Genomic DNA, 57,671 nt, shown 5'->3' with positions numbered 1-57,671 from the left:
CGCTGCGCACACCATGCTCGACGACGAGGGCGGCTGCTGTGGACAACACGGTGTCGCGCACATCGCGGCGGTGGGACTCGATCGTCTCTCGCCACAGCTTGGGCATCCCCCTACGTTACACATCATCCCGCCTATAGACATAGTGAATACAGGCGAGACATAGTGTATTGATAAATCGCAGATTTTCCTGCCAGCTGAGGAGCGCCCATGTTTGTTCCCGCTCATGCACCCCATCCCAACCACCCCGTGGCCGGTCCGCACGACCTCTATGACTCGAAGCCGCCATGGGATATCGACCGACCCCAAACCGCCTTGCTGAGGTTGGCCCAATCCGGCTGCCTGAAAGGCAGCGTTCTTGATATCGGCTGCGGCACAGCCGAACACGCGTTGATGGCCGCCCGAGAGGGCCAGGAAACGACCGGTGTAGATCAATCTGTCCGTGCAGTCGAACTTGCCGAAGCGAAGGCCCACGCTCGCGGCCTGTCAGTACGATTCATCTGCCACGACGCCTGCCGATTGGCCGAGTTGGACGAGACTTTCGACACCGTGATTGACTGCGGACTCTTTCACATCTTCACCGACGCCGCGCGCGCCGACTACGTGGACAGTCTGAGTTCGATCCTCGCTGTAGGTGGCCGCTATTTCATGCTGGGTTTCAGCGACGTCGAGACACGCAACTGGGGACCGCAGCGGTTGAGCAAAACCGAAATCATTACTGCGTTCGCCGACGGTTGGCAGGTCGATGCGATCGAACCCGCAGCTATGGAACTGGCCGTCGAGCCGTACCGGGTCGCGGCCTGGCTCGTCGCACTGACCCGGCGGTGAACCACCAATGCCGACCAGCCGGGCTTATCTGGCCACCAATGCGGCCAGCCGTTATCTGATCCAGTTCTGTCGCCACTGCCAAGCCATCAACCGGCACCGCACGGCACCTGGTCTCTGCAACCACACCGACACAGACACCCTGCAGCACGATCGCGTCGAGGCAACCTGCACCGATACACAGGGATTGGCAAAACTTCCACCCTGGGGCCAGTGCCACTTCACCGTCACCTCTTCGGGACTGCTCATTGCGGTTTCGGCGCGCGATGAGCGTGGACTGCGCATCATCGAACGAGTCGTCGCAGCCAACTTCGCACGCTTTGGTTGCGGCACATTGAACATCGCGTGGCACACGCCCGACGGATCCGAAGGTGTCCAGCCGTGAGTACCGCGAAACAACGGCGGCATCGCTTCGTTGGATTGGCGATCGTGGCCACAGTCGCGAGCCTGCTGGCAGCGATCCATATTGGTTTGGGGATGTTCCTGCTGACGCACTGGACGTGGTCGCTGGGCGTCCTTATCGCTGCAGCAGCCGCGAAGGTGATCGTGGTCCTCGTCGTACGCCAGCGGCGCCGGGCAGGGCGCCCCGGCCACCGCAGAGGTAACACGAGCGCGCACCCCGTCAGGCCAGAGCGAAAGCCGTCCCGGGATGCGTGATGGCCACGAGGAACACATTCTCGGCCCTGTGGTCCGCGGACAAAGCCGGCAGATGGTGAGGGAATGCAACAAACATCGGCGTTGGGCGCAAATATCACCCGAGCAATCCACCACTTACGCCCGCCACGGCAACCTTTAACGAAACTTCATCGAACGACTAGCCAAGTCATAAACAAACCACTGAAACTGGGGAAGAAATCTCCAGCGGCCGTGGCGCGGTAGACCTATAGCGCCCATCAGGAACATCACCCACACGAAGCCCCAAGGCCGACCGTGAACCTGTCAGCTCGAAATGAACGTTCTAGGACACCGATGCGCGCAACCATCGCCGCGGTACTGGCACTCGCGACACTGTTGGTCGCTGCATGTGCGAAGCAAAACGGCAGTGAATCAACCGGATTGGCGCACATTCACGGCCTCGGCCTCAACCCCGCCGACAACACCCTCTATGCTGGAACGCATTACGGTGTGTACCGCTTCACCGCTGATGGCACCGGCGCTGAACGCGTGGGCGACACCGTCGCCGACTTCATGGGCTTCACCGTCGCCGGACCCGATCACTTTCTCGGCAGCGGCCACCCCGGCGAAGGTGATCGCAGCGCGCCGGCCAATGTCGGCTTAATCGAAAGCGCCGACGGAGGACGCACATGGGCGCCATTGTCGCTGCGCGGCGAAGCCGACTTTCATGCCCTGAAAGTGCGGGGCGACACCGTCTTCGGTCTGGATGGTCGCACCCAGACCGTGCTGGTCAGCACCGACCGCCGCACCTGGGCGCCGCGCGCCGCCATCAACGCGGCCGATATCGCGGTGTCACCGACGGATCAGAACATCGTCCTCGCATCCACCCCTGACGGGCTGGCGCGCAGCACTGACCAAGCACGAACGTTCAGCGCGGCCGCTTCTGGTCCCGTCCTGGCGTTGCTGAGCTGGCCTGACGACGGCCCGTTGGTTGGAGTGGATCCAACCGGAACAACATACGTCAGCGCGGATTCCGGCGCGACGTGGCAGCAGCGCCAGGAACTCAACACCCGCCCACAGGCACTACTGGCAGCAGGAGACGGCGTGGTGTTCCTGGCTACCACCGAGGGCATCCTGCGTTCCACCGACAACGCAACGACATTTCACACGTTCTACACACCGGCTCCACAATGACGCGATCCCTCAGCAGCGTGAGCAGCATGGTGACTCAGACGCCACAACCTGTAGCTACTGCAAACGTACGTAGATAGTAGAATGTGCAGACGTGCGTGCCGATGCCGGCAGCCGATTCCATCTGGAGGTGAAGACATGAGGCAGCACAACGTCCGCCGGATGGCGGCAACCGCTGCGACGTTGGCCACCCTCGCGGCGACGGTAGCCTTTTCCGGCCCGTCCGCGCTGGCCGACCCCCAAGACATCCCCGGCCCAGGTCCTGGCGCACCGAGCGCACCAGCAGATCCAGCGCCCCCCTCTCCCGACCCCTTCGGGTTCGCGCCCCCGCAGCAGCCCGCGCCACCGGTCGCCCCACTTGCCAATGGCGGCCAGCCAGCGCCCGGCGAGATCCCTGCCGGCCAGAACCCCGCGCCTTTCGTCGGAGAGCCGCCGTTCCTACCGCCAAGTTTCAACCCCGTCAACGGTTCAACCGTCGGCGTCGCCAAGCCGATCGTCATCAACTTTCAACGGCCCATCGCCGACCGGCCGCTGGCCGAACAGGCCATCCGCATCTCCTCCGACCCGCCCGTGCCCGGCAAGTTCTACTGGATGACCGACAGCCAGGTACGTTGGCGGCCGATCGACTTCTGGCCCGCGCACACCACCGTGACCGTCGACGCCGCCGGCACCAGATCGAGCTTCCGCACCGGTGACGCGTTAGTGGCCACCATCGATGACAAGACTCATCAAATGGAAATCATGCGCAATGGCAAGCTGGAAAAGACCTTCCCCGTCTCACTGGGTAAGAAGGGCTACGAGACACCCAACGGCACGTACTACGTCCTGGAGAAGTTCGCCGACATCATCATGGACTCCTCCACCTACGGCGTCCCGGTGAACTCCAAAGAGGGCTACAAACTCAAGGTACAAGACGCCGTCCGCATCGACAACAGCGGCATCTTCGTCCACAGCGCACCGTGGTCAGTGGCCGATCAAGGCAAACGCAATGTCAGCCACGGGTGCCTCAACCTCAGCCCCGCCAACGCCCAGTGGTTCTTCGACAACTTCGGCAGCGGCGACCCCGTCGTGGTCAAGAACTCCATCGGCACCTACAACCAGAACGACGGCGCCCAAGACTGGCAGATCTAACCCACATCAGAAGGTCTGCGGGCCAAGCTACCGGCCCTGGCCCACCTCGGCTCCCACACCGACGATACGTACGACCCCAGGGCCCACCCGGGTCGACAGAGTTTAGGAAGGCAGATGCGCGGCTAACCGTCATTGCGCTCGAAAGATCGGCGATTCACCGCGCGTCCGCGCCAATCGTAGAGCGACACTGAATATCGAGACGGGGGTGAATTCGTGTTCGCGGCAGTGGCGTGGATGCTGGGGCTATCCCTGGGGGGTATTGCCGCCGCTTACGGCGCCAGCCGCATCGTGTCAGGCGCGACTCCCACGTTGGTGTCATTGCCGTTTCAATCCGGGTGGCCGCCTGCCGAGCACGCCCTATCGCGCTATCACGTGCGGTGGTACCTGGCCACGCTGATATTCCTCGCATTCGACGTCGAAATGCTGTTCATGTACCCGTGGGCGGTGGTCGTTGCACGCCTAGGCACATCGGCAGTTGTCGAAATGTTCGTCTTTCTCGGCGTGCTGCTCGTAGCGGTGGTGTGGGCATGGCGAGAGGGCGCACTGCGATGGGTGTGACAACGCTGCTGGCCCGTTGGGCAGCCCGTCGCCCACATGTCCTGCTGGTGGAGGTCCCGGGGCAATGGCAGCTCCGAGCGTCGGTGGAGCGGGAGCTGGCGGCGCGCGGATGGCAGGTCGCGGCCTCCCCCGCCGCCGCAGACGTGCTGGTCGTCTGCGGCCACCCCGGACCAACGCTCAACGTGGTCATCGACCACATCTGGGAGCAGCTACCGGGCCCGCGCGTGCGTACCGAGATCCCCAACATCGATGTCATCGCCGCGGCGCTCGACGATGCCGTCACGACACTGATCGACACCCAGCATCAGCGCGACGACGCCCGTGAACGCCGGCAATCACCGGTCGCCGACAATGCCTCGGACGCCGATCGTCACGCTATGGATCACAGTGGGATGCACCACGAGCAGATGCACCATCACGAGATGAATCACGAGCACGCTCACCACCATGAGATGAGCCACGAACACGCTCACCATCCCGAGATGAGCCATCAGCACATTCATCATGACGGGATGGACATGGCGCCGGCGGGTATCGCGCTGGCACAGGGCGCCGACGACCGCGATGGCCTCGAAATGGATGTTCTCCGAGTGCGATTGGGTCCGATCTTGCCGCACTGGCCAGCCGGTCTGGTACTGGACTGCACGTTGCATGGTGACGTCATCGCCGACGCCGAGGCGTCACGTGTGGACGCTGAGCACCTTCGGCCATCGACCGGCCCGGCCTTGTCGCTGGCCCAACAGTGCGACCACATTGTCGACGTGTTGGCTCTGGCGGGCTGGCCGCACGCCGCGCAGCTGGCCCGCCGGGCGCGCGATGCGCTGCTCACCGCAGGCACCGACGGTGACCGGGTCAGGCCACTGCTCGACGCATTGCACGGCAAGGTGCGCAGGTCACGGGTGTTGCGGTGGTCGCTGCGCGATCTCGGCGCGCTGTCTGTTGACGAGCTGCACAGTCAGGCCTGGCCCGGTGGCTGGGCAGGTGACACCTACGATCGCCTGTTGTGCACAATTGACAATGCCCGCAACGGTATTCAACCACCAGCGTTTAGCGCCGAGGTGACCGGCGCGGTGCCCGGGATCGTTGCCGGCCTGGACGTCGCAGCTGCCCGGCTCGTCATCGCCAGCCTCGGGATAGACATCACTCGCATGACGCAGGCCGCACATCATGGATGACACCACCGTGCTGGTGCCCGCAGCGTGGTCGGCGGCTGCTGCGGCACTGCTGACCGTCCTGGCGTGTTACGCCGCCAGCCTCGACTCCGCGCTCAGCGCCCGCACCGCTGCTGCTCGAAGATTTTCTGTGGCAGCCCCGTTGTATGAGGCGGCGCGCCTGTTGCGGCAACGACGCCGGGTCACAGTGGCCGCCGACACGCTGCTGTGGCGCATCGGCAGCGCCGGCCTGTTCATCGTCGCCCTGCTCATGATCACCGTGATTCCGCTGGGCCGGTGGACATTGCTCGATCTGGACGTCGGTGTCATGTGGTTCAACGCGATGGATGTCATGGTGTGGGCGTTGGTGTGGCTAGCCGGGTGGGGACCGAACTCGGTACATCCCCTGATCGGCGGCTATCGCTTCCTGGCCCACGGCTTGGCATACGAGCTGCCGTTGATGTTCGCTCTGGTCGCCCCCGTCATCGCCGCCCAAAGCCTGCATATCGGTTCAATCTCTGCCGCACAACAAGGCCTGTGGTTCGCGGTATGGATGCCCGTCGCCTTTGCGGTGTACTGCATTGGGGTCGCAGGGTTTTCGGTGTGGGGTCCGTTCCGCCCCGCGCTGGTCGTCGACATCGCCGGTGGTGTGGCCGCCGAGTTGTCCAGTGTCGACCGGCTGCTGTTCGAGGCGGGCCGGTACGCGCTTTTGGCCGCCGGCGCGGGGTTCGCGGTGCCGATGTTCCTCGGTGGTGGCGCCGGCCCGGTCCTTCCCGACTGGCTGTGGACCCTCGTGAAAACCGCTGCGTTGCTGAGCGTTTTGGTCTGGCTCAAGCAGCGGCTGCCCGTTTTTCGGCCGGACAAGTTCATGGAGATCGGATGGATGGTGCTGCTGCCCGCCGTCCTCGCGCAAGACCTGATCCTGGCCGTCGTCGCCGTCTGGAGGTATTGATCAATGATCACCCATGTCGTGTTCTGGGTTAGCGCCCTCGTCGCAGTGCTCGCCGGCGCCGCGGTGTTCTGGGTGGACTCGATGGCGCGGGCCACCTACGCCTTGGCCGCCTCATTCATTGCGGTGGGCATCGCGGTGTTGTTGATGCAACAGAACTACATCGGCGTGACCATCATCTTGATGATGGTCATGGAAATGGCAGTGATGGCCGTCTACATGGTCATGTTCATGGGAATGAATCCCGCGCTGATGCCGATGAGCATGGTGCACGGCAAGCGGCCGGCCCTCGCTCTCGCCGCCGCAACGTTCACTGTCCTGTCGGTCGGGATCTTGCTCGTCGACTGGCCGGCCCGCCGCGGCGCCCCTGCGCCGGATCTCACCGCCGCGCTCGGTGAGGCATTGATGGGCCCCCAGATGCTGGTGATGATCGTGATCAGCCCGGTCATGGTAGCCACCATCGTCGCCGGGGTGGTGCTGGCCGCGAACCGCACCCGCTATGACCGGTTCGGCGACAACCTCGATCAACGACCCGCCCGCGACCCGCAACCCGGCGGGGTCGGCCGATGACGTTGCAGACAGTGCTGATCGTTGCGGCGGCGATCTTTGCCGTAGGCCTGTACGGGGCGCTGTCCCAGCAGGTCGTCGTGATGGTCATGATGGGCCTGGAACTGATGATCAACGCGGTCATCCTCGCCGCCGCGGCGTTCTGGTGGTTCCTGGCGCCCCACCCGAGCGGGCAGGTGCTCCTGCTGGTCGTCATCGCGGCGATGACAATCGAAATGGCCATGGGTTTCGCCGTGGCCACATTGCTGCACCGCGACCGGCGAGCCGACATGACCGACATGGCCACCGAGCTGTCCGGGTGATGACGGCGATGACATCAGCGACCGAACTTGCGCTCTGGACGCTCATCGCACTGCCGGCGATGAGCGGCGCCGGGTTGCTCCTGGCGACACTGTGCGGCCGCGACCTCGGCCGCGGCGCAGCGGCGATCGCCATCGCCGTGTCGGCGGGCGTGCTGGTGCTGGCGATATGGGTTGCCGCCGCCAAACCTGCAGCCGGTCTGCCATTCATGGCCGGTGCCGAGTTCAGCGTCCAGGTCGACGCACTGGCCGCGGTGGTCGTTCCCGCGGTGGCGGCGGTGACATTGTTGGTGCTCGTTTTCGCCAGCGCCGATAGGGCCTTGGCCGGTGGCCGGTTTCACGGGTTGATGCTGTTGTTCGCCTCAGCCGCTGTGCTGACGGCGACAGCGTCGTCGATGCCGGCGCTGCTGCTGGCTTGGGAGGTGATGGGCGCGGCGTCCTACGCCCTCATCGGATTTCACTGGCGCGAGGAGACGCGGGTTTCTTCGGGGCTGACCGCGTTCATCACCACCCGGGCGGCTGACCTTGGCTTGTACCTGGCCGCCGGGGCCGCGCTGGCCGGGGGCGCCGGTCTGGCGTTGGCCGACTTCCCCGCCGCTGACGGCGGTTGGCGCCACCTGATTGCGCTGGGTGTGCTGGTCGCTGCACTCGGCAAGGCTGCCCAGCTGCCGTTCTCATTCTGGCTGTCCAAGGCGATGCAGGGCCCCAGCCCGGTCAGTGCGTTGCTGCACTCGGCGGCGATGGTGGCGATGGGCACCTATCTGCTGTTGCGCAGCGCACCGCTGCTGGCCGCCACCGGGTGGGCCGCCACCGCAGCGGTATGGGTGGGCGCGGTGACCGCGGTGCTGCTCGGCGTCGTCGCCGTAGCCCAACGCGACCTCAAGCAGCTGCTGGCCGCATCAACGTCGGCCCAACTGGGATTCGTGGTGATGGCCGCCGGCCTGGCCACGGTCAGCGGCGGCGCGGCCCAACTGATTGCGCACGCCTGGACGAAAGCAGGGCTGTTCCTGGCCGCCGGTGTCTGGTTGTCGTTGCTGGGTAGCCAGCGGCTCGACATGCTGCGCGGTGCGGCGCGGCGATGGCCGCTGGTGGGCGCAACGGCCACCGTCTCGGCGCTCGCGCTGGCCGGTGTTGCGCCGCTGTCGTTGTGGGCCACCAAGGATGCGGTGCTTGCTGCCGCGCACGAGCGCTCACCGTGGCTCTATGGGCTGGGCCTGATGGCGGCTGTCTTATCGGCAGCGTATGCCGCCAAGATCATTATGGTGGTGTGGTGGACCGGCATCGCACCAGACGACGCGGCAGCGGTTGAGCAGCAGCCACGAAACCCCTTGCGCCTCAGCGCCTTGGAAAAGGTGCCGCTGGTAGTTCTGGCTCTAGGTGCAGCAGGTGCGGGTGCGCTGGCACTGCCCCCGATCAGCACATGGCTGGGCCGCAGTCTCGATGGTGCCCAGCCTGCGCAGGCCACCATCGTGGAATTGACAGTTTCGGCAGCCCTCGCGGTAGTCATCGTGCTGACGGTGATGCGTTGGGGCACAACAGAACCACGTTGGGCGCTGAACTGGTTGGGCCTGGAGCGGACGGCGAACGCGGTGCTGGTGCGCCCCACACAGGCGCTCGCCGCCACGCTGGCACGCTTTGATGACCATGTCCTTGACCGCGGCATCGACGCCGCCGCGACCGGCACGATGAAGGTGGCTGGTCACGCCGGCCGGGTCGATATTCACCGCGTCGACGCCGCCGTCGAGACAGTGGCAGCACGGGTGCGCGATCTCGGTGAGCTGGCCCGAAAACCCCAAACCGGGCAACTACATCAGTATTACGCCATGATCGTGGCCGTCCTGGCGCTCGGTGTCCTACTCCTGCTGGCGGTGAGGTGAGCAGTGCTCAGTCTGATCGTCTTTCTACCGCTGGCCGTCGCTGCGGTCCTTGTTGCCGTCCCACAGATCGGGGATACCGCCGCTCGGTGGCTGTGGGTTTCCGTCGCGGCGGTGGAGGTCGGCTTGACGCTCGCGGTGTGGGTAGGTTACGAGTCACCGCCACCGAATGCGTTGGTCTTCGAGGAGCGAGCACCCTGGATTCCCGGTGTCAACAGCAATTATCACCTCGGCGTCGACGGATTGTCGCTGCCGTTGGTGATTATGACTGCCATCATCTTTCTCGCGTGCGCCCTATACGCGCTGCGCAATACCGACCGGACTCGTGCTCAGGCAGCGTTGTTTCTGTTCTTACAGTGCGTGAGCTTGGGTCTGTTCGTCTCAGCCGACCTGATCCTGTTCTACGTTTTCTTCGATCTCTCCATTGTGGCAATGTATTTCGTGATTGCCGGTTGGGGGCACGGCAACGCCGCCCGGTCGGCGTTGAAATTCTTCCTCTACACCTTCCTAGGCTCTCTCGCACTGCTCGTCGGGTTCATCGGCCTCTACATCGCCGCCGACCCGCACACCTTCGACATGACGGAATTGACCGCCGCCATGCCACTGGCCGACAACCCACTGGCCGGCGGACTCGTGCTAGGCGCCATCGTGTTGGGATTGGCGGTCAAAACCCCGACCTTCCCGTTCCACACCTGGTTACCGCCCGCCCACACCGATGCCCCGGCAGTTGGGTCCGCGGTGCTGGCCGGGGTTCTGCTCAAGATGGGCACCTACGGGTTCGTGCGGATCGCGATGCCGATGCTGCCGCACGCGTGGCAGAGCTGGGCGTGGGTGATCGTGGCAGTCGGTGTGGTGTCCGTACTCTACGGCGCGCTAGTGGCGTTGGCGCAGAACAACATCAAACGCATGATCGCCTACACCTCAGTCAATCACATGGGTTACATCGTGATGGCCCTCGGCGCCGCGGGCCTCATCGCCGGCAACACCGACCAAGCCCGATCGGTGGCCATCACCGGCGCGGTGACCCAGATGGTCAGCCACGGGTTGATCACCGCCGCACTGTTTCTGCTTGCCGGTGTGCTCTACAACAGGGCCGGCAGTTACAACCTCGACGACTACGGCGGGCTGGCTGGGCCTGCACCCAAACTGGCCGCGCTCTTCGCGATCGGCGCTTTCGCCTCGCTCGGCCTGCCCGGGTTCTCCGGTTTCATCGCCGAATTCCAAATCTTCACCGGCAGTATCGCCGCAGCGCCCATCACTGCCATCGCCCTGCCCGGAATACTGATCACCGCAGCGTTATTCCTGCGTGCCTTCCAACGGGTGTTCACCGGCCCCATCAACGGCCATTCTGAAGGATTCACCGACCTGCGGCCAAGCGAAACACTCTCGGTAGCAACCCTTCTGGCGCTCACTGTGGCCATCGGAGTGATACCACGACCGTTGCTGGCGCTCATCGAGCCGGCCGCCGGTGCGCTCATCGAGCTACTCGGACGGTGACCGGTGCACCCTGACGCCCAGATGCAGCCACTGCTCATGCTGCCAGAAATTCTCGTGTTCAGTGCTGCACTGGCCGTGTTGATCGGCGGATCATTCGTGCACCGACGGCGACTGTGGTGGACCCGCATCATCGCCGCCGCAACGCTGACCGGGGCGGCCATCATCAGCTTCGTGCAGCTGGGCGGCCCAGACTCAACCGCGTTCGACGGCACGTTCACCGTGGACACCCCGACTGGGGTCGCCAGGGTCATCGTCACAATCGGCACACTCTTAGTGGTGGTCGTGGCCGGCGAGGAGATCGGCGGCAGCGCTCGCGAAAGCGAAACCTACGCACTGCTTTTGTCTTCGGCCACCGGGGTCCTGATACTTGCCGGCGCTGACGACCTGCTGGTACTGACAACCGGATACCTGCTCGCCAGCGTCCCGCTGTATGCACTGATCGGAATGGTACGCTCGCCCCAGGGCGCCGAAGCAACAATGAAGGCCTACTTGCTGGGTGCATTGTGCGGAATTCTGCTGCTGCTCGGCATCAGCATCCTCTACGGCATCACCGGAGCTACCCGCTATGACGAACTCGCGGCCCAGCTCTCAGATAGGCCAGCGGCCCTTATTGCGGCCGGACTAGTAGGGGTGTTGGCAGGTCTACTGTTCAAAGCTGGCGGAGTGCCGGCGCATTTCTGGGTTCCCGACGCCGCCCAAGCCGCCAACGGGTCAATCGCGATGTTTCTCACCACGATTCCCAAGATCGGCGCACTCGTCGCGCTCTACCGGCTGGTGACGGTACTGCCCGATAATGTCGCCTGGCCCCTGCTCGTCGCGATCTTCGCCGTCGCCAGTATGACGTTGGGCAACCTCGCAGCGTTCTGGCAGAACGACCCACGGCGGCTACTGGGCTGGTCCACTGTCAGCCAAGTCGGCTACCTACTTGTACCCGTCACCGTGATAGGCCGCAGCGACCTCGCGCTGCCCTCGCTGCTTTACTACCTCGCGGCATACACCGTCACCAACATCGCAGCATTCGCCGTGACATCCGCACTGCCTGCCCGGCGCGAACTCAAAGACTACCGGGCGGCAGCGCATACACACCCCTGGCTAGCAGGCGCACTGGCCCTCGCCATACTCGGGCTCCTCGGGACTCCCCCTACAGCGGTGTTCGTCGGCAAGCTGACCACCGCCAGCGCAGCATGGGACGGTGGCGCAGCATGGCTAGCCATCGCGGTGTTCATCAACACGCTCATCAGCCTTTTCTACTACCTGCGGTGGATCGCTCCCACATTCGCGACGGCGCACACCGGAGAAACGATCAACAATGTAGCTAGCGTCAAACACTGGTCGACCGGCGTCGCCGTCATTGCCGCTACGGCCAGCCTGGCCCTGGGCATCGGAGCGGGCGCCTTCTGGGACTAGAACATGTACGACAAACATTTCCTATGGAGGACAACAGGTCTGACGCGGTCAGGCGCAGGTGTCGGCAACCCGGGTAGAAGCTGCGCGCGGTAGCCTCACGTTCCGGCGCAGGCATGGATTTCCGGAAATTCTCCGGCACTCTCACGTCTTCCCGGACAACACCTCAAACCAATCCGCAACCAGTTGAGAGCGCCCAGTTCACAGGCCCCGTGTGCGCTTAATTGGCTCCGGATCGGACACAGAGGAGCTCGAACGGTTTCTGACAGCGATCGGCAGTCTAGCGCGGAGGCCGGGACGCGCCGGGGTGGTCGAGAACGTCGTCGAAGTCCGAGCCTGGGACCAATGGGATCGCTGGATCGGTGAAATCCGCAGCCGGTAGCCGCCGGCTGCGGTTGGGGCGGCCCGGCTGGCTCGACCCCGGCCCGCTGGCCGATCAGGTCACCACGATGCAGGCCGCCGGCGCGACCGCGGTCCTCGTCGAAGACAACGATCAGCTCATCGGCGCGATCGCGGTGCGCGACGAACTACGGCCCGAAGCCCGCCAGGTCATCCAAAAGCTGCGCCTCAGTGGCTATCAAGTAGCGATGTTCACCGGCGACAACACCGCCACCGCCCACGCACTGGCCAAACAGGTGGGCATCGACACGGTGCACGCCGACCAGTGGCCCGAAGACAAAGCCGCATTGATTAGTCAACTGCGCCAACAGCAGTCGACGGCGATGGTCGGTGACGGGGTCAACGACGCCCCCGCGCTGGCCACCGCCGACCTCGGCATCGCGATGGGCGCGATGGGCACCGACGTGGCCATCGAAACCGCCCACGTCGCACTCATGGGCGAAGACCTACGCCACCTCACCCAAGCGCTCGACCACGCGCGCCGAGCCCGAACAATCATGCTGCAAAACGTCGGCCTGTCCCTCGGACTGATCACCGTCCTCATCCCGCTCGCCCTCACCGGCGTGCTCGGGTTGGCTGCGGTCGTCGCTGTGCACGAACTCGCTGAAATCGTCGTCATCGCCAACGGAGTCCGCGCCGGCCGCACCAAAACCCTTGCCACCACCCAACTCCAACCAGCAGGCAGCGCGGCGATCACCGAGCTCACCCACTAGCCATCGTGGCCGAGCAGTGGAGACAACTCCCACCGCACCAAATCAATCGCCATCACCACCCGCGGTTCATCCGGATCAACACCCTCGTCCACGAGCGCTTGGCGCTCCTCAGCATCCACAACCCATTAGACGGCCAACCCGCCGATCCGGTTCCCGCCCTAACCCACCACACGGCATAGATGCACATCCCCGCAGCCCAGAGGCGGTCAACCAGTGTGGGCGCTCACCCGCGCCGGGCCGACGACGGAGAAGTTCGGAAACGCCGGCAACAGACCATCAAGTACATGCCTACAGATAACGCTGTCGCTCACGATCAGAACCGATCCCTCACCGACCGTCAGCGACAGTCGAGGACACCCCAATTCGAACTACAGATAACACCAGCACATCTCACCGTCCTCGGCCACACGCCTACCGGCAGGTGGCCGAGCAGCAGATGACCGAGCTGGTAGCGCACCGCGGTATAGAGCTGGCCCGGGCCAGATACCTACCTGAGCACCGAACACCGCTTGGAGTGCCTGGTAACGCGGCTGTCTACCATCCGGCCGGTAGTTCTGGGCATTGACCAACGTGACGTCGACACCGTTATTCAGCCGGCCGTGAATCGTGATCGGTTGAAAAGCAGCGACATCGCGGGCTGAGTCGGCCGACGAGACCGGTTCCGGCGCCGCATCGACGAGAGGCCCGTCAAGCACCACCTCGGCTCGGCTGCCCTCCATCGTCGTCAGCACACCACCGACCCTGCTACCGCCACCGGCGGCCCAGAACTCGCCATCACTCGCGTCCGGAATCATGCGCAGAATCATGCACGCCCGGACTTGCTCGGTAGAACACCGCCCGGCACACCCGGGGCTATTCGGCGCCGGGGTCTTCGCCTACCGGAGGCACATCTATGCCGGCCCACCGCAAATGCTCGACGATGGCGGCGTAGGCCAGGACCCCGATATGTCGCTGCCGTTCGGACCTGTAGCGGTAACGCGGCTCGGGACGTGGCACAGGTCCGCACTGTAACAACCGAAGGGATACGGCGGCTCGGAACCGGTCAGGCGGTGGTCGGAATGAGCGAGTCGAGATCGACGGCGCCCGGGACAGCGGTGGCCAGAACCGTTCTCAAAGCTGGGCCGATATCGCGTTCGGTGATCGTGGTCATGGTCGTGTCGTCGACCTCGCCGGTGTCGAGTTCTTCGGCGATACGCAGCATCTGCTCGTCGAAGCTCTCCTCGATCACGTTGCGGATGAAGCGGCCGTTGCCGGCGACGTCTAGAACACGCCGCGGTTTGCCGGGTTGGCCGTCGGAGTCGATCGTCTCCACCTGGTGCTCGGCCAGCTTGGCGCACACCTGTTCCAGAAGTTCGCTGGCCGCCGGGTCGATGGTCGACTCTTTCTGGGCGGCTATGGAGGCCGCGATCTCACCCAGCTCGGTCGGGTTGTACGACCCGAACCGGAGTCTCCGTGTTACTCGGCTGCCCAGGCCTTCGTTGGACGCCAGCAATCGGTCGATCTCGTCGTCGTAGCCGGCGATGATCACCATGAGCCGGTGCCGATCGTTTTCCATGCGGGCAAGGAGTGTGTCGACGGCCTCCTTGCCGAAGGCGTCCCCTCCCGACAGGCCTTCCTGGATCAGGGCGTAGGCCTCGTCGATGAACAACACCCCGCCGAGCGCCTCGTCGATCTTCTTGTCGGTTTTCTCGGCGGTCTGCCCGAGGTAGCCGGCGACGAAGTCGGCGCGTTTGGCTTCAACGACTTTCGGTGTGGGCAGGATCCCCAGGCCGCAGTAGATGTTGGCCACCACGCGGGCGATGGTGGTCTTGCCGGTCCCTGGTGGCCCGGTGAATGCCATGTGGTGGCTGCGGATGATCAGTGGCAGGCCACGTTCGTCCCGAACCTTGTTGACTTTCACAGTTGCCCGCAGCTTGTGCACCTGCCGTTTGACCTCGACAAGGCCGATCTGCCTGTCCAGTTCGGCCTCGGCCTCGGCAAGCAGTTCGGCTTGCTGGTCGGCCTGCTCGGTCTCTGGGGTGGGTTCGGTGTTCGGATCCCAGGGGTCGGTACGGGCTTCGATGGTTTCAGGGTTGGTGATCGTGAGCCGGCGGTCCTTGTCGTCTTGCGCCTGGCGTGCCGGTGCGAACTTCGGGTCGCGTGCGTACACGCGCCGCAGGAGTTGAGCAGCGTCGTCGTGTTTGCCCAGATGGCGCAGGCACATGGCTTGGGTGTAGAGCGCGATCGTGGCCGCGTGCGGTACCAGTTCGTTGTCGATGGCGGTTTGGGCTCGGCGGTAGGCGTCCTCGAACACGCCCAGTGAGGCCAGCGCTGTGCTGGCCATCGCGGCGGCCGCGGCGCCGTAGACCGGTTTGCGCCAGATCTTGTCGACGGTGAAGAACCGGAGCACGTCGGGCCAGCGTTTGGCCTGGAAGTGCAGCACTCCTTGTGCGTAGGTGTGCAGGTCGGCGTCGAACGGGTCGGTCGGCGTGAGCCCGCAGAGCACCTCGTCAGCGTCGGCGTAGCGGCCTTCGCGGGCCAGCGCCGTCGCATAGGCGGTCAGCAAGGAGTCGCGGGAGGTGATCTCCAGGCTCACGAACAGTCCATCGAAAACCATTGGGCAGAAAGAGGACTGCAAGATACCGAGACGCTGAAATTCCCAGCCGAACGTTGCCCGTGCATCGCAGGCGCCCGCCAGTGTCTTGGCCGAGTCGTCGCCGGCGTGGATGCGCGCGAGCCAGGCGTCACACATCGACGGGTCGGTGTCGGTGGCGATCCGGAATGACTTGGCCGCTACCTCGGGGTTGTTGCTGGGCATCATGTTGTTCACGCTCACGCCCGAGGCCAACAGTCCTCGGGTGAGCGCCTGGCGGGCCGTCTCTGCGCTTTGCATGCTCGCCATGGTCATCAGGCCACCCGCCCCCGCTTCTGTGTCCGGATCAGATTGCGCTCGGTGCTCAGGTCGGAGTTCAGCCGGTGGGTGAACTCAGCGGTGCGCAGGATGCACGTGTTTTCCGAGTCCTGTTCCAGGTGAACGTCAGCGACGCTGGCGGTTCGCGCCGGCACCAACCGTACCGTGATGGCTGCGCGCGGTCCGGCTGCAGCGCGGGCCGCGCTGGATCCTGCCGAGGAGCGCGGATCGTCGTAGATCACCATCACGCCTTCGCCGTTGTTGGGTAGTTTCGGTGGCAGGCCGGGAACGATGTGCAAACCTGCCCCGGTGGCATCGCGCCACATGTCCGGCCGCGACGAACGCACCAATACTTGGTAGCCGATCGCGGCGTGGCTCATCGCCAGTTGCAGCATCTGGGCGACTTCGCTGGCCACGGTGACGCTGGCCGTTGATGTGGGTACGGCGTTGGCGAGGCTGACCAGCAGCAGGTGCCCGCTCATGGTGGAACCGATGATGACGCCCGTCGAGCCGACCGGTGCCCGCAGATCCTCGCCGGCGCGCAGGAGCCGATGGGGAACTCTCAGACGTGGTGTGGGCGCGTCGGCCACGCTGGCGCGCACACCGAGGTCATGTCGCCCTGAGAGAGGGTTGAGTCCAAGGATGGGTGGTTCGCGTAGCGGACCTCCGGTGGCGTAGCGCACCAACAGCCCGATCTCGGTGGACTGTTCCGGCCCGGGCCGCAGCTGCAGTGCGGTGGCGGTGTGGTCGCAGTCGGGAACCCAGACCCGGTCCAGTGTCTCGCTCGAAATGTCCTGCGGGGACACCCAATACGCAGTGACGGAGCCGCCATCATGATGCAGGCCCGTCCAGCCCGGGCGTGACGGTTCGCCAATGCCGGCGCCCAATACGGTGTCGATGTCGGCGAGCTCGGCGGCATCGACCACCCGGGCTGGGCAGTGCTGAGCGGTCAGCTCGGCGGCCAACCGCTGCGCACATGCAGTCAACGTGGCGGCCACAGATTCTCGGCACGCGACCGCGTCGACGTTGTCGTGGCTGTTCATCCGCAGCACGCAGACGGTGCGGCGACTGCCCATCGCACCGTGATCACCCACCTTCCTCGAGTAGGTCGCCGCATAGGGGTGATGCTGGTTGGGTGCCCGGCGCCGACCGACGCTGAGCACGTCAATCCCCGACAGCGTCACATCGAACTGCCGCAGGGCATCGGCGACAACCGCGATCGGCAGACTGGCCGGTGACTGGACACGGTTGTGGTCAAGCACCGACGGAGTGTGGGAACGCCCGTCCACCGCAACCACCGAGATCAGCTCTTCGCCATGGGCACGCACCGCCGCCGACGTCGGCGGCCACTGCGTCGTGTGATCAGCGGCCTCAGTCACCGCCAGCAATCCGGACGCCGGACGGCGCCGCACCAGACGACTGACCAAGGTCAAGACATGCTCGTGACGCCACGTCAGCAGGACAGCGGCGACCACCACCACGGCGACCCCGATCGACACCCACACCGCGGCCGGACCGGCCAGTGTTGAGGAGACCACTGTCAGAACCACTACAGCGGCGAGGAACGCCACGGCCAGCCGCGCCCAACTCGCCCGCACACCGAGTGCGAACATCGGCTTCATCGGACCCTCCTCGATCGCATCGCGGTCAACCCCACAGTGATCACGCACAGTGCGAGCACGCCACCGATCCCGCCGAGAGCGACCCACACCGGTGTCATGTTCCGCGGTGGTGGCGGAGGCGGGATGAACAGTGGCGACGAAAGACGTTCCGGCCCAACGCGAGCGCCGGGATCCTTCAAGTCCCACGTCAGTGCGGCGACCGGATCGACGATGCCGTGACCGACCTGGTTGTCGACGCCGCGGGCCGGTGGCCGAGCAGTACTGATGAGCCGGTTGATCACCTGATGAGCTGTGAGCTCCGGGAATTTGGCCCGTACCAGCGCCGCGACACCGGAGACTATCGCCGCGGAGAACGACGTCCCGGCTGGCGCCACCATGGCGTTGTCGTGGCCTTCGGTGGCGTTGATCAGCCCGTCGTCGCGGGGTGAGAGGCTGACAACGTCGGTGCCGGGAGCAGCGATGCCCACCCACGGGCCCGCGACGCTGAGATCGGTCAACGGATTGCCCGCGGAGTCCACCGCCCCGACCGTCAGGACGTACTGGTCGAACCACGCCGGCGTCACCACGGTCTTGACCTGGCCCCAGTTGCGCGGATCATCCGGTGTCATCGGGTTGTACTGCGGGTTCTGTTCGCAGTCAGTGTTGCCACCCGAGCCTGTATTGCCGGCAGCGGCCACAATTACCGCGTTCTTCTCCACCGCGGCGTAGCGCAGGGCGGCACCCAACGCGGCTTGGTCGATCACATTCAACGCGTTCATGCACGACACCGCACTGATGTTGATCACCTGGGCGCCCATGTCCGCCGCGTGACGGACCGCGCGAGCCATCGTCTGGATGTCGCCGGCCTTCTTCCGCGTGGCCGGATCCTGATCGCCGCTGAACGCATCCTTGGGGCTGAACGCTTTTGAGGACTGCCGGATCGAGATGAGCTCCACATCCGGTGCCACACCCGAGAATCCGTCGACCGGCGGTGGCGGTAGGGCCGGCGCCGCAGGAGCGGGTTCGGCCGGCAGTTCGGCGTCGTCGACGGGGTCTTGCGGGATATTGAATCGGTTGCTCACCGCTTGCACCCGCACAGTCGTGCCCGTCGGCTGCCAGGCCGACGGCGCGACACCCGGTTCTCCCGGCGGAGGCGGCGGGCCAGCAGGCGCCGGCGGCGGCGGAGGTGGTGACGGGACTTGCACGATCACCGTTTGCGGCGGTGGAGGTGGCGGTGGTGCTTCGTTGGTCGGAACCGTGTCCGGCCGGCGGGGCTGGCGCGGCGGCGGCAACGGAGTCTTGCCGTCCATCGGTGCCGCGGCGATCAGCGATGCCACCCACGTGCCGTGCGCATCGCAGTCCGCCAGACCGTCCCCGCCGTCCATCACGTAGTCGCCCCCGCCGATGAGGTTGGGCAGCCGAGGATGTGGGCTGACCCCGGTGTCGATCACGGCTACCTTCACGCCGGCGCCGCGCCCCCACCGCCACGCCTCGGGCAGATTGAGCATGTCCATGTAACGCGGCTGCACCCTGTAGTCGGTGTCGGGAAGCGTGGCCACGCGGGTGCAGTAGGCGCCTTGACGCATCGGTTCTGGCGGCCCGGGCGGACCGTCAGGCGGCAACGCACCCGGGTCGACACTGGGCGGTTCGATCGCCCAGGCGGTCGGCGCACCCCACAGCGTGGAGGTGGCCACCAAACTCACCGCGGCCACAGCCGAAAACATCGACGCCACAAGCCGACTGCGCCGCCTCATGAGCGGTACCTGATCGCAGAGAATACTTCCATCGCCCAGAACGCCAGTGGCCACACCGCCGCCAGCAGGAGGTACTCAATCCATTCCACGAACTGCTCGAACACCGGCGTGTAGGTGCTGCGCGGGACGATCACGGCGGCGATCAGGCCGACTGTCGGAAGCGCCACGATCAGCCCGCATCCGACGAGCAGTGCGGGAACCGACCACAGCTGCAAGATGTAGCGCAGCGCCACCACCACGATGATCGTCACGGCGGTCACTGCCAGGATCGACGACTGCCACCGATCGGTGTAGGACCGGCCGTGCAGCAGCACCGCAGCGGCCACCACCCCGGCCAACGCCACCATCAGCCACCGCCGCGGAGCATGCGGATCGCACAACCCCAGGCACGCGATCACCAGAAGAATGCTGAAGGCCATCAACATGCCCGTGATGTAGACCCGGGCCCGGTCAGTGTTGCGCGCCACCTGCTGTACCGACTCTGGGCCTTCGAGCACCGGGCGGCCACCGACGACCACCACGACCTCGCTGGGCAGATACGGCCGAGTCTCAAACACCCACGGCCGCCCTGGAGGCGGCATGACCGGCAACCGGATCTTGCCGACAATACGGGCCAGGCCCGGGGTGATTTTCATCCCGACCATGGCCACCAGAAGCACACTGGCCAGCAGCACCGGAGCTGATGTCACCAACAGCATCCGCACCGCCCCGGTCACCAACGCCACCAGCCCAAGGACGATCACCGCCGTGCACAACGAGATGTGACGGCCCGTGTACCGCAACGTCAGTCCGGCGGCGGCCAGCGCCACCGTGGCCCCCAGCGCACCGTGCGGAGCCCCGAGCGGGCCCGGGACGACCAGAGCAGCCGCGACAGCTGCAGCAGCACAGCCAGTGAGCCGTAACGTGTCGGCCACGGAGACCTCGGTCTGCCATTCCGACCACGCGTGCCGATCGGACGAGTCGTCTTCGACGAGCGCCCGCCGCGTCACCCCGGCCCGCATCGCCAGCACGGTTGCAGCCACCAGGAGCGCCAGCGCAACCATGGCCGCGGCCGCGGCCGGCAGGAACCCGTCGTGGCCGTAGCGCCAGCGCGCCAGCACAGCCAGCACCACGAACACGCACGTCGACAGCAACCCCACACCGATGCGGGCGGCCAGGCCCGGGGTGATCTTCTGCCGGTTGCGGCGCAGCTCGGTCGCCGCGGCCGTGGTCACATTCTCGATAACCGGGGTACGGGATTCGGTGTCGTCGACGAACTGCAGCCACAGTTTGGTGCCGTCGACCACGCCTTGCTCGGCCAGTGAACGTGACGGTCGCAGCATGGTGCCGTCAACCCAGCACAGCGCCCACCGGCCCCGCACGACCTTCCCTTTGCCGTCGGTCGCGCCGGCCGGTTGCAGCTTGGAACGTCCGATCTGGTCGAGGCGCTGGTTGGACAGATCGACCAGGGCCGACATGTGTCGTGACACTGGGGCCACCGCGTCGAGCACGACCCCGAACTGAACGTCGGCCACCATCAACGCCACCTGCACCCGGTTGGCCGACGGAGACGGGGCTGCCGATACCCCGCTCACGTGTGGCTGCACCGCCGTCATCGGGGGCTCACCCCACCGGGCGTGGGAAAGCCTTCCGCCACCCATGCGGCAATTTCGGTGTAGGCCAACCGAGTTGGCTTACGTAGAGCATCGAAGTCTAGGACCGCGCCGTCACGAAGATGCTCGTCGAATGGAACGTACTTGACCGCACCGACCCGCTGTTCTAGCGAGTGAGTGACTGCGGTGACGAATTTCTTTTCAGCGCAGTCGTATACGTCGTTGAGCACCACCACCGACCGGCGAAGCAGATCATGCTTTCCCCGTGCAGTGAGCCAGTCGATGGTCTGTTCGGCGGCCGCAGCACCGTCAAAGTTCGCCGTTCCGACGATCACCAATGCGTTGGCCGCACGCAACACCGCGGGCATCACCTCGTGCTCGACATTGGCCCCGCAATCGATCAACGCCAGCTGATAGAACCGGCGCGTACGAGACAGCGTCGTGCTGAACATGTCCGACGTCAACCCCAATGGGTTGGCCACATTCTGATTGCCGGCAAGAACTTCCAGGCCCTGAGGGTTCTGGCCGGTGCGTGCGCGCGACTGCGGATAGGTGTCGGTGTAGTTGCGCTTCTGGATCTCCTCGCCGTCGGCGAAGTACTCGCGGATGGTCGACGTGGCACGGGGATCGACGACGCGGCCGAGCGCCCCGTATGTCGGATTGGCATCGATGGCGATGACCGGCTCATTGCGGTACATCGCGAACACCGTGCCCATCCCCGCCGTCGTACGTGTCTTGCCGACACCACCCTTGATCGAGAGCACTGCAACCTGGTAGTTGCCCGGAATGTTGCCCGCGATCTGGGCTTGCCGCTCCAGCTGCAGTCGCTCGGCCGGCCCCGCACCGAGATTCACCGTGTGCCCGCTGCCGACGTAAACGGCGTGCCGCCAGCCTTCCTCGGGTGGTATCCGGCGTGTCTTGACCAGATCGTCGTGACGAAGATGACGGGTTGCCTCGGTCGCCCAGGCCGGCGTCAGCGATCCCTCACTGGCCGCCGCCCAACTCGCAATCTGCAGCGGCGCTGAGGACTCACCGTCAGATCCGGGCCGTGAGACCGCAACACCATGGGCATCGGGGTATGGCTGTCGTGCGTGCCACTGCTGCCCGGTCTGGGTGCCCTGATTCGCCTGCAGCTGCTGCCCATTGGCGGGCTGGTGCTGGCCCGGCTGCTGGTACTGCCACTGGGCAGCCTCAGCATTGGCAGATGGCGCTGGTAGGCGCCGGCTCGCTGGTGCATCGTTATGCCGTTGGTCGGCTCGCCGGGCCGCGTCTGGTTGAGCCGCGTGGCGCGCGATCACCTCAGCGACCTCGGCCGGCATCGGGCCGACGATCGTCGGGTCGTCGACAACGGGCCGAGGGGGCTCGCTGACCTCCGGCTCGGGAGGCAGGGAGGGTTCGGTCAACGGATCCTTCTTCCCCTCGGCCGCGCTGTCGCTGCTACCGGCTTGATCGCTGAAATAGCGCGTTGCGAAATCCTGGTTGTCCATTTCTTAATCCACCCCAATTGCTCACTGTGACGGGCTCTGCACCAATCCTATGGCCCGCAAATACCGCTTAGCGACGGTCAACCGTGACTTTCCGTGATCCATTTGCCCGATCGCGCGTTGTCCACCATGACCAGCCGTTATCGGCTCGCATGTCATGCGCGCCGATGCGTCTCCCATGACCGAACCCCCACCCCTGCCAGCACCGTCTTCACCCCCTGCTCGATCTGGGCTGCGCTGCCCGGGGCGATCGTCATCCATTCCTGCGCAGCGCCGCGGACCGCGGGCAACTGATAGAGCACAACCCTGCCAGCATCGCTGTCACGGACATCCAGTGTGGAGGAACTGGTGTGTACTGCCGCTTCGTCGTAGGCCCGCGCATACAGCACCGCCTCGGCCACCGGCGCATCCATGAGTTCACCGAGCTCGACGAGGTCGGCCGCCCGCACGCCCATGGTGCGCAACGCGGTGTCACGCTGCGGCGAATCCGCCTCAAGCCCGGCTCGTTCGGCCGCGGCCGTCAGGATCTCCTCCAACGGCACATTGATCGCGGTCATCCGTGACGGCCCACATGGATGCACAGTGTCGAGCAGGCCGACGACCAGGCCGGCCAGCCAACGAGCATCGCCGCCGCCGTCGACGTCGTCGATCGTCACGTCGTCCCCAGCGCGAACGGCCGACACCCAGCGTCCGTCCTGTCGAGCGAGCACAACCCTCAACTCCCCGTCCGGGATCGATCGCCATGTGCTCGGATCGTCGAGATCGGGAATGGACTGTTGCCGCGCGCCCGGGCCCACCTGAACTGCCACCTCAACGTCGGGAACCGCCAGAACGCGAAGCCGCCGGGCCAGTGATTCGATAACCCGTCCGTCAGGGCCGACCATGCCTTGCTCGCGTAGGCCTTCGACCGCAGGATGGCCGTCGAGCCACTCGTCGCTGCGGGCAGCGCCGTAGGGCCACGCCTCCAATTCCGGTGCCAGACGTGGGATTCCGAGCATCGCTTGCAGCACCCACAGGGCTGGCATGTTCACGGTCACGTCGGCCGCAGACTCGCGTGTCGCGCTCATTGTTGCTCTCGTTTCTCGATGTCGTTAATACGGCAAAGCGGCGGCACCCATGTCGCAGGGTGCCGCCGCTTCTCGCCGCGATGAGTCGTTGGGCGTGGGCCTAGATCCACGAACCGCCGACGGCGCTGTCGGTGTGCGCCATGTTGTTGCCGGCTGTGCGCACCTTGTTGCCGTGCTCGCTCAGCGACTGGTAGATGGTCTGGAAGTTGCGGCCCAACTCGGTGACGAACTGTTGGTAGGCGTTGCTGCCCGCGCCGCCCCAGAACTCCGCGGACGCTTCGACGTCACGCAGGATGGCCTGATGTACCGCCTCCAGCTGTCCGGCCTGGGCGGCCAGGGTCATGCCGTGGTGGTCGACATCTTCGAATCCGTACTTCATCGGTTGTGACATGGTTGATTTCTCCTCAGGGATGCCGGGTTGTCGTTAGCTCGACAGAATCTGCGTCGATTCGTGCTCGCGCTGTTCGTATTCGTCGGCGCTGCGATTGAGCTTGTCGCTGACGCCCTGCGTCATGTCGACGATGTTGCGGAATGCCCGCATCATTTCTTCGAGCGTCCCCGTCGACGTCGTATTGGCGTTGCCCGTCCAGCCTGCGCCGGCGATCCCGGTCGCCGAAGCCCAGGCCTTCTTCGACTCGGCGTCGATCGTCTGGGAGTTTCCGTGGAACCGGCCGGCGTAGTCGCGCATCGCCGCGGGATCGCTGAGGAAGTTTGCCACCGTGCTCATGTGTATCTCCTTGTCGGAAATGGCAGTTCAAATTCGTGTTTGCTGTCCGCAATTCGAAGTCTAGTGGCGGGATATGCCACTGCAACGGTCAAAAGAAATTGGTTGGAAAAATCTTTGACCCCCTCTTTGTGTCAATCACACAGGTTCGAGTTTGCCTGCTCGTCATCGCGGATCCGGCAGTACCCGTACCACCGACCCGTAGCCGGGCCGCCCGCCGTCCCCCTGGCCGTCACGGCCTCCCATCGCACCCACCGGGGCGCCGGCCATGCCGGTACTCCCGGATGCTGGCACCGCGCCGGTCGGCGTGGTCGCCGACGCTGGTACCACCGTGGTGTTTGTCGTCGCACCGTTCTGGGTGCCGGCCGCCCATGTCGCCGGCACCGACAGACCACTGATGCTGCCGCCGCGCCCAAGGGCCGCTGACACCGGACCCGCGCCCCCGCTGACCAGGCCGCCGCCACCTCCGCTGAGTGCCGAAAGGGCGCCTGTAGGCGCGGCGGTCATGCCCGAGGCATTGACGGCGCTGGTCAAGCCGGGGTTGTTCATCGCCCCCATGAGCGGGCTCAGCAGCGATTGAAACTGGCCCATGCTCTGCAGCGGTGCGGTCGCAGGTTGGGAAAGCCCTTGCAGCGCTTGCGGAATCATGCTCATGAACTGTGGGCCCATGGACAGCATGGATTGGGCATCCACGTTGCCGGGCATCGAGGTGGTTTGCAGGCTCGCGTTGGCGACTTTCTCGCTGGCGTTGCCCGCCGCCTTCCCGCCCGCCTCTGTGACGGCCAAGCCTTGCGCGGCCAGGCCCGCCGGGTTGGTGTTCGGCGGCGGTGGGATGAACGGCGTCGCCGCCAGGCCACTAGACACCCCTGCGGCGTCCGCGGAATATCCGTAGAGGACCGTGGCGTCCTGCACCCACATCTCGTCGTATGCCGCGATGGTGGCCGCGATCGCGCCGCTATTCACGCCCATGAAGTTGGTGGCGATGAGGGTCTGCAAGGCATTGCGGTTGGCTTCGATCGCCGCTGGTGGAACCACTCCGGCCCGGGCGGTTTCGAACACCGCGGCTGCCTGAGTGGCGGCCAGACCTGCCGCCTCGGACTGTGCCGCGGTGGCCAAGATCCACGTCACGTACGGTGCGGCCGCGGTCGCCATCGACAGTGACGACGGTCCCTGCCAGGAGGTGGTCAGCAGGGCATCGACGACGGCCTGATAAGCCGCGCCGACACTGCCCAGCTCCGCGGCCAGTGTGTGCCATGCAGTCGCGGCCGCGACCATGGCGCCCGAACCAGGTCCGGCGTACATCCGGCCGGAGTTGATCTCCGGAGGAAGACCACCGTAATCAGTCATCTGCTAGTCAGATCGAAGGTTCGCCGCTGCTACATCGACGCAAGAACGTTGAGGGCCTCGGTGGCTTCATAGCTGCCGGCCCCCACACCCATCGTGGTCACGAACATCTCATTGACCGCCGTCGCCACCCCGCCTGCCGCCTGGTACACCCCGCCATGAGTGGCGAACGACAGGGCAAGCAGTGCCGAGGTGGGATCGGCCGCCGGCGGGAGAACACCGGTGGTCGGAGCGGCGACGGCGCCATTGGTTGCCGTCATGGTCGAGCCAAGTGCCTGCAGTTCGCCAGCGGTTGCCACCATTGCTGCGGGGTCGTTGTGCGTAAACATGCGTTTCCTCCCGACGTCACGATTTCAGACTCAGCATAACGGCGGACTAAACGTCGCGCCGTACCCAAAATCAAGCATTCTCGGTACCCACCGGAACCCATCCCACCTGCACGTATGATCCCGATCCACCGGTACCCATCAAGAATCCGCGCCCTTGGGGCATCGGATGGCCTTTCCATCTTCCGCGAACAAACCCTTCGTCCGAATCGGAATCCATCACCAGCAAATCTGCGTTTGCTTGCATCATTGTTGCTAGCAGGGGATCGCGTCCCGCCACGCTCATCCAGCCACCGAATTGACGGCTGTAGATGATGTGGAGTCCGACATCTTCGGCGGCGTTTGCCGCCTCCATCAACGGCGTGAACACGTGGTTGTAGCCCGCCGGCAGGCGCTCGGCATCGTCGATCACCAGGAAGATCTCCGGGCCCGTCCAAGACTTCTCGAACGTGGCATCCATCGCCAGGTCAGCCTGCGGGAGCCGGTCAGCCAAAACCGTGCTGAGACGTTCGGCCAGCTGTCCAGTGGTGTCGGTGCGGTAGGAGAAGGCCTCCACATAGCCCTCGTCGAGCACCCGCAGCAGCTCACGGCTCGGACTGATCAACCAGACCTGGGCCGAAGGCCGGGTGTCGTCAACAGCCCGCACCGCTTTCGATGAACCGGGCGCATACACCCGGCCGATCTCGGACATGATCGCCGCACATGTCGTCGTGCGACCACATTGCCGGCTGCCAGTGACCACCAGGAACGGCGAACGGGCGTTATCCAACCCCACTGGCAGCGAGAACTCGTTGACCGCCCACACCGCACCAGCATGATTATGAGATGCAGCGGACTTGCGCAGCTGCGCAAGCTCGACGCGATTGGGAAGCTGGCGCACACGCGGGGCAGGCCGGTAACCCTCGGCCAGCTGGGACACCCTCGCCACCACGCTCTGTGCTTCGAACACCCGCTCTCCAGTTCCGCGCAACGCTGGGCGCGCCATCATGGTATGCAGGCCGACCACATCCCACCCTTCTCGCAGATAGTTCTGCGCGACCATGCCGCGGCCCGGGCGGTTACTAGGAACCTTCTTGGCTTCCGAGGACTTCACCAGCCGCACGTTCGTCTCGTCGGCCTTCAACTCGATACGACCCTCGTTGAACAAGTCACGCATCTGGGGCGACAACTCCTGGGGCTTGCTCACCGCCACCACCACGTGGATACCGAAGCTGCCACCTTCGCGGATCAACTTGTTGATCTCGTCGACGAGAACCTCTTTGCCGCGGAATGTCGACGCTTGATCGGTCAGGGCTGCGAAGTTGTCGATGACCAAATAGACATCGCCGAACCGATCCTGGGCCACCGGATCGGCGGAAGCCTGCTCCCCAGGCTGCCGGCGCACAGCGGCTTTGCGGTTGCGGAACTCCTCCATCGAGGTCACACCCCACTCGAGGAATCCGCGACGACGCACGGTAAGCAGCTCCAGAAGTTCTGCCACCGTCCGTCGAATGGCGTCTTCCTCCAGCATGGTCGCGACCCGGCCCACGTGCGGGAAATCGCGCACGCTCGCCGCCAGGGAAGTGCCCGACAAGGCCAGAACGTAGAACTGCACCTGTTCTGGCGTATGCGTCATCGCCGCGGCGCAGATAAGGTCCACCAGCGTGGTGGTCTTACCTGAGCTCTGTCCACCCAGCACCATCAAATTGCCTGTGCCATCTGCCAATAGGGGTTGCTGGTCCTGCTTGAACGGTCTGTCGATGACGCCGATCGGAAACACCAGATCGGGCTGGGCAGCGTAGCGCTCGTCCCACGGCCGGCCCAGATACGTCTCGACGACGTCGTCGATCGTGCTCGGCTTGTCCAACGGCGGACCGAACAACCGATGCGGTTCGAACGGAATCGCGCGGAGCTGGTCGATGATGACCTCACCGACCTTGGGCTTACGAATAGCGCCATCGTCGTCGGAAGAGGACGACGACGGCGGGCTGTCGGTCTCGGCAGGCTGCGCCGTACCCTCGTCCACGGTGGGCTCGTCGACCACGATCGGCGCCACCGTGAACAGCTGCGGTTCAAAGTATTCCAGCGAGCCCGTCGACAGATCGGTATCGCCGTCGTCATCCTTGACCGCGCCGGGTTTGCGGTAGTCGCGCCACATGTACTCGAACTGAATCTTGGTCAGATCGTCCGTCAGCCCGACACGCAGATAGCCCAGTCCCTTCTTGTTCGGCAGGTTCGCCGACGCCGGCACTCCGGACGCAGCTGCACTGGCCGTTGAGTCGGTTCGCAGAGCCAGCCGATACCGAATGTTGGTCGTCAGCTTGTCAGCTCGGGAGTCCACTTCCTGGCTGGCCAGCAGAAGATGGACCCACAGCGAGCGACCCTGGCGCACGATCTGATCGAAGATGACCGGCAAGTTCGGGTCCATCTTGAAGCCCTCGGTGAACTCGTCGACCACAACGAACAATCGAGGCATCGGATCCAGCTGAGGACCGTTAGGGTTGCGGGCCGCGTCGGCTCGACGGCGGTTGTAGTCCTCCGCATCTCCGGCATTGATGTCATCGCACATCTTCTTGCGTCGGGCGATCTCGCCGAACAGGGCGTCGACGAACCGGCCCAGCTGCGTTTGGTCATCTTCAAGGTCGGTCATCACACATGACACGTGAGGTGCACCGAAAAACGGTTTCACACCCGCCCCGCCCTTGAAGTCAGCCAGAACCAACTGCAAGATCGCCGGCGAGTGACCCAGAATCAAACTGAGCAGGAACGTTTTCAGACCCTCGGTCTTGCCGGACCCTGTTGTGCCGACCATGATTCCGTGTGGGCCGGCGCCAGTCTCCTTGATGTCGAGCGTCAGCAACTCCCCGGTGTCTGCTCGCGTGCCATACGGAGCGATCATCCGGTCCTCGGACAAGATGTCTCTGCGCGAACCCCACAACGCGTTGAAGTCAATGTTCGCGGGGTCATCAATGTCGTAGTAGCTGAGTATGTCGCGAGCTGGCCCATTGCTCGGATCCTCAGCGACATCGATCATTTCGTACGCTTGAGAGAGCCGCTGCCGCGCCATCCCAAGCGCGAAATTCTCCGCCTCTTCCCGGTTCATCTGGTCGGCGCGGGCGAAGAATGTCGGCTCGTTGTCGAGTTCGGGGGCGAAGGTGTTGAGATCACGCGGGACCGCGTCGACGTCGCCGGTCGGACTCACCCGCAACAGCCGCTGAGGATTTGCGCTCGTGGGCACCACGCCGCGTAGATCGAATACCGTGACACCCGCGACACCATCAGGGTTGATCAACGAGCTCCACGTGGACCCATCGGACACGTCGCTGATGATCACCGTGTGCGGAAGCGGCTGGATCTGATCCTTGGCCGCGCCGTGGCGCGGATTGAACCGGTCTCGACCCTGCAGAACAGCACCGTATTGCGCATCGTAGAAGTCCCGCACCGACGGGTAAACCATCCGCAACCCGCCGGCGGCGTCCTGGACGCGGTTGTCGGCGACATGGGGAAGCCACTTGAGCCAATCCCACTCCTCGACGTCATCGGTGACAGCGATCAGCTGCAGGTGATCGGGCCCATGAGAGAACACCATCTGGCACACGATGGCCCGCATCAACGCCAGCGCGCGCTCACGATCGCCATCCAGCCGCCAACCCGGCTCGACGAGCAGTGAAATCAACGCCGGTGTTCCATAGGTGACCTGCTGGGCGCGAACGAACTCCTGCAGCGCAACCCCGGTCGCAGGCTCCATCTCGATATCGGTGGGCATGTCGGCCGGCTCGGCGAAGGACACCGCTTGCGCCTGCTTCAACGACGTCATACCCACACCCACCCGAATGACGCCGAACCAGGTATCGCGTCCGGCCGGGCTGCGTTCCCACATCCTGCGTCCACCGAGCGCGGCTTCCAACGTCGACGTCGGCGGGTGATACCAGCGGAAGTTCTCATCCAGATCATCTGCGGCCCGGTCCGAGTCGCGCCGCAGCTCATCAAGTTTCACCATGAACTGCGCGCGTAGGGCGTCCATCTTGCCTCGCGACATCTGGTTGCCCCCGCCGAACCGGCTACCGAACAGCATCGCGATGATGCCGCCAACCATCATGATCGGAAACAGCGCACCTACCCCGTTGAAGGTTCGTGCACCGCTGGCGAACGAGACCACCACGATGCCACCGACCAAGCCGATGACACCGATGGCCACCACGACCAGCCACCACGGCTTGCCCTCTGGCACAGGGACTTTCAATGGAGCGAGCAGATTGATCTGCCTGGGCGTGATTTTGCGCGGGGCCTCAAGAACCGTTTCGCGACCAAAACTCTTTTTCACTTCGGCTGCCTCAATTCCCCTGGCTGCTGATCTGTCGGCAAAATGTCATGGGTTACCGCCGCATCCGCTTTCGACAACACCGGGCCCAGCGTCAGCAGCTTGAGAACCACCCACGGAGCCGGGATGGTCGCTGTGCCAAACCCCAGCGCGCGCTCTGTCTCCTGATCGCGGGGCACCCCGAAACGAGCACCCCACTCCGAGATGAACCACTGTGTTTCCACGGTCGCCGCTGCGGGATCGTTGCCCGTGGAGGCCACGTAGTTCGCCGCATCCGGCCCGAAGTACACCTTGTCAGCCAATGCGCCGGACGGATCGGGCTTGGCCCTGGCCACCACCCTGTCGACTTTGTCGGCCGCGATCGGCACCGTCGGACCCGACACCAGCGAGGTCTGCGCACGGCCCTCCCCGATCGTCTTCTGCCACCACCAACACGTGGCCGGGTTGGCCTCGGTGTCCACCAGCCGCAACCGCTGATCCGGATAGGCCGAGACATCCAAGCTGTCGGTGACAGGAAGGTCAGCGAGCGCAGGGCCGGCCAGGACCGGCATCCCCGCGCCGGTTCCGTTCGCGTTCTGCAAGATCTGCGCCACCACCGGCGAGACGGTCTGCATTCCATTGGCCAGCACCACCGAGTACGTGAGGTCACCGCCGACTTGCGGCGTCGACACCACCGTTCCCACCGGACCCGGGGCCTTCGGAAAGCCCGCTGGCTCACCGAGTTTGGGAATCATCGGCACCGACAGAGCCGATCCGACCGGGATCGCATCGAACAACGCCTTGCTCATCGGCCGCGCCGACGAAATGTTGTCGGCGCTCACCCCCAGCGCCAACAGGACCGGGCGCTGGGCCGGGTCAACCTTGGAGCGGCGACCGTCGCGGATCAGCCACACACCGTCGTCATAGCGCAGCAGCACCGCATCCTGCGGGTCGAGCACCCGCCGGCGGTCAGACAGGTCAGGCTGACCGTCAATCACGGTCACCGTCACCGGCTCTGGGGCGCCGGCCCCGAACGCTTTCGTCACCGCATCGCACACCAGCCACGACGATTTGGGCGGCGAGGTCACAGCCAGCTGGTCCGGGGCGCCGGGGATACCCACCAGTGTTCCCCGCGGCCGCGACTCGATCTCACTGTTGCGGACCCGCGCAGGGTTGTCCGCAGATCCCGCGATCAACCGCGCCGACGCCAGATTCAGAACAGGACGCAAGGTGTCGCCGACCCGCACATACAGCGCGTTCGTGTTCTGGTCGGCAATGATCTTGGACTGCCCCGCCGATCCCGCCGGCCGCAGAAACGACCAAAACAAGGCGCCCAGGCAGATCACCACCACGACGGTCACACCGGCCACATGAGCCATCGACTGCCGGCGATGCTGATCGGACTCCATGCCGACATACCAGCGGGTCAATGCCGTGACGGCACGCCGCGCATTGAACTGGTGCGCGGTCACCTGCACCCGAGTTGCATAGCCCAGCCCGCGGCCCCGCCACCGCGACCCACCAGAAGTCGCGTTCTGATCCGGTTCTTGCTGCTCAGCCACCCCGTCTACCTCCCCGTCCGCCCAGGCGAACGCATTCGCGTATCCCCAAACTAACGGTGGCCAGCACCCTCAACCACACCAAAATCCATCGAATCCCGCCCGATCACTGCGCCCAGTGATCGAGGCGGCTGATGATGGCTCGGATGTCAGGCGACCCGCTTGACCACGATGGGCCCCGAGGGAATCGGCGAGTACTTCACAACCTCGCGGGAATTCGGCGCTTCAATCTGCATGGTCGGCGACACCGCGATCGCCGTATGCTCAGGAACGCCGGGCGCCGAGAAATTCTGCAGGATGATGTCTCCGGCTCGTATGTCGCTGCGCGACACCGGCATACCCACACCAATCTGCTCATACGTTGTGCGTGGCAACGATATCCCCGCACTCGCATAGGCCTTTTGGACCAACGACGAGCAGTCCCAGACATTAGGGCCATTCGCGCCGAGACGGTACGGCTTACCCAGCTGAGCTTTGGCGAACGCGATAGCTCGCTCAATTGTCCCGTTCGGGGCACGGCCCTGGCCGAACAGTGCATTGACCTGCTGTTCGGCGCCGGATGCGCCGCGGTGACCATTCTGGCCGCGGCCGAGTGAGGTTAGGCCTGCCAGTGCGTTGAGTCCGGGGATACCACCACCACCGCCACCGGCGGGCATGCCGCCACCGCCGAAGCTGGGCATCCCCATACCGCCCATCATCCCGCGGCCACCACCACCCATCGCTGCACTGGCCCGGTAGGCCTGGGCCAACTGACGCACCCGCGCAGCCACCAACTTGTTCTGAGCCTTGGTGGTATCGATCTGCTGCTGCATCGCGGCCATACGCTCATCCATCGTCGACACCATCAACCGCGACCCCGCCGGAGTCCCGGTAGCCGGCGCGATCGCCGCCGCCTGAGACCGCGCCGAATCCCGCACCCCTGAGGCCCCACCACGACCCTGCTCACCGGCAGAACGACCATCAGCCGCCGCGGTGTTGGTGTCCGAATCCAACCCCGACACACCAGACCAGCCCTGCCGATAACTCCCAGCAGCACCATCCACACCGGTCTGCAACCGACCACCCGACGGAGCCCCCGGCACCACCGGCCCACCACCATCAACCCGACCCGGACCACCGAACTCGGGAAACAACCCAACACCGGCAGACAACACACGATCGACCTGCGCCACATACGCACCAACCGACCCGCCACTCACCCACCAAAACTAACCACCACCCCACACCCCCAACCACACCCAAACCGGGTGAGTTGTCCGCTTTGATGCCGATCAGCGTGGTTTGCTGGGTGGTCGAGCGAATCCGCGAGATCCGCGCAGCGGCGCGCGTGACGGTGCAGGTCAGATGGTCGAGTGAATCTGGCAGCCGCGATTTTGCTGCCACACTCGGCTACAGGTAGGTCGCCCGTAGCCGCTCAGCGTTGCGCTCGAAGTTCTCACGGGTGGTGCCGAGGACATCCTGTGCCGCTTCCAGCTTGGAATCCATCGTCTCAACCAACAGCTTCAGGTCGTGCGGCTCGGCCGTCTCAAGATCCTCGGTCGGCATGATCGCTGTCCCCTGGGACTGGGCGGCGTCCCGGATCGACGCCATGTTGATGGCTGCCTGCCGGGCTGTCTCGGCAGCCGATTCCGCGGCTTCACGGATCGCCGCCTGCACCGCTTCAGTTTCCGCAGCCATCCGCGCATAGGTATCTGTCGCCTGGTCGAGCGCCTCGCCGAGTTGGCCGCCGCCGTCGGCCGGCGCGGCCGCGATCGTTGGCCGATCCAACCCGACCCACTCCACACTGCGAGACGGGTCAGGAAAGACCGACACAGCAGAAGTCAGCAAACGGTCGATCTGCGACACATAACCGCCGGCGCTCACCACTCCAGAATATCCGGCGACCAGCGGCGACCAACAGGGCCGGGAACCTACTCCCCTGGCTCAGCGAGAAGCCGCATCAATGTCGCCGGCCGACCGGCTCTGCATCTATTCGTGCACTTGCCGGGTGAACAGGCCGTAGTCGTTGCGTTTGACCTTGATGCCGATCATCACCGGTTTCACCCGCAGCCCCGGATGAGGCTGGGGTGCACGCCGTGCCAATGACCGGGTCACCGTCGCCATCTCGTTGCTGACGAAGTAGGTCTCAGAGGCGCCGTGAATGGAGGTCCGCATGGTCCCCCAGGGATCGATGGCAATCCAGAACGCTGATTGTGTCGTGGGATCTTGCTTAGCGGCTTGAACCCAGGCGTTTTCGGGGTCTCCGCTCAGGTAGAAGCCCGGGATCCGCGGCGCGGTCCTGCGCAGACCGAGCAACACCTGGAAGTTCTTGGTGAGATCGCCTTGTTGTGCTGTATCGATGGTGCCGACATGCTCCCACTGGCCACCGGGCGTGTTGCTCTCGAAGGTCACCTCGGATGTCGTCATTGAAATCCATACCTCTGGCCTCATGCCGATATCGTGCCGGATCGACGCCGAACACACCGGCGTCGACGACTTGATGGAGTGGGTGCCGAACTTGGCCACCCCGCCCGATCTGGAGGTGGCCAGCCACGTCAATCGCCGCTGTCGTCCTGCCGTTTTTCGCCACGCCGCATGTACGCAGCGACCACGCCACACACCGCGGTGATCGCAGCCGCACCGATTCCGGCAAGCCCCTCTGTGCTGCCCGTGGCAGCAATGCAGTACGCACACAAGGCCAGATAGGCAAGCACGCTGGCCATCAGCGCCATGAGAACGAAGTTCTTCACGAGATCTCCTTCACTGTCGTGGGGCCGGCGCGCAAGTGCTGGGCCTCCCCCTGCTTTATGAGCCGGGCGGCGATTTCCACAGAGGTTGGCGCTGACACGCTGGTCACAGCGTTCGCCTGGATGTCGGACGGTCATGGGAAAGACCGTATGGCCGAAAGTCCGAACGCGTGATGACACGCCGGAGGGCTGCGCAACCGCACGCATACGTTGCTCGACAACGCGAGGACACCTGGCGGCGGTGCCGGCCACCGGCGGCCAACCCGGTGGCGTCGAACTCCGCCCGCCACGTCCGAGCGATCAGCTCGCGACGGCACCGCGCGGCCCAAACACGCAGCGCATTCCATGTGGACTGTCCCGCGCCGAGGCTAGGTTGTAGCCCGTGAGCGATCTGATCGAGCTGGGCGCGGTACTGAGCGAGTTCTTCGATAGGGCAGGCCCATCGCACGACGAACTGGACCAGGCATTCGCCCACCACAGGCTCACTCCGGGTGACCCCGCCCCTGGCGGAAAAGATCAGGATGGCCGGCCCCTCGGCAAGGTTAAGCGGGTACGACGAATCTTCCGATACGCCACCGACCATCACCCGGCCGCGGGCCTGGCCCTCGCCCAAGAGATCGTGTCCCTGCTACGTGCCGACGGCGCATTCACCCCGACAATGCCGGGATACGCCGGCCAGGAAAAGATCAGCCGCCTGGCGGCACCGTTCCGCCGCCTCGGCCTGACCCTGGGCAAGTCCGGTGACCTGCTGCCCACAGTCATCGACAACCTGGCCGGCACCGAACTCACCGATACCCTCCTGGGCTACGTACGTCGGATCAACCTCAACCCAGACGATGCGGCACTACAGATCGGCACCGGTAAGGAGCTCGACGAAGCCACAGCCCGACACGTACTCGTCGAGCGCACAGGCAGCTACCCGCAAGGCGGCAACAAAGGCAGTTTCCCGGTGACCCTCGCCAACGCATTCACCGCACTGGGGCTGGCAGTCGGGCCGGACGTCAAGCTCGACGACGACCCGCACCGCGCAGTGCAGCAGTGCCTTTTCCTCTTGGGTACCGCGGTCAACCGGTTACGCAACGAGGCCGGAACTGGTCACGGCAAGCCCGGGCCACCAACGAAGACGGCGCCGCTCACACCGGCCGAGGCCCGCCTGGTCGCGCGGACAACCGCCCTACTGGCCGCCGCCATGCTCGACGTGCTCTGAAGAAACGTCGAACCACCGACCCGCCGCGGTGCCCCAAACGTTCTACCCGGCCGCACCACCCCAGGGCGGATCCGCGACCGTGGCCCGCACCTCATCGAGGAGCGCTCGGCCCGCAGCAAGCTCACCGTGCACAGAACTGACGAACTGATCGCCGCCTTGACCGCGCCATAACGGACGCGTCTCGTCAACACCGAGTTGCAGACGTTGCAGACCCACCTCTATATCTGAAATCAGTTGGAGGATCTTGCTTTCGGTAGCCATTCGGTCAGAGCTAGTCACAGGTAAGTCCTCTCGTCGAAGTGACGTGTTTCCTACACGATTCCGAGTGTGTGGCCTCACTGCGGCGAGCGCAACGAGCAAGGTTTTGTCGAGGCCCAGCCAATGCGACTGCTCCGGTCGCGGCCTCCGCACGATGTCGGTTTCGTCAACTATCCTGGAATACACGGATTGGAGGTGATGGCCAGGTGACTGAATCACAGAAAGCACACCGACGGATCAAGGCTGTCCGCGCGATCCGCCGTAGCTCCGAGCTGGAAGGCTCGCGCAGCACCGACGCCACCCGCGCCGACCAGGTCGCCTACGCACGCGGCTCGATCACCGCGGCCGAACTCGCCGATCGCGTGCGCCGCCGATACAACGTCCAGTAGTCAGGCCCGTACTTGCCGCACCCCTGGGATACCGGCGATACCGAACGCAACTGGCAGGGCTATTTCGTCCCCGGCACCAGCATTCTGAGAAACCGGATCGGAGCCCGCACAGCCGATAAGCTTCAGGACGCGGAGAACGACCTCGTCGAGACCCGACTGATCGAGCTGCGAGAGGATCCCAGCCCATTGGGACACCGCACCTACGATCTCGCCTACCTGCAACGCATCCACCAACACCTCTTCCAGGACATCTACGTGTGGGCCGGAGATCTGCGCACTGTCGGCATTGAGAAAGGCGGCGAGTCTTTCTGTCCACCGGGCAACATCGGCCAGGCAATGAGCCACGTCGTCGACGAGATCCACCGCCACAACAAGCTCAAAGACGTGCCCAACTCCGATCTCGCCCGCACCATCGCGTACCTATACGATTACGTGAATTTCGCCCACCCATTCCGTGAGGGCAACGGCAGATCCACCCGCGAGTTCTTCGACCTACTCCTTTCCGAACGTCGCGCAGGATTCGACTGGGCTAAAACCGATCTGGATGAACTGCACGACGCATGCCATGCTGCGCGAGCGCAATCCGACCTCAGTGGGCTGATCGCCATGTTCGCAAAAATCCTCGACGATGAACCCGCATACGACTTTTGACGTCGTCGTCCTCACGCGGCAACGATGCTGTCGACGAGGTGCTCTGCCTCAGATTTTCTCGACATGATTTCGCTCAAATACCCGCGACGAGCCTGGGGGTCGGCGAAAGCCTCCCCCGCGCTGTCCTCGCCCGGCCGCTGCTGCAGCCAGAAGATGTTCTTCCAAATGTCCGAGCTTGCTCCAGCGGACGCCCGCATCTTGTCTAGTCGGTTGAAGAAGCTCTCGATGTTCTTGTTCGGATCATCACGGCCGCCGTAGCTCGTGTCCTGCTGATAGATCCCATGCCATGCCCCGCCGCCGCCATTGGCCTTCGGGCTGAGTCCGCTTTCCTGGATCGCAGTGGACAGTGCGGCGATAGTGTCCGCCCGAGAGTAGTTGCGGCGGTGAGCTTCCCAGATGATTCGCGCTGCCACCTCCCTGGCGCTCGAATTGTGGGTCAATGGTCCACCGAGGCCGGCCGGCAGCTGGCCGATGGGCGTACTCGCCGACGCCAGCCGGGCCTTCGTCGATCCAGCCAACGAGCTCGGCAAGGACGACAACGAGCTGAGTGCGTTGAGTCCGGGGATACCACCACCACCGCCACCGGCGGGCATGCCGCCACCACCGAAGCTGGGCATCCCCATCCCGCCCAACATCCCGCCGCGGCCACCACCCATCGCCGGCATCGACCGATAGGCCTGGGCCACCTGACGCAACCGCGCAGCCACCAACTTGTTCTGAGCCTTGGTGGTATCGATCTGCTGCTGCATCGCGGCCATACGCTCATCCATCGTCGACACCATCAACCGCGACCCCGCCGGAGTCCCGGTAGCCGGCGCGATCGCCGCCGCCTGAGACCGCGCCGAATCCCGCACCCCTGAGGCCCCACCACGACCCTGCTCACCGGCAGAACGACCATCAGCCGCCGCGGTGTTGGTGTCCGAATCCAACCCCGACACACCAGACCAGCCCTGCCGATAACTCCCAGCAGCACCATCCACACCGGTCTGCAACCGACCACCCGACGGAGCCCCCGGCACCACCGGACCACCACCATCAACCCGACCCGGACCACCAAACTCCGGAAACAACCCCACCCCAGCAGACAACACACGATCGACCTGCGCCACATACGCACCAACCGACCCGCCACTCACCCACCAAAACTAACCACCACACCAACCCCCCAACCACACCCAAAACAACCTGGTCTGAGCCACTTGCCGATGGCTGTCGCATAACCCGACGCGCTCTGAGTCAATGAGCATGACCGACATTTCATCGAAGATCCGGGGGGAAGTCATGAAAAACGTAGTCGTCGACCGCATCTGGCGCCGCTTCCGCCGCTCACCGCAGCCAGATCCGACCCTGGCCTTAGCCACACCCACCGAGGCGCTCGACGCCGCCGCCCAGCTCCTCAACAACGCCTGCTCCCGCAGCGTCGCCGTCGCACTGTGGTCCAACATGGCGTGCCGGCCACTGGCCGCGCTGCTCTACACCGCATCCCCCGCAGGCAACGCCGGCGCAATGCCCTGGGTCCGCTCCACCGCAGCCTCCCTGCGCCACCCCGACGGCTGGAATGCCGCCACCGACGCATGCGCCGAGGTCAACCCGTTGCTCACCGACTGGCTCGTCCCCGCCGGGATCGATCACCGGCAGCGCCTGAGCATCGCTGAGGCCCTCACCGAAGCAACCCACGGGTAATCAGGACCAAGACCCACACAACCCGCCCCGCCTGAGCGCTTCTCAGCTCACAGGGCGGGTTGTTTCACTTTCCTGCCTGCGACTGACCGGAACGTCGAATCAGCGGGCATATACCTCCGGCCATGAGCAAGAAAACTGTGTCGGCCGGCGTGACGGAAATCCGCGATCACGCCAGTACTTCCCCGATGAACCGCCGCACCAGGCGGCCACACGTCTCGGATGGGAGCGCATCGTGATCGAAACCGTCATTGACTACCTGGCCTTCGGCCTCATCCTCGCCTTCGGCCACATCGTCCGAGTGACCATTCCCGCCCTCGGCTACCTGCTGCTCGCACGGTGGATCGTCAACAAAACGGGCACCACCAACGGAATTCCCGCGATCGGCCGCCAAGTCGCGGCCATCGTCGCCCATGGCGGCCGCCGCGATCGCCACCTGGCACGCCGAAACAACCGCGATATCTCATGAGATATCGCACAAGATATGCGGGGGGAAAGCCAGCCTGGGCACTCACCGCAGAAACCGCAAACGCCCGTCGGCCCTACGCGTCCTACACCGAACCGGACAAGTCTCGCTCCGCGCCCGCGATCACGATGCTCTCGTAAGCGGCCCGAGCGGCACCAGCGAATTCATGGCCATCACCCATGCCCGCAACCGCGGCCGAAAACATCGCGGTCACTCGGCCCAAGGCATCATCGCCCAACGCCGACACCGCAACAGGCCGGACAGCCATCAGCAACAAGTACTGACTCAGTTCGCCGACCGTCGAACAGCCCGTCTGCTCAGCGATGCTCACCAAATCCTCGCGCTCACCGAGCTGCTCGGCAATCACCATGTCCGCTGAATAGTCGGCAAGCTGCCCCAAGTACGTGGTGGCCACCGCGTCGACCAATGCCCGCAACGCACCATCAGCCTCGCCGCCAAGCCCCGGCCCGAACGACTTTGCACCACCAGCACCACTGCTGTCCATCATGGCCTCACAATCTCCCGACCGAGGTCGCTCCGGCTACATCCAAACTGCTTTGCCTCGACTGTTGTATAACGCCGAACCTCCACATACTTTTCAGAGGTGCAGCGGCTAGTCCCCTTTGCCGCAGCACCCGAGGCCCCGGCGAAACCCCTCGTCGCCGGGGCCTCACTCATGCCCCGCCATCTCTGAAACACGCCCACACCGCCACGAAACCCCTTGCTGGCGAGCCGCATCCGCAAAGTGTGTCTCGTGACGCTGACCAATCGCGGTGCCGTCACCGACACCTGGGCGCTCTGCTGCTGCCTGCTGCTTCTACAACCGCGTACGCCGTTGCCTTTTGGTGAGCGAATGTGAGTTCGCTTGTTCATCAGGCAGCCTCGCCTTGCGGTGAGGCGGTCCCCGTCTGATCCACCGGATGGTGATGCGGGGTTGACGTTTCATCACCTGCTGCGTCGCCCGCTGGCGCGGGGTCGGTCTCACGCGTGGCTCCACGTCCTGCCACCGGGCCACTCCCGGCGGGACTCTGTTCACCCACAGCTCGTGTGGGTACGCCGAGTCGGGCGAGATTGATCGCAGCACCCAGATCACGATCGATCCGCATACCGCACCCGTCACAGTCAAAGATCCGATCGGCCAGGGTGAGGTTTGGCTTTCGCCTCCCACAGGCCGTGCACAACTTCGACGACGGAAAAAATCGGTCGGCCTCCACGAGATCGGAGCCGTACCACCGACTTTTGTAACCCAGCATCCGCCGAATCTCGGCCAGGGCGGCATCAGCCAAGGCTCGATTCAGGCCCCGCTTGCGGGCGCCTCCCTTGGCGCGCATACCCGCGGCATTCAAGGTTTCGACCACCACCACATCGTGCTGCTGGGCCAGTGCGGTGGTGGCCTTGTGCAGCACGTCACGGCGCACCGCCGCGGCGTGGGCGTGGGTGCGGCCGATCCGGGCCTGGGTGCGCCGCCACCGCTTCGAGGCCCGCTGGCGGGTCCGGGTCTGCCGGTCATACGGGCCGTGCTGGCGGGCTGCTCGGCGCTGCAGCGCCCGCAACCGGGATTGCGCGGCGCTCAGCGACTTCGGCGCAGCGATACGCTCGACTTCAACGCCGTCGGGCGTGGCGATGACCAGCAGAGCATCGGCTTTCACCCCGACATCGACACCAACCACCGCATGGGCCGACCGGCGTGCGTGCGCCGGCCGCGTCTTGGCCTCCACAATCACCTGCAGGGCGCAGTGCCAGCGCCCCGCAGAGTCTTGGCGCACGGTGGCCGACAAGATGCGCGCCGACCCAGCCTCAACCCGACGGGCCAGCTTGCGGGTCGATTCATGGGTACGGACCGCACCCAGCCGCGGCAACCTGACGTGGCGGCGGTCGGCCTCGATGCGGATGGCCCCGGTGGTGAACCGCACCGAGCGCGGTGCCCGGGAGGTCTTGAACCGCGGGAACCCCACGGCGCGGCCGGCGCGCTGGCCGCGCCGGGAGGCTGACCAGGCATCCAACCCGCGGGCCAATCCATCCAGGCCGGTGTTGTAGGCCTCCTTCGAGTTCTCGCCCCACCATGGCGCACACCAGACCTTGCGCTGATTCCAGACCTTGCGCAGCGACGGCAACGACCACCCCAACACCGGCGTCAACTCTGCTTCGGGGATGCCGTAGCTACGCTCAGCGGCCCGCTGATCCATCACGGCCTTCACCAACGCCAACATGTGATTGTGCGCGAAACGCGCCGCACCAGCATGAGAAGCCAACTCGCGCAACTGTGTTGGTGTCGGATCCAACGCGAACCGATACGCCTGCGCCGTCCAACCCTCGGGGATCTCGAACCTAGCCACCAGCAACCACCTCGGCCTGTCTGGTGGCGGTCACTGCTCGCAACGCCTGGTTGCGCGCACCGCGGCGGCCACACAGGCGCACACACATCGAGGTCAGCACCTCGATCATGTCGCGCACCACATGACTACGCGTTGACCGGTGCGAACGACGGTGTGGGCACACCAGCGCACCAGGCCGCGTACACCACATCCGCCGGAGTTCCACTCTCCCAACAGGTCAGCACTTCCAGCCGCCGGCACTCGGCGAAATCGCGCTGGTACGCCACCGACTGTTGCGGATCCTCAATGCCGATCACACCGGGCCGCTGCGAACCCGCCATCAACCGTGCCGACGAATACTCATCACGCAACGCCGACCACTCACCAGACGCCGGCCACCGACCCGCCACCACAGCCCTCGCCACAGCCTGAGCCGCCGGCGACAACTCCGGCCCACAATTGAACACCGCCTGCTGAGTCACATGACGCACATACGCATCCACCGCACCTGGATCGCCACCCGTCAAATCCAGATACAGACCTGGCGCAACGGTTTCCAAACGATGCGACCGACTCCGCACCAGCCGCGACGCCTCAGCCTCATCCGGACCACCAGCAGCCGGCACACCGACCGCCACATCCGCGACACTCTCATCAACCAGATCCGACCGCGACATAAACGTCGACGCCACCGCCGACACCGCATCACCGCGAGCCTGGATCGCTCTCAACACCGTCTCAGCCGGATTGAACCACCCAAACCACCGAGCATCGAACGTCGAATCGAACCGCGCCGCCAACGGCATCGACCTCGGCACAAACACGCCGGCCGGCACATAACCAGCACCCTCATTCGTCGCAATCCACAACTCAGGCTGACCCGAAACGCCGCGCGCCACACCCACAGCCCACTCCAGACCCGGATACACCGCGCTCGACGCCGCCGCCAAATCAGCGACAACCTTGCGCGCACTCTCCAGATCTGTCATCGAAATGTCGCGACCCAACCGGCCACCGCCACCACTGCCCCCACCCACAGGTAGAAGCCCAGTCGCGCCAGGAGCTCCCGCAGAAGGCGGAGGCACCGCACCCGGCGGCGGCGGAGGCACCGCACCACCACCCATCGCCGGCGGCGCACCAGCGCCCCCGGCGGGCGGCAACACCGACCCATACGACGTCATCTGCCCACCAGGACCACCACCAGCAGCCGGAACACCCATCGGACCACCAGCACCCACCGGCGCCGACGACACCGCCGGAGCCGCAGGAGCACTCATCGTCGCAGGCGCCGCCGCCGGCGACGCAGAACCCATCGGCGCAGCCAACGGCGATGCCGGAGTCTGAGGAACAGGCTGAGCCGGCGTAACAGGCATCGACCCCGCAGCATTCGACGCCGCAGCTAAACCCCGACCGAAATCACCACCAAACGCCGCCCGCATAGCCTGCGACGACTGACCCTGCACAGAAGACGCCGGACTACCCACATTGCCCGCCATACCAGCCGGATTCGCCCCACCAAGCAACCCCGACATCGGACCCATGCCACCACTGGCCGCACCACTCAACGGTGACGCGCCACCACCAGGCGCAGACGGTGCCGACGGCAACGACGGCATCTTCGGAGACGCCGGCGAAGATGGTGTTCCGGCGGCTGGGCTCCATGGTGCACCGGCCAGCCCTTTCGACATATCCGACGGTTGACTGTGGCCGCCGGTTTTCGTTCCGCCTCCCCCGGAAGGTGAGTACGGATCTCTTCCGAGCCCGCCGGTCGATCCGTCTCCACTGCCCTCAACGGGCTTCTCTTTTCCGCCGCTCCAGTCGTCGCCACCTATTCCTTTGCCCGGATCCTTGCCGGGCGATTCGGGTGCTCCGAATTTGTTCGTGAGGCTTTGTGTTTCGGTTGTCACGAAGCCTCGTAGTTCGGCTGCATGTGCGTTGATCTGAGTGCGGTAGGTCGTGAGGATTGGTGCGACGGCCGCGATTCCGACCACTAAGTTGTTCGACTTCAGGACAGCCTCGATCTCACGGTGCGCTGTGTCGTGCGCTTCCCGAATGAGTCGCTTGGTCCGCCCGACATCCTCGCCCAGGCGACGCATGCCGGCCGAGCCCGTGGTGAGAACATCAATCAGATGCTCGTGAGCTTGATGCTCACTCCAATAATGCGCCTGCGCAGCTTCCGCCCCGTCGCCCGCAGTCCAACTATTCGAAAAGACCTGATCTGATTGGCTTTTCGCCTCAGCGGATGCAGTCGTGTGATCACTGGCGAGCTGCGCAAGGCGGTCGGCGGCCGCAGCAAGCTCCGTCTCCGACTCAGTCGGCCATACATCCGGACCTACTAGAGACGCTGTGTACAAACCAGGCTGGAGCTGAACGTCACCGCCGCCCGACATCCCGCAACCTGGCACGAAAGAGTCAGGCTTTGAAGGTTTCGCAGCAATGAACCGCTTGAGCAACTGCCCCATCTGCTCCTGCGCAGTGTCCGAATACTGCTTAGGAGCGACGATATCCGGCGCAGGCGGCTTCGGAGTGACGGCCGCCATCAGCGCGGCAACCCGCACACGTCAGCGAGGGCGAAGATCGCATCATTCGTCTTTGTGTTCAAACGATTACCCTCGTCTACCGACACGTTTCTGATTGCAGCTGAATTGAGTTCCAAAGCGGATTCAACGTATGCATGCGTTGCGTCAGCAACTTCCGTTGGTACGGCCGGTGTTAACGCATTCTGCACCGCAATGATGCTGTTCAAGCTGCGCAGCATTACCGGCACGTTGAGATCACCATTCAAACGCAGGCCGCCCTCGCCAGTTTGGCCTCGCAGTGAGTTGTCGAAAGTCCCACAGACTCTTGCCTTAGCTTCACTTTGCTCGGCGGCGCTGAATTGAGGCTCGCTGGAAGTCGCGGTCGTTGAGGCTGGCGGTGGTTCGGCTGTGGCACTGTTCCGGGCGATCGCGTAGGTGATCGCTGCCGTGGCGGCCACGGCGACGACCATCAGGATGGCCATGGCGAGCACGATCACCCACAGGCTGGGACGCCGTCCCCGCCGATCGGCAGGAGGAGGCGGTGCTGCCGGTGGTTGCGGTGGAACACTCTGGCTAGGAGGTGGCGGTGGCAGCGGCCGGTCGGCCGGGCCATGAACCGGAACCGATCCGGTCTGCGGTGCCCACGGCGATGTCGTGGTCATTGGTTTCGCCCCCTCCAGAAGCCTCTCGTTACGTCGTCAGCACGCCCGTGCTGAGTTCCTCGGTCGTTTCCACCGAGGTCACACTCGCCACCGAGGTAACAGACCCGAACGCCACCTTTGCCGCCAGAGACGCCGACGCCGACGCCAAGAGCACCCCCAACTCAGCGGTGTACGGAGCGATGTATGTCCCGACTGGCAGCGCCGGCAGTCCCGCACCCGCTGTGCACCCTCGCGCGGCCGCAGCGGCAGCAAGACCACCAGCGGTGTCCGAAGCTGACATATGCATGGATGACGCCATAGGCCGATGCTACCGCCGACTTCCGCCGCTCACAGCAGTCAAGCAGCGCCAAATATCTCAAGCGAAGAGCTTTGCCAGACGGCTGTCTCTGGCCCATCGATCACCCAGTACCGCCGTTGCCGTCCACAAGCACAACGCCGGGGCCGCAGGCCCTGCCAACCGCAAGGGCGCGACCTGCCCATCAAAAGCCAGCGTCAGCTGCCAACCGTCGAGATCCGGGTAGAACTCCGTGATGCCGCCGTAGTAGTAGCTCTCAAAGCCGGCATCGAGCGTGTTGCACAGTAGCCGGTGGTTCGTCATCGTCACCTGGATTTGCTGGTGATCACGCCACCGCTGTTCCGCATCCCGACGAGCCGCCACCTTCCGCCGATGGTTGACCGCTGCACTCATCGCCAACGCGCCAACCATCACCGCCGGCCGGCCCACCACCAACATGCCGGTCTTCTGATACTGGCCATCGCCTGCCGCGTACAACCGGCTGTACGACAAATCGGCCTCCAGAAGACCGAACTCATCCGCCGCGAGAACCGGCCCGAACACCTCGATCTCAGGTGGACTGACGCCTTGCGCGAACCGACGTGCGGCACCTCGCGCGTAGAGCCACCACTGCTCCCACTCGTTCCGCGGCGAGGCCACCGCATGGTGCTGACGCTGCTCGGGCTCGGAACCTCTCCGCTCGGGAAGGTTCGGATCGTAGACAGCCGGAAGCGGCCGGGCGTCACCGCCGGCAACCTGCTCCTCCCACCATCCGTCCAACATGCTCTGGATTATCAACCGTGGCACCGACATGCGCGACAGCTATCGGAGGCGAGTCGCCCTGCCTGCTGGAAGACGTGGAAACTCATAGCTCAATTCGTTTTCAATGTGGCGCATCCGCTCGCCGCGACGTCTCATCGACAACCATGGAGAACGACAAACTCGGCCGGCACAGCGATCTCGACGACGAGCTGCACAACGAAACCGACCAAGACCTATACGACCAAGTCGAGAAAGACCTGATGAGACTGGCCGAACTAGCAGAAGAAGAAGCGAACCGGTCCGATGCGGATGTACTCGCCGAGCTCGACGCACACGTCCAGGATCTCGACGACCTCGTCAACTCCGCGCCGCGGTCGCCAAAACAGGCCTTGAAGGGACTCACATCGAAAGCGGCCAATAGGCCACTGGCCAAGGTGATCAACATCGCCGACCGCCGCATCGGTGGTCGGGACTAGATCAGACTTCCGCCCGCAACTCCGCCAGCAAACTAATCGCTTCACCACGCTCAGCCTCATCCAGCCAAGGCATCAGCGTGATAATTCCTTCTTCAGCCTCTCTGGCAGAACGAGTGATCTCTTCCGAAAGAGCCTCGCGCGCAGTCTGTTCCATCTGATCGCGGTGCTTGCCAAACGTCTCTTTCATCGATAGAACGCGCCTGGCCAGCGCGAAGCGGTCACCGCCAGGAGATGGCGGGGGCGACGGTGCGGATGGTTGCTGGATCTCTTTCGGCACACCACCCTCGAGAACCGCTTCGATGCTGCCGCTCTCCCACTTCAGTGCCCGTTCGAGGGAGCGGCGTAACCGGGGGCTCAGCCGGCCGGCCCGATTGTTTTCTATCGCGCGCAGCGTGAGGACAGATGGGCCACCGAGTTCGTTGACATCGGTCTGAGTGAGACCGAGTTCGGCACGGCGATCGCGCACGACCACGCCTAGCTTTTCCCAGTCCACAGCCCCATATCTTGCCGCACGACGCGCAAAAACCGACGATTCCTGTGCATTTGACGGTTGAAACCGCGCGAAAGCGTGCTAAGTTGTCGGTAATTATCGGTATTTGTCGGTACTAGAGGGGACGCATCATGACTACCGTTGATTCCGGCCACACACCCACTGCTCGGCTTGCCGATGATTTCGGTCAAGTTCCGGCCACGAGGCTTTTCGAGACCTCGGAGCCTCGGCCATGCACGGCCACCAAGCCGGGGCCCGGCAACGATCCCTGGTTTTCCAACGACCGCAGCCGTGAACGCGCTGCGCGGATGTGCAAGGCCTGCCCGTTCATCGGGCGCTGCGGCTACAACGCGGTCGCCAGTCGCGCGACCCACGGCGTGTGGGGCGGAGTCGTTTTCCCGGGCGACAAGGCCGCCGCACTCGAAAAGATCTACGCGCAGCTCCTCGACCAGTTCGAGCAGCGTCGACCGATCGAGCTGGGCCACGCTCCGGCTCCGGAACTGCCGGCCGCGACCGCGCATCGCCGGCGCCGATCAGCCACCGCGACCGCCGCCTGAAGAGCAGACAGCACCGTGGAAACCACCCTCCACCCCACCTGCACAGGCGGATGCGGAACGCCCGTATCCGACCCACGCCATCCGTGCGATACCTGTTGGGACCGCCTACCTTCCACGCTCAAACGCGATCTGCTGTTGAGCCTTGCCGGCGTCGAAATCAACACCGCCGTCATCTCTGTCGCCGAATTCCTCGGCAAGCCACTCCCCCAGTTTCTGGCCGGTGACTCCGGCCTGCGTGTCAACCAACCGCGCCAAGGAGAAACCACGCCATGACCACCACCGCTACAACCCGTCCCGCGCCCTACATCGCCGCACTCGCCGTCACCGAACTGTTCGTCGACCACAGCTACCAGCGTCCACTGGACCTGCCCCGGGCCCGGCGACTTGCCGAATCCTGGGAACCACCGCTCATCGGGGTCATCGAGGTCTCCGACCGCGGATCCGACCAGCAACCCCGGTACGCGGTCGTCGACGGCCAGCACCGCTACGCCGCAGCCAAGCTGCGCGACCCAAAAGCCGTACTGGTAGCCAACATCCACGCCGGACTCACCGCCCGAGATGAGGCGCACCTGTTCTACGAGATCGACGCCAAACGAACCCGCCTCACCGGATGGGACCGGTGGAACGCCCGCCGTGGCGCCGGCGATCCCGCCGTTCTCGCGGTCGAATCGGTCGTCGAAGACGCCGGCCTGCGCGTCGAGGATTCTCCGACCAACGGTTCGGTCCGCTGCGTATCGACCTGCGAGAAAGTCTTCAAGCTCGGTGGCCAGCCGCTCCTGCGTGAGACACTCGGCCTGATCACCGAGGTCTGGGGTGTCGAGGTCGAGGCCTTTGACTCGCCCCTCGTGCATGGCACTGCGTTGGTGCTGTGGCACTACGGCAAGGCAATCAACGTCGAGCGCCTCGCCGACGCCATGGTCGACGTGTCACCACGGCAGTTCAAAGCCAAAGCCGTCGCGCTGCGCGAATACGAACGCGGCAGCCTGCCGAAACTTGCGGCCCTGGTCATCGTGAACACCTACAACCGCACCAAAGGGCCCAAACTTGATAAGCCCAAAGACTTTACGAAGCGCTCACCGCAAGCCGGCGTCCGCCGGCCGTCATCCTTGGCAGCAGCGTCCTGAGCCCGGTTGTGACAGATCATGGCCACCGCAACTGGCAGCACCAGTGACGTAACCGCCGTCTCGCCTGTGATCGAACGGCGAGTGCTCACCGCGGATGGAACCGCGCTGGCCGTGTCCGACTACCCGAGCTCCACACCGACCCGGCACACCGTCGTGCTCCTGCACGGATTCTGTCTCTCCCAAATCAGCTGGAGCATCCAGATCCGGCTCCTGCGCCGCGCGCGGCCGGACCTTCGGATCATCACCTTCGATTACCGCGGCCACGGTCGATCCGCCGAGGCACCTCTGCGCACCTACCGCATCGAGCAGCTCGCCGACGACCTCGCTCAGGTACTCACCGTCCTCAACGTCGCCGGGCCCGTCACACTGGCAGGCCACAGCATGGGCGGCATGACCGCGCTCACCTACCTCGTGCTTCCGGCCCTGCGGCGGCCCATCACCCCGGTTGGGCTCGTCCTGGTGGCCACTGCCGCCGGCCGACTCGCACAGCGCGGCATCGGCCGACTCCTGAGCCTCCCCGCTGTCGGGATGCTCGGCACTGTCGTCGACCACGCCCCGCACCGCGGGGCCGACCAGACTGCACGGTCACTCATCCGGCCGGCATGCCGAACATTCAGCCGCCTTGCCGGTCTCGGCAGCGCTGAGCGGGCCGCGTTCGTCGAGACCGCGGCCGACGCAATGCAACGCACACCGCTGGCCACCGCCGTCGGCTTCCTGTCCAGCCTGCAAACCTACGACCGCTACAACGAGCTCGCCGCCATCGCTGCTCGCACCGTGGTGGTCAGCGGAGGCACCGACACCGTCACCCCTGTCGCCCATGCTCACGACCTGGCCGCCGGCATCCCGGGGGCAGTCCATCTGCACGCAGCCGCCGGCGGACACATGCTCCTGCACGACGCGCCGCGTCTCGTCGTCGACGCGATCGCGCGCACCCTCACACCACTGACCCATCCCACCATCACTGATGCGTTGGGTACGCCGCCAAAAGTCTTGGAGGCGATATGAATACACACCAATCAGCAGACACCAACGACGTCGACGTGCGCCCCTATAACAGTGGTGCCGTGACACGAGTGCGGTACCGCGGCTGGATCGTCGACGTCGACCGGGCCGGCGCGATCGTCCTGCCCCGCCAAACCGTCACCGGTGCTGCCGAGGATCTCGTCGCCTGCCTGGACGCTGCCCGTACCATCTCCGCTAAAACCGCGGCTGAAGCCAAGGCCGCCGCGGCGGCCGCCCGCGCTGATAAGGCCGCGGCCGCTCCCGCACCCGCTCCCCACCTCGTTGCAGCCGTACCCGACCGGCGACCCCAACTGCGTCCGCTCATCCAGGTACTCCAGGCCGCCCGCGACATCGCCGACCAACACTGGCACCCGCGCCGCAACGACATCTACACCTGCACCAAGCAAGCCTGGCTAGACCACGAAATGAGCATCCCGTTCGCCTGGCTCCAACGCGCACTCCGCGAAGCCCTGCCACCGAACACCACACTCACCGACTACAACGACAACTCCGACCACGCCGGCGCCGTCGGCCTGTTCGACACCGCGATCCGCAATCTCACCGGAACACCCGCCCGCCAGCCGATCACGGTTCCGGCCGCATCATGACCCCGAGCTTCGGACAGTGGATCGTGCACCGGGCCCGCAGCACCTGGACCCGGAGATACCGAGCGTGAGCACACCGGCCGCCGTTGCGATCGACGCCGCACCGACCTTGCGGGCCTACCGGTTCGCTCTCGATCCCACACCCGCCCAGGAACAACAGCTGCGATCACACTGCGGCGCCGCACGATTCGCCTACAACCACATGCTCGCACTGGTGAAGGCCAACCTCGACCAACGCACTGCCGAACATACGTATGGCATCCCCGAACAGGAACTCACCCCAACGCTCAACTGGTCCTTCTACTCACTGCGCAACCAGTGGAACCAAATCAAGAGCGACGTCGCACCGTGGTGGTCGGAAAACTCCAAAGAGGCCTACGCCAACGGCATCGCCAACCTCGCCACCGCCCTCTCCAACTGGTCAACTTCACGCGCGGGCCAACGCCGCGGCCGCGCCATACGCTTTCCCAGATTCAAGACAAAATGCGCCCGCCCGTCCTGCCGATTCACCGCCGGCGGGCTCGGCCTCGTCGAGCGCGATCGACGGCATGTACGGCTGCCGAAAATCGGCACCATCCGGACCCACGAGTCGACACGCAAGCTCGCCCGCCGTGTCGAGGCAGGTACCGCGCGGATCCGCTCGGCCACCATCAGCTTTGAGCGCGGTCGCTGGCACGTGGCGTTCAGTGTCGAACTTCCCGCCAGCAATGCACAGTGCCACAGCCGGCATCTACGGGCGGTGGTCGGTGTGGATCTCGGCATCACCCACCTAGCGGTCCTCTCCGCCGCGGTCCCCGGTGTTTCCGATGACCACGGCATGGTCCCTAACCCTGACCATCTGGAAAAGGCACAGAAGAAGCTGCGCCGGCTTCAACGCCAGGCCGCACGCCGCCGCGGCCGCGACAAACGAACCGGCGCAACACCGTCATCACGCTGGCTGCGAACCCACACCCAGATCAACCGCTTACACGCCCAGATCGCCAACGCCCGTACAGATGGCCTGCACAAACTCACCACCGCCCTGGCCGAGCGTTTCGAGACGATCGTCATCGAGGATCTCAACGTCACCGGCATGCTCGCCAACCACCGGATCGCCCGCCGCATAAGCGGCGCCGGATGGGGCGAACTCCGGCGCCGACTCACCTACAAGATCAACGACAAGGGCGGCACCCTCGTCGTCGCCGACCGCTTCTACCCCAGCTCCAAAACATGCTCAAGCTGCGGCTCAGTGAAAGCCAAACTGAGCCTTTCCCAACGGATCTACCACTGCGAGTCATGCTCAATCAGGATCGATCGTGACCGCAACGCCGCTGCAAACCTGGCCGCCCTCGCAGCCAGCACCACGGCCACGTCCTCCCCGAGTTGCGGGGCGACACGAAACGAGCCCGATGGAAACCAGCACAAGACCAGCACCGCTGGCAGCCGGTACCGCCCCGGGAAGTCCGAACCGGACAACGTCGCATGAGCAATCACGCGGCTGACGCACCCATTCAGCGGGACGCTTCAACGGCATCATGATGTGGGACTTACGACTTACGGTCGTCGGATATCAAAGTAATTGCACACCAACGAAATACGAGCATTCGAAGGGATGCGTAGCGCACAATGTCCATGAATGTTGGTGCGGTCGTGACCGCGACACGCGATCAGCTGGCCGCTGAACTCCGGGAAGCGGGCCGGCCGTTGTCGACGATGCAATTGGCTGCCCGGTGCGGGATCCCGTGGCACACGGTGCGGCTCGTCGACGCGAGTTGTTCGTGGGCGCAGGCCTTCGCTGGGCATCGCTATGGCGCGGTCCTCGAATGCCACGGCGGCGGCGTCCATACAGTTGCGGTGCCACCGCTACCCGGTCTGATTCATCCGCTCCTGGTAGATCTGGAGGCCGCCGGTGTTGTCGCCCGCGTGGCAGGTCCCGGCATCGGTAGTCAGCTTGAGGACGCGCTTGTGCGTCGGGCGAATCATGCGTGGGTGTGTTGGCGATACTGCGGGCCGCGGTCGGATCCGGAGTTCGACGCCGTGGTCGCCGGCTTCTGATTCGCGATGACGGTCGATCCCGTTCGATACCGAATCACGTTGATCTGTAGTGACTTTCGTGCTGAATGCGCCGCGTTGTCGGCGTGTCTCGAATCGGCATCCACTTCGCAATGACAAGGTCACACTCATGCCACAGCCGCACAAAGGCGACCGTCACAAAATTCCAGTGCGTCCAGTCGACCGCGTTTACCGAAAGCTCGAAGAAATGCGCATCGAGGCCGGCGTCAGCTCCATGTCCCAGTACATGAGTGACGTCCTCGCAGTGTGGGCCGGAATGCCCGAACTAGCCCGCGAACTCAATCAGGAGGTGTTGCAGATCAGCGCATAGGACCTGCGGGTGAATTCCCCGCTGCCCCAGTACATCTGAATAGCGCGCGATAAGCACCCCATAAACGACGAACACCCCCGGCTGGCGGGCCGAGGGTAAACGTTCGTTGCGAGTGCGAAGTGCCGAGTTTGCCGGCTCGGTCCTTCTCGTAGGCGATTCGCGCACCTATCCCCGAAGGGACTGTCTTGCTGGACAGGTCTCACGGTATCGCACACCTCCGAGTAGGTCCAGAGGACGCGCAACCGTCTCAGCATCCTTCTCGGCCGCCCCGTGTGGCCGAGCATCTGCGGCGCCCCTATCAGGGGACCAGCCGCATGAAACGTCGCCGCGGTGTGATCCGCACCCGGCCGCGACCTACCGTGCAGCGTCGACGTCGCGCCGCCCGTAAACCCGTGCCACGAGGTCATGTGTGGCTGGACGGCGAGCTCGTCTATTTGGAGCTGCCGGAGGGGGCCCACAAAGGTGTTCCGTGCTGGACTGGCAAGGCGGCCCGCTGGATCCACTTCACCGTGGCGATCGCGTACGACCTGCACTACGGCGAGATTCGGCCGCAGATGGGCAATGGTGGCATCAGCAAGCCCGCACTGCTGGCGATCTGCTCTTATCAGGCGTTAAATTCTCAAAACACGCCTTAAAGGTGTGTTGAAGTGCAGTTTTATCCACGCATACATGTAACCTATTAGGTATGAGCAGCCAAAATTTTGCCGACCGGCAGCGGCGTGGCGCGAGGTTGAGTGTGGGATACCGGGGTAAATGTTTACCCCATGGAACTACACGACGATCCTCAGCAGTTGGTGGAGGAACTCGTCCGGCAGCATGCTCAGGTTTTGGGCGAGGCGCATGGGAATCTGGCTGCGCGGCATCCGGAAGTCCCAGATCGTTTTGTCGATCAGGGCAGCAATGTGCGACCGATCACGGTGTCGTGCTCGGTGTTGGAAACGTTTCTGCTATCGCGGTTACGGCGGGAGACTCCCGATTCGACTCTAAAAGTCAAGGCGGGCAACGGGATGGGAGTTCTTCTGCTCGACGGGAAGGGCTCGCGGATTTATGTGCGCAAGCATCCGCGCAATCGGCGGACTGGTCAGCTGATCGAGACTGTGCCGTTTGTGCCGGGTGGGGAGCAGTACAGCATCGAGGAGGTGCTGGGTCACCCGATCGGTGGCGAAGAGGGTATTCCCGAGCCGCAGAAGTATCGGGAATACCTGTTGTGGTGGCCGGACGGTCGCGGGTTTTTCGGCGGCGCGGTCCTCGCGGCGGGACTACTCCTCGACAATGTGGAGGTTCTTTACGGTCGGACACCGTTGCCGCCGCCGATCATGGAGGACCGCTCATTCAATGTTGGTCTCGGCGGGAGCCGTCGGGAGGGCGCGGGACCGGGGACTTTCGGGACACGGCGCCGCGACGACGACTTCGCCGAGGTCGACGAGGACGCTGCGAGCGATCAGGACGAGGAGGACGGTCCGCCGAAATCGTCGTAGCCATCGTGCACAGTGTTGGGTGCATGTGGGTTTCCCAACCCGGTGACGTTGAATTGAGCGCACGATGATTGAGGTTTTTGGTGCACGGGTCCGGCAGGCCCGGTTGTTGAGGCGGATGACGGCACGGTCGGTGGTGGAAGCCACAGGCTGGAGTACGTCACGGCAGTCCCAGATTGAGAAGTCGCTGACGGTGCGGCTCGACGGCGGCGATGTTGCGTTGCTGGCGGGGTTGTTCCGGTTTCCTGCAGCGTTTTTCAGCTCGGAGCCGCGGACACGGATCACCGCGAACGAGTTGCTGTTTCGGGCGCCGAAGTCAATGACGGTGGGTGAGCAGGAGTTTCTGGCGACGTTCGCGTCGTTGGCAGGCGATTTTCTCGGTGAGCTCGATGGCCGGTCGAAGCTGCCTCCGGTGAAGGTTCCGACGGTCAGTCCCGATGAGCTGGCACATAGTTCGATCACGGTGGCCGCAGCGCGTCTGCGTGAGGCGATGGGACTGGAACACGATGAGCCGCTTGACGATTTGATGTATGAGGCCGAGCGGCTGGGCGCTCCGGTGATTGTCCGGCGCCGGGTCGCCGGTGAGTGGGAAAGCGAATTCGCCGCTACCGGTGGGCGTTCTCGTGATGAGCGGCATTTGGGGTATTCGAGTTGGGTGGGCCGGTTACGGGACCGGCCGCTGTTGGTGTTGAGGGATAGCGACTCGTGGGAGCGGACCCGGTTCACGGTCGCCCATGAGCTCGGTCATTTGGTGTTGCACAGTCACGCCTATTGCTCGGTCAGTGCCGCCGACGAGTTGGAGGCCAACCGGTTCGCGACCGAGTTGTTGGCCCCGGCAGGGGTCATCGCCGGTGAGTTGCCGCGGGTGATGTCGCTGTTGAATCTGCGTCCGCTCAAAGCCAAGTGGGGTCTGTCGTTGGGTTCGTTGATCATGCATCTGCGGGATTCGGGGCTGATCGCGCCGGATCGGGCGAGAATGTTGACCACCCAGCTGCATTCACGGATCAACCCGGATACCGGGCACACGTGGGGTATGACGGAACCGGGATGGCAGGACCGCGTCCCGGAGCGGCCCCGGCTGCTGCGTAAGTGGGTGGAGCGCTGCTACGGCGGCGCGTCGGTGCGGATGCTTAGCGCCCGGGATTCGATGATCTATCCCGCTGATGTGCTGGATTGGTTTTTGGCCACGCAGCGGCCGGCGCCGGCGGCCGAGCATAATCCGGTCGCGGCCAGTGTCGGCCATGGACGCACCGCGGCCCCACCGGCCGATGGCGGCTCCCAGGTGATCCGGTTGGACGATTTCCGTAAGGGCAGGCCATCGTGAATGTGGTGGGGTGCGGCTGACGGTGGCACAGGTGCAGCGGGTGCGCTTTGCGGACCGGCCACCCACCTACACGGTGGTCGGCGTCGACAAGCTGCCCGTGGCGCCGGCTCGCGAGTACCTGACGTTTCTGCGCAACCAAGGGGGCTCACCGAACACGCTGCGCGCCTATGCCTATGGGCTGGCGGCGTGGTGGACGGTGCTGGAGGGTACCGGTACCGCGTGGGATGACTTCCCCACCAGTCTGTTTGGCCAGTTCCTGGCTTATCTGCGCACCGGTGATCTGCCTGGGGTGGCCCGGATCGGTGAACCGGAGCAGAGATTGGCCGAATCCTCGCTGCTGCCGCGCAGTGCGGCGGTGTTGTCGATGTACCGGTATTTCGCCAATGCCCATGACCTGGTGCGCCCCTACCGGCGGTTGTACGCCAGTCATGCTCGTACGTCCCGGCGGGGCCGCTATGCACCGTTTCTGGCCGGGGTCGGCCCGAAACGCGAGCAGGACGGGCCGATTCACCGGCTCCGCGGCCTGCAGTGCGCCGAAACACCGGTGCTGCTGCCGGTGCAGGTCAACGCCATCTTGGATGCGTGCAGTGTCCAGACGGTCTCGGGTGAGTGGTCGGGCGGCGGGGCGGGGCTGCGTGACCGGTTGTTCTTCGCGGTGTTGGCCGAAACCGGGATGCGGCTCGGTGAGGCGTTGTCGTTGCGCCACAGTGATTTTGATATTGCCGGTGGCGGTACCCCATCGGTGATGGTGGCGGGCCGTGATGATCATCCGCATGGGGTGCGCGCGAAATCTGGCCCGCGACGGATTTACATCGGCGACGATCTGGTCGCCCTCTACACCGAGTACGTGTGGCAGTTGGTGGCCGCCGGCGCGGATGTCACGGTCGGCGATCTGGCGTCGTGTTTCGTGTTTGTCAACCTGGTGCGAGGCGTGCGCTATGCCCCGCTGCGACCGGAAACCATCTACGACAAGGTCGATCTGATCACCGCCCGTCGCGCCGATGTGCTGCCTGAGCAGTGGACGCCGCACTGGCTGCGCCACACCCACGCCACCGCGTTGTTGCTGGCTGGGGTGGATGTGCATGTGGTGATGCGTCGTCTCGGTCACGCCGACGTGCAGACCACGTTGTCGACCTACGGGTGGGTGACCGCCGACGCCGAGATGCGCACGCTGGCCGAATGGAAGAACTATGTCGCTGGGTGGAAGGTGAACCGTGACGGGCAATGACAGTCCTGCACCAGCGCATACCCCACCGACGCGCGGTGCCGCCGGGGATCGGTGGACACAGCAGTGGCAACAAGTGCCGCCGCAGTGGCGCAGGCTGGTCTATCACCTGGATACCGGCCCGGCCAACACGGTCTTTCAGCGCAACCCGCGCTACCGGCCCACCCCGGACGGCCACGACTTCACCCCGCAGGGTGTGCCGCAACGGTTGTGCGAGGAGCTCGCGTGGTGGGTGTGGCTGTGTGGACACGAAGAACGTCGCAAGATCGAACCGTCGCTGCTGAAATGGACCAGCGGTGCACTGAGCATCGCCGCCGCCGACTACCACCAACGGCACCGGCGTTACCCGGTCAGTGTCGCTGATCTGAGCGCCGAGGCCATCGTGCGTCACGGGGTACGCGAGTTCGAGCGCCGCACCGGTCGGCTGCCCTCGGCCGGGTTTCGGCGCAACGTGGCCAGTTTCATCGAGCACCTGCACCTGTACGTGTCGGTCCGCTGCACCGACCGGCCATGGTGGGCTCATGACATCTGGGATCTGGACGCTGATCCCCGCATCCCGCAGCGTGAGCACGAACCCTGCCATGACCAGGTTGCCCGCCTCGGAGGGATCGAACCGGTCTGGCTGCGTGAAGGGGTGCGGTTCTGGCTGCGCACCTGTTTGACGGCTGAACTGCTGCGCTGGTCGTCGGTGATCGGCCGCACCCGCGGCATCACCCGCCATCTGGGTCCATTCTTGGTCGAACGCGGGATCGATGATCCGGTGATCAGCACCGACCGGGCGGCGCTGCGGCTGGTGTTCACCGAGTTCACCGAATACCTCAAATCACCTGCCGCGCGGGCCAAACCGGAGCGTCCGCTGTCGGCGGCGACGATCGCGGTCGTCCAGTCCAAGATTCAGATGTTCTACACGTTCATGGTGGACCATGCCGAGGAAGCCGCGGCAGCGACCGGAGATCCTCGCTGGAGCCGGTTGACCGACACCCATACCCGGTTGTGGGGTGCGGCGTTTCGCAGCCGACGCCCTACCGGCGGCCGGGAGCTGACCTGGTTTTCGACCGCCGAGCTGCAGCGGATGCTGTGCTATCTCGACGTGCTGGCCGCCGATGCGGGCAAACCGGTGGTCATCACCCATCCCGATTCCACCATCTCGGTCGTGGCTGGTCTCGGCGATCCGCAAGCGGCCCGGATCTGGCTGCTGCAAGCGTTGACCGGGCGCCGGGCCTCGGAGATTCTGATGCTCGATTTCGACCCGCTGCAGCCGATCCCGGGGCATGACCGCCCCGCGGGAGCCACCGACGTTCCCGATGGGTTCGTGGCCAAACTGCGTTACCA

The 57,671-nt window shown here is 64.8% G+C and carries 56 protein-coding genes and 3 pseudogenes (1 of these 59 running past the window's edge); 32 read left to right on the top strand and 27 right to left on the bottom strand.

The features are described from left to right. Positions 1 to 106, bottom strand: partial view of a TetR/AcrR family transcriptional regulator gene (locus tag JF781_RS13635; protein WP_225341226.1) — the beginning only. 470 nt of this gene lie to the left of the window's left edge; 106 of the gene's 576 nt are visible here — the first part of the coding sequence; the start codon lies at positions 104 to 106; the stop codon falls past the left edge of the window. Between the two features lie 101 nt (positions 107 to 207). Between JF781_RS13635 and JF781_RS13630 the strand changes: the two genes are divergently transcribed. The 14 genes and pseudogenes from JF781_RS13630 to JF781_RS13565 form a co-directional block, all read left to right on the top strand. Beyond that, complete coding sequence (locus tag JF781_RS13630; protein WP_225341225.1) at positions 208 to 825, top strand: class I SAM-dependent methyltransferase; 618 nt, start codon at positions 208 to 210, stop codon at positions 823 to 825. 7 nt (positions 826 to 832) lie between these two features. Beyond that, complete coding sequence (locus tag JF781_RS13625) at positions 833 to 1,207, top strand: DUF2218 domain-containing protein (protein ID WP_225341224.1); 375 nt, start codon at positions 833 to 835, stop codon at positions 1,205 to 1,207. Beyond that, positions 1,204 to 1,479, top strand: a complete 276-nt coding sequence (locus JF781_RS13620; protein WP_225341223.1) for a hypothetical protein — start codon at positions 1,204 to 1,206, stop codon at positions 1,477 to 1,479. The genes JF781_RS13625 and JF781_RS13620 overlap by 4 nt, the downstream gene beginning before the upstream one ends. A 312-nt stretch (positions 1,480 to 1,791) precedes the next feature. Next, a complete protein-coding gene (locus JF781_RS13615; RefSeq protein ID WP_225341222.1) occupies positions 1,792 to 2,631 on the top strand; it encodes a F510_1955 family glycosylhydrolase in 840 nt (279 codons plus the stop codon). Between the two features lie 135 nt (positions 2,632 to 2,766). Then, positions 2,767 to 3,759, top strand: a complete 993-nt coding sequence (locus JF781_RS13610) for an Ig-like domain-containing protein (protein WP_225341221.1) — start codon at positions 2,767 to 2,769, stop codon at positions 3,757 to 3,759. A gap of 213 nt (positions 3,760 to 3,972) precedes the next feature. Then, complete coding sequence (locus JF781_RS13605) at positions 3,973 to 4,317, top strand: NADH-quinone oxidoreductase subunit A (protein ID WP_225341220.1); 345 nt, start codon at positions 3,973 to 3,975, stop codon at positions 4,315 to 4,317. Next, a complete protein-coding gene (locus JF781_RS13600; protein ID WP_225341219.1) occupies positions 4,308 to 5,492 on the top strand; it encodes a hypothetical protein in 1,185 nt (394 codons plus the stop codon). The genes JF781_RS13605 and JF781_RS13600 overlap by 10 nt, the downstream gene beginning before the upstream one ends. After that, positions 5,485 to 6,420, top strand: a complete 936-nt coding sequence (locus tag JF781_RS13595; protein WP_225341218.1) for a complex I subunit 1 family protein — start codon at positions 5,485 to 5,487, stop codon at positions 6,418 to 6,420. Before JF781_RS13600 ends, JF781_RS13595 begins: the two co-directional genes overlap by 8 nt. A 3-nt stretch (positions 6,421 to 6,423) precedes the next feature. Then, positions 6,424 to 6,987 (top strand): NADH-quinone oxidoreductase subunit J, encoded by a 564-nt coding sequence (locus tag JF781_RS13590; protein WP_225341217.1) that lies wholly within the window; start codon positions 6,424 to 6,426, stop codon positions 6,985 to 6,987. Further along, positions 6,984 to 7,286, top strand: coding sequence for an NADH-quinone oxidoreductase subunit K (locus JF781_RS13585; protein WP_225341216.1), 303 nt, complete (start codon positions 6,984 to 6,986; stop codon positions 7,284 to 7,286). Before JF781_RS13590 ends, JF781_RS13585 begins: the two co-directional genes overlap by 4 nt. Before the next feature lie 8 nt (positions 7,287 to 7,294). Then, positions 7,295 to 9,160 (top strand): proton-conducting transporter membrane subunit, encoded by a 1,866-nt coding sequence (locus JF781_RS13580; protein ID WP_225341215.1) that lies wholly within the window; start codon positions 7,295 to 7,297, stop codon positions 9,158 to 9,160. Positions 9,161 to 9,163: 3 nt separating this feature from the next. Next, positions 9,164 to 10,654: a NuoM family protein gene (locus tag JF781_RS13575; protein ID WP_225341214.1), complete on the top strand. Its 1,491-nt coding sequence runs from the start codon at positions 9,164 to 9,166 to the stop codon at positions 10,652 to 10,654. Between the two features lie 21 nt (positions 10,655 to 10,675). Then, positions 10,676 to 12,061, top strand: a complete 1,386-nt coding sequence (locus JF781_RS13570) for an NADH-quinone oxidoreductase subunit N (protein ID WP_225341213.1) — start codon at positions 10,676 to 10,678, stop codon at positions 12,059 to 12,061. Between the two features lie 380 nt (positions 12,062 to 12,441). After that, positions 12,442 to 13,170: pseudogene (locus tag JF781_RS13565) on the top strand (HAD-IC family P-type ATPase); the annotation flags it as partial. A gap of 1,042 nt (positions 13,171 to 14,212) precedes the next feature. On the opposite strand, the gene eccA reads toward JF781_RS13565, so the two are convergent. The 16 genes from eccA to JF781_RS13485 form a co-directional block, all read right to left on the bottom strand. Next, positions 14,213 to 16,042: a type VII secretion AAA-ATPase EccA gene (gene eccA / locus JF781_RS13560; protein ID WP_225341212.1), complete on the bottom strand. Its 1,830-nt coding sequence runs from the start codon at positions 16,040 to 16,042 to the stop codon at positions 14,213 to 14,215. Between the two features lie 14 nt (positions 16,043 to 16,056). Beyond that, positions 16,057 to 17,682 carry a type VII secretion protein EccE gene (gene eccE / locus JF781_RS13555; RefSeq protein WP_225341211.1) on the bottom strand — a complete coding sequence of 542 codons (1,626 nt, stop codon included), beginning with the start codon at positions 17,680 to 17,682 and terminating at the stop codon, positions 16,057 to 16,059. Beyond that, the gene (gene mycP / locus JF781_RS13550) at positions 17,679 to 19,415 is read right to left on the bottom strand and encodes a type VII secretion-associated serine protease mycosin (RefSeq protein ID WP_225341210.1); all 1,737 of its coding nucleotides are present in this window, start codon (positions 19,413 to 19,415) and stop codon (positions 17,679 to 17,681) included. The genes eccE and mycP overlap by 4 nt, the downstream gene beginning before the upstream one ends. Beyond that, positions 19,412 to 21,010 (bottom strand): type VII secretion integral membrane protein EccD, encoded by a 1,599-nt coding sequence (eccD, locus tag JF781_RS13545; protein ID WP_225341209.1) that lies wholly within the window; start codon positions 21,008 to 21,010, stop codon positions 19,412 to 19,414. Before eccD ends, mycP begins: the two co-directional genes overlap by 4 nt. Continuing rightward, entirely contained in the window at positions 21,007 to 22,494 is a 1,488-nt protein-coding gene (locus tag JF781_RS13540) for a MinD/ParA family protein (RefSeq protein ID WP_225341208.1), read from the bottom strand. Before JF781_RS13540 ends, eccD begins: the two co-directional genes overlap by 4 nt. 152 nt (positions 22,495 to 22,646) lie before the next feature. After that, entirely contained in the window at positions 22,647 to 23,558 is a 912-nt protein-coding gene (locus tag JF781_RS13535; RefSeq protein ID WP_225341207.1) for an ESX secretion-associated protein EspG, read from the bottom strand. Between the two features lie 100 nt (positions 23,559 to 23,658). After that, complete coding sequence (locus tag JF781_RS13530; RefSeq protein WP_082941557.1) at positions 23,659 to 23,949, bottom strand: WXG100 family type VII secretion target; 291 nt, start codon at positions 23,947 to 23,949, stop codon at positions 23,659 to 23,661. 33 nt (positions 23,950 to 23,982) lie between these two features. After that, positions 23,983 to 24,285: a WXG100 family type VII secretion target gene (locus JF781_RS13525; protein ID WP_064880088.1), complete on the bottom strand. Its 303-nt coding sequence runs from the start codon at positions 24,283 to 24,285 to the stop codon at positions 23,983 to 23,985. Between the two features lie 162 nt (positions 24,286 to 24,447). Beyond that, positions 24,448 to 25,629, bottom strand: coding sequence for a PPE family protein (locus JF781_RS13520; protein ID WP_225341206.1), 1,182 nt, complete (start codon positions 25,627 to 25,629; stop codon positions 24,448 to 24,450). 29 nt (positions 25,630 to 25,658) lie between these two features. Beyond that, entirely contained in the window at positions 25,659 to 25,955 is a 297-nt protein-coding gene (locus JF781_RS13515) for a PE family protein (RefSeq protein ID WP_225341205.1), read from the bottom strand. Between the two features lie 70 nt (positions 25,956 to 26,025). After that, a complete protein-coding gene (gene eccCa, locus JF781_RS13510; protein ID WP_225341204.1) occupies positions 26,026 to 30,255 on the bottom strand; it encodes a type VII secretion protein EccCa in 4,230 nt (1,409 codons plus the stop codon). Next, complete coding sequence (gene eccB, locus JF781_RS13505) at positions 30,252 to 31,793, bottom strand: type VII secretion protein EccB (RefSeq protein ID WP_225341203.1); 1,542 nt, start codon at positions 31,791 to 31,793, stop codon at positions 30,252 to 30,254. Before eccB ends, eccCa begins: the two co-directional genes overlap by 4 nt. A gap of 146 nt (positions 31,794 to 31,939) precedes the next feature. Further along, a complete protein-coding gene (locus JF781_RS13500; protein WP_225341202.1) occupies positions 31,940 to 32,962 on the bottom strand; it encodes a C40 family peptidase in 1,023 nt (340 codons plus the stop codon). A gap of 217 nt (positions 32,963 to 33,179) precedes the next feature. Further along, positions 33,180 to 33,653: a hypothetical protein gene (locus JF781_RS13495; RefSeq protein WP_225341201.1), complete on the bottom strand. Its 474-nt coding sequence runs from the start codon at positions 33,651 to 33,653 to the stop codon at positions 33,180 to 33,182. A 105-nt stretch (positions 33,654 to 33,758) separates the two neighbouring features. Further along, positions 33,759 to 34,295: a hypothetical protein gene (locus tag JF781_RS13490; RefSeq protein WP_225341200.1), complete on the bottom strand. Its 537-nt coding sequence runs from the start codon at positions 34,293 to 34,295 to the stop codon at positions 33,759 to 33,761. A gap of 29 nt (positions 34,296 to 34,324) precedes the next feature. After that, positions 34,325 to 34,519: a hypothetical protein gene (locus tag JF781_RS13485; protein WP_225341199.1), complete on the bottom strand. Its 195-nt coding sequence runs from the start codon at positions 34,517 to 34,519 to the stop codon at positions 34,325 to 34,327. Positions 34,520 to 34,898: 379 nt separating this feature from the next. On the opposite strand from JF781_RS13485, the gene JF781_RS13480 reads away from it, so the two are divergent. Continuing rightward, positions 34,899 to 35,723 carry an abortive infection family protein gene (locus JF781_RS13480; protein ID WP_225341198.1) on the top strand — a complete coding sequence of 275 codons (825 nt, stop codon included), beginning with the start codon at positions 34,899 to 34,901 and terminating at the stop codon, positions 35,721 to 35,723. A 42-nt stretch (positions 35,724 to 35,765) separates the two neighbouring features. On the opposite strand, the gene JF781_RS13475 is transcribed toward JF781_RS13480, so the two are convergent. Then, positions 35,766 to 35,984, bottom strand: a complete 219-nt coding sequence (locus JF781_RS13475) for a hypothetical protein (RefSeq protein WP_225341197.1) — start codon at positions 35,982 to 35,984, stop codon at positions 35,766 to 35,768. A gap of 203 nt (positions 35,985 to 36,187) precedes the next feature. On the opposite strand from JF781_RS13475, the gene JF781_RS13470 reads away from it, so the two are divergent. Beyond that, on the top strand, positions 36,188 to 36,370 hold the full coding sequence (locus tag JF781_RS13470; protein WP_225341196.1) for a hypothetical protein: 183 nt from the start codon (positions 36,188 to 36,190) through the stop codon (positions 36,368 to 36,370). A gap of 12 nt (positions 36,371 to 36,382) precedes the next feature. Further along, positions 36,383 to 37,021: a Fic/DOC family protein gene (locus JF781_RS13465; protein WP_225341195.1), complete on the top strand. Its 639-nt coding sequence runs from the start codon at positions 36,383 to 36,385 to the stop codon at positions 37,019 to 37,021. 11 nt (positions 37,022 to 37,032) lie between these two features. Here JF781_RS13465 and JF781_RS13460 read toward each other — a convergent pair whose 3' ends face one another. Then, the gene (locus JF781_RS13460) at positions 37,033 to 37,803 is read right to left on the bottom strand and encodes a hypothetical protein (protein ID WP_225341194.1); all 771 of its coding nucleotides are present in this window, start codon (positions 37,801 to 37,803) and stop codon (positions 37,033 to 37,035) included. A 499-nt stretch (positions 37,804 to 38,302) separates the two neighbouring features. Between JF781_RS13460 and JF781_RS13455 the strand changes: the two genes are divergently transcribed. Both JF781_RS13455 and JF781_RS13450 read left to right on the top strand, forming a co-directional pair. Next, positions 38,303 to 38,704 (top strand): hypothetical protein, encoded by a 402-nt coding sequence (locus JF781_RS13455; protein WP_225341193.1) that lies wholly within the window; start codon positions 38,303 to 38,305, stop codon positions 38,702 to 38,704. Positions 38,705 to 38,936: 232 nt separating this feature from the next. After that, positions 38,937 to 39,170, top strand: a complete 234-nt coding sequence (locus JF781_RS13450; RefSeq protein WP_225341192.1) for a hypothetical protein — start codon at positions 38,937 to 38,939, stop codon at positions 39,168 to 39,170. An 82-nt stretch (positions 39,171 to 39,252) separates the two neighbouring features. Here the strand turns inward: JF781_RS13450 and JF781_RS13445 are convergent, their stop codons facing one another. The 6 genes and pseudogenes from JF781_RS13445 to JF781_RS13420 form a co-directional block, all read right to left on the bottom strand. Further along, positions 39,253 to 39,675 carry a hypothetical protein gene (locus tag JF781_RS13445; RefSeq protein WP_225341191.1) on the bottom strand — a complete coding sequence of 141 codons (423 nt, stop codon included), beginning with the start codon at positions 39,673 to 39,675 and terminating at the stop codon, positions 39,253 to 39,255. Between the two features lie 364 nt (positions 39,676 to 40,039). Further along, a complete protein-coding gene (tnpB, locus tag JF781_RS13440) occupies positions 40,040 to 41,503 on the bottom strand; it encodes an IS607 family element RNA-guided endonuclease TnpB (protein WP_225341190.1) in 1,464 nt (487 codons plus the stop codon). Next, a pseudogene (locus tag JF781_RS13435) lies at positions 41,496 to 41,636 on the bottom strand (IS607 family transposase); the annotation flags it as partial. The gene tnpB (JF781_RS13440) and the pseudogene JF781_RS13435, both read right to left, overlap by 8 nt. Further along, positions 41,629 to 42,471, bottom strand: a complete 843-nt coding sequence (locus JF781_RS13430) for a chemotaxis protein (RefSeq protein WP_225341189.1) — start codon at positions 42,469 to 42,471, stop codon at positions 41,629 to 41,631. The gene JF781_RS13430 and the pseudogene JF781_RS13435, both read right to left, overlap by 8 nt. A 1,550-nt stretch (positions 42,472 to 44,021) precedes the next feature. Continuing rightward, a complete protein-coding gene (locus tag JF781_RS13425) occupies positions 44,022 to 44,483 on the bottom strand; it encodes a hypothetical protein (RefSeq protein ID WP_225341188.1) in 462 nt (153 codons plus the stop codon). A gap of 535 nt (positions 44,484 to 45,018) precedes the next feature. Further along, entirely contained in the window at positions 45,019 to 45,720 is a 702-nt protein-coding gene (locus tag JF781_RS13420) for a hypothetical protein (protein ID WP_225341187.1), read from the bottom strand. Positions 45,721 to 45,863: 143 nt separating this feature from the next. Between JF781_RS13420 and JF781_RS13415 the strand changes: the two genes are divergently transcribed. After that, the gene (locus tag JF781_RS13415; protein WP_225341186.1) at positions 45,864 to 46,175 is read left to right on the top strand and encodes a hypothetical protein; all 312 of its coding nucleotides are present in this window, start codon (positions 45,864 to 45,866) and stop codon (positions 46,173 to 46,175) included. A gap of 1 nt (position 46,176) precedes the next feature. On the opposite strand, the gene JF781_RS13410 is transcribed toward JF781_RS13415, so the two are convergent. Continuing rightward, positions 46,177 to 46,668, bottom strand: coding sequence for a DNA-binding protein (locus JF781_RS13410; protein ID WP_225341185.1), 492 nt, complete (start codon positions 46,666 to 46,668; stop codon positions 46,177 to 46,179). A gap of 128 nt (positions 46,669 to 46,796) precedes the next feature. Here JF781_RS13410 and JF781_RS13405 point away from each other — a divergent pair, with 128 nt between their 5' ends. Further along, a complete protein-coding gene (locus JF781_RS13405; protein WP_225341184.1) occupies positions 46,797 to 47,222 on the top strand; it encodes a WhiB family transcriptional regulator in 426 nt (141 codons plus the stop codon). Positions 47,223 to 47,327: 105 nt separating this feature from the next. On the opposite strand, the gene JF781_RS13400 is transcribed toward JF781_RS13405, so the two are convergent. Continuing rightward, complete coding sequence (locus tag JF781_RS13400) at positions 47,328 to 47,477, bottom strand: hypothetical protein (protein ID WP_225341183.1); 150 nt, start codon at positions 47,475 to 47,477, stop codon at positions 47,328 to 47,330. A 14-nt stretch (positions 47,478 to 47,491) separates the two neighbouring features. Here JF781_RS13400 and JF781_RS13395 point away from each other — a divergent pair, with 14 nt between their 5' ends. The 11 genes and pseudogenes from JF781_RS13395 to JF781_RS13345 all read left to right on the top strand — a co-directional run. Further along, positions 47,492 to 48,346 carry a DUF6551 family protein gene (locus JF781_RS13395; protein WP_225341182.1) on the top strand — a complete coding sequence of 285 codons (855 nt, stop codon included), beginning with the start codon at positions 47,492 to 47,494 and terminating at the stop codon, positions 48,344 to 48,346. Between the two features lie 18 nt (positions 48,347 to 48,364). Further along, entirely contained in the window at positions 48,365 to 49,351 is a 987-nt protein-coding gene (locus JF781_RS13390) for an alpha/beta fold hydrolase (protein ID WP_225341181.1), read from the top strand. Further along, complete coding sequence (locus tag JF781_RS13385) at positions 49,348 to 49,956, top strand: hypothetical protein (RefSeq protein ID WP_225341180.1); 609 nt, start codon at positions 49,348 to 49,350, stop codon at positions 49,954 to 49,956. Before JF781_RS13390 ends, JF781_RS13385 begins: the two co-directional genes overlap by 4 nt. Before the next feature lie 16 nt (positions 49,957 to 49,972). Continuing rightward, positions 49,973 to 51,418, top strand: coding sequence for an IS607 family element RNA-guided endonuclease TnpB (tnpB, locus tag JF781_RS13380; protein ID WP_308014228.1), 1,446 nt, complete (start codon positions 49,973 to 49,975; stop codon positions 51,416 to 51,418). Between the two features lie 164 nt (positions 51,419 to 51,582). Next, on the top strand, positions 51,583 to 51,987 hold the full coding sequence (locus tag JF781_RS13375) for a hypothetical protein (RefSeq protein ID WP_225341179.1): 405 nt from the start codon (positions 51,583 to 51,585) through the stop codon (positions 51,985 to 51,987). A 127-nt stretch (positions 51,988 to 52,114) separates the two neighbouring features. After that, entirely contained in the window at positions 52,115 to 52,315 is a 201-nt protein-coding gene (locus JF781_RS13370; protein WP_085142203.1) for a hypothetical protein, read from the top strand. Between the two features lie 272 nt (positions 52,316 to 52,587). Then, entirely contained in the window at positions 52,588 to 52,950 is a 363-nt protein-coding gene (locus tag JF781_RS13365) for a hypothetical protein (RefSeq protein ID WP_225341178.1), read from the top strand. Positions 52,951 to 53,079: 129 nt separating this feature from the next. Continuing rightward, positions 53,080 to 53,793, top strand: a complete 714-nt coding sequence (locus JF781_RS13360) for a hypothetical protein (RefSeq protein WP_225341177.1) — start codon at positions 53,080 to 53,082, stop codon at positions 53,791 to 53,793. 64 nt (positions 53,794 to 53,857) lie between these two features. Continuing rightward, positions 53,858 to 55,114, top strand: a complete 1,257-nt coding sequence (locus tag JF781_RS13355; RefSeq protein WP_225341176.1) for an ImmA/IrrE family metallo-endopeptidase — start codon at positions 53,858 to 53,860, stop codon at positions 55,112 to 55,114. Between the two features lie 22 nt (positions 55,115 to 55,136). Further along, the gene (locus JF781_RS13350; RefSeq protein ID WP_225341257.1) at positions 55,137 to 56,342 is read left to right on the top strand and encodes a tyrosine-type recombinase/integrase; all 1,206 of its coding nucleotides are present in this window, start codon (positions 55,137 to 55,139) and stop codon (positions 56,340 to 56,342) included. Further along, a pseudogene (locus JF781_RS13345) lies at positions 56,329 to 57,671 on the top strand (transposase); the annotation flags it as partial. The gene JF781_RS13350 and the pseudogene JF781_RS13345, both read left to right, overlap by 14 nt.

This window comes from Mycobacterium sp. WUMAC-067, from assembly GCF_020217485.1.
Lineage (GTDB): Bacteria > Actinomycetota > Actinomycetes > Mycobacteriales > Mycobacteriaceae > Mycobacterium.
This window is presented reverse-complemented; position numbering and strand designations above follow the sequence as displayed.

What these genes read in the sequence shown, in the direction of transcription:
- JF781_RS13585 (WP_225341216.1), top strand. Translation starts at nt 6,984, where the DNA reads ATGACGTTGCAGACAGTGCTGATCGTTGCGGCGGCGATCTTTGCCGTA.
- JF781_RS13425 (WP_225341188.1), bottom strand. Translation starts at nt 44,483, where the DNA reads ATGGCCATCCTGATGGTCGTCGCCGTGGCCGCCACGGCAGCGATCACC.
- JF781_RS13360 (WP_225341177.1), top strand. Translation starts at nt 53,080, where the DNA reads ATGGAACTACACGACGATCCTCAGCAGTTGGTGGAGGAACTCGTCCGG.
- JF781_RS13535 (WP_225341207.1), bottom strand. Translation starts at nt 23,558, where the DNA reads ATGAGCGCGACACGCGAGTCTGCGGCCGACGTGACCGTGAACATGCCA.
- JF781_RS13530 (WP_082941557.1), bottom strand. Translation starts at nt 23,949, where the DNA reads ATGTCACAACCGATGAAGTACGGATTCGAAGATGTCGACCACCACGGC.
- JF781_RS13415 (WP_225341186.1), top strand. Translation starts at nt 45,864, where the DNA reads ATGGAGAACGACAAACTCGGCCGGCACAGCGATCTCGACGACGAGCTG.
- JF781_RS13355 (WP_225341176.1), top strand. Translation starts at nt 53,858, where the DNA reads ATGATTGAGGTTTTTGGTGCACGGGTCCGGCAGGCCCGGTTGTTGAGG.
- JF781_RS13610 (WP_225341221.1), top strand. Translation starts at nt 2,767, where the DNA reads ATGAGGCAGCACAACGTCCGCCGGATGGCGGCAACCGCTGCGACGTTG.
- JF781_RS13385 (WP_225341180.1), top strand. Translation starts at nt 49,348, where the DNA reads ATGAATACACACCAATCAGCAGACACCAACGACGTCGACGTGCGCCCC.
- JF781_RS13395 (WP_225341182.1), top strand. Translation starts at nt 47,492, where the DNA reads ATGACCACCACCGCTACAACCCGTCCCGCGCCCTACATCGCCGCACTC.
- JF781_RS13370 (WP_085142203.1), top strand. Translation starts at nt 52,115, where the DNA reads ATGCCACAGCCGCACAAAGGCGACCGTCACAAAATTCCAGTGCGTCCA.
- eccE (WP_225341211.1), bottom strand. Translation starts at nt 17,682, where the DNA reads ATGAAGCCGATGTTCGCACTCGGTGTGCGGGCGAGTTGGGCGCGGCTG.
- JF781_RS13420 (WP_225341187.1), bottom strand. Translation starts at nt 45,720, where the DNA reads ATGTTGGACGGATGGTGGGAGGAGCAGGTTGCCGGCGGTGACGCCCGG.
- JF781_RS13540 (WP_225341208.1), bottom strand. Translation starts at nt 22,494, where the DNA reads ATGGACAACCAGGATTTCGCAACGCGCTATTTCAGCGATCAAGCCGGT.
- JF781_RS13430 (WP_225341189.1), bottom strand. Translation starts at nt 42,471, where the DNA reads ATGACAGATCTGGAGAGTGCGCGCAAGGTTGTCGCTGATTTGGCGGCG.
- JF781_RS13515 (WP_225341205.1), bottom strand. Translation starts at nt 25,955, where the DNA reads ATGTTTACGCACAACGACCCCGCAGCAATGGTGGCAACCGCTGGCGAA.
- JF781_RS13405 (WP_225341184.1), top strand. Translation starts at nt 46,797, where the DNA reads ATGACTACCGTTGATTCCGGCCACACACCCACTGCTCGGCTTGCCGAT.
- JF781_RS13625 (WP_225341224.1), top strand. Translation starts at nt 833, where the DNA reads ATGCCGACCAGCCGGGCTTATCTGGCCACCAATGCGGCCAGCCGTTAT.
- JF781_RS13595 (WP_225341218.1), top strand. Translation starts at nt 5,485, where the DNA reads ATGGATGACACCACCGTGCTGGTGCCCGCAGCGTGGTCGGCGGCTGCT.
- JF781_RS13455 (WP_225341193.1), top strand. Translation starts at nt 38,303, where the DNA reads ATGAAAAACGTAGTCGTCGACCGCATCTGGCGCCGCTTCCGCCGCTCA.
- JF781_RS13580 (WP_225341215.1), top strand. Translation starts at nt 7,295, where the DNA reads ATGACATCAGCGACCGAACTTGCGCTCTGGACGCTCATCGCACTGCCG.
- JF781_RS13520 (WP_225341206.1), bottom strand. Translation starts at nt 25,629, where the DNA reads ATGACTGATTACGGTGGTCTTCCTCCGGAGATCAACTCCGGCCGGATG.
- JF781_RS13390 (WP_225341181.1), top strand. Translation starts at nt 48,365, where the DNA reads ATGGCCACCGCAACTGGCAGCACCAGTGACGTAACCGCCGTCTCGCCT.
- JF781_RS13590 (WP_225341217.1), top strand. Translation starts at nt 6,424, where the DNA reads ATGATCACCCATGTCGTGTTCTGGGTTAGCGCCCTCGTCGCAGTGCTC.
- eccD (WP_225341209.1), bottom strand. Translation starts at nt 21,010, where the DNA reads ATGACGGCGGTGCAGCCACACGTGAGCGGGGTATCGGCAGCCCCGTCT.
- JF781_RS13600 (WP_225341219.1), top strand. Translation starts at nt 4,308, where the DNA reads ATGGGTGTGACAACGCTGCTGGCCCGTTGGGCAGCCCGTCGCCCACAT.
- JF781_RS13445 (WP_225341191.1), bottom strand. Translation starts at nt 39,675, where the DNA reads ATGATGGACAGCAGTGGTGCTGGTGGTGCAAAGTCGTTCGGGCCGGGG.
- JF781_RS13475 (WP_225341197.1), bottom strand. Translation starts at nt 35,984, where the DNA reads ATGGCTACCGAAAGCAAGATCCTCCAACTGATTTCAGATATAGAGGTG.
- JF781_RS13630 (WP_225341225.1), top strand. Translation starts at nt 208, where the DNA reads ATGTTTGTTCCCGCTCATGCACCCCATCCCAACCACCCCGTGGCCGGT.
- eccA (WP_225341212.1), bottom strand. Translation starts at nt 16,042, where the DNA reads ATGCAAAGCGCAGAGACGGCCCGCCAGGCGCTCACCCGAGGACTGTTG.
- JF781_RS13525 (WP_064880088.1), bottom strand. Translation starts at nt 24,285, where the DNA reads ATGAGCACGGTGGCAAACTTCCTCAGCGATCCCGCGGCGATGCGCGAC.
- mycP (WP_225341210.1), bottom strand. Translation starts at nt 19,415, where the DNA reads ATGAGGCGGCGCAGTCGGCTTGTGGCGTCGATGTTTTCGGCTGTGGCC.
- JF781_RS13460 (WP_225341194.1), bottom strand. Translation starts at nt 37,803, where the DNA reads ATGGTGTCGACGATGGATGAGCGTATGGCCGCGATGCAGCAGCAGATC.
- JF781_RS13615 (WP_225341222.1), top strand. Translation starts at nt 1,792, where the DNA reads ATGCGCGCAACCATCGCCGCGGTACTGGCACTCGCGACACTGTTGGTC.
- JF781_RS13570 (WP_225341213.1), top strand. Translation starts at nt 10,676, where the DNA reads ATGCAGCCACTGCTCATGCTGCCAGAAATTCTCGTGTTCAGTGCTGCA.